The 57,671-nt window shown below is 56.6% G+C and carries 46 protein-coding genes and 1 pseudogene (1 of these 47 running past the window's edge); 31 read left to right on the top strand and 16 right to left on the bottom strand.

Going from position 1 to position 57,671, the window contains the following annotated elements:
* The 24 genes from wbpA to QSV36_RS21560 form a co-directional block, all read left to right on the top strand.
* Positions 1–911: the 3' portion of a UDP-N-acetyl-D-glucosamine 6-dehydrogenase gene (wbpA, locus tag QSV36_RS21675; RefSeq protein WP_289134334.1), read on the top strand. The gene continues 403 nt to the left of window position 1, outside the view; the window shows 911 of its 1,314 coding nt (coding positions 404–1,314); its start codon lies off the left edge, out of view; the stop codon is at positions 909–911.
* Positions 912–981: 70 nt separating this feature from the next.
* Positions 982–1,932, top strand: a complete 951-nt coding sequence (gene wbpB / locus QSV36_RS21670) for a UDP-N-acetyl-2-amino-2-deoxy-D-glucuronate oxidase (protein WP_289134332.1) — start codon at positions 982–984, stop codon at positions 1,930–1,932.
* 135 nt (positions 1,933–2,067) lie between these two features.
* Positions 2,068–3,900, top strand: a complete 1,833-nt coding sequence (locus tag QSV36_RS21665) for an acyltransferase family protein (protein ID WP_502945745.1) — start codon at positions 2,068–2,070, stop codon at positions 3,898–3,900.
* Positions 3,897–4,484, top strand: coding sequence for a UDP-2-acetamido-3-amino-2,3-dideoxy-D-glucuronate N-acetyltransferase (gene wbpD, locus QSV36_RS21660; protein WP_289134328.1), 588 nt, complete (start codon positions 3,897–3,899; stop codon positions 4,482–4,484). The genes QSV36_RS21665 and wbpD overlap by 4 nt, the downstream gene beginning before the upstream one ends.
* A complete protein-coding gene (locus QSV36_RS21655; RefSeq protein ID WP_289134326.1) occupies positions 4,481–5,560 on the top strand; it encodes a DegT/DnrJ/EryC1/StrS family aminotransferase in 1,080 nt (359 codons plus the stop codon). Before wbpD ends, QSV36_RS21655 begins: the two co-directional genes overlap by 4 nt.
* Complete coding sequence (locus QSV36_RS21650; RefSeq protein WP_289134325.1) at positions 5,557–6,834, top strand: oligosaccharide flippase family protein; 1,278 nt, start codon at positions 5,557–5,559, stop codon at positions 6,832–6,834. The genes QSV36_RS21655 and QSV36_RS21650 overlap by 4 nt, the downstream gene beginning before the upstream one ends.
* Positions 6,831–7,898, top strand: coding sequence for a non-hydrolyzing UDP-N-acetylglucosamine 2-epimerase (wecB, locus tag QSV36_RS21645; protein ID WP_289134323.1), 1,068 nt, complete (start codon positions 6,831–6,833; stop codon positions 7,896–7,898). Before QSV36_RS21650 ends, wecB (QSV36_RS21645) begins: the two co-directional genes overlap by 4 nt.
* A 37-nt stretch (positions 7,899–7,935) precedes the next feature.
* Complete coding sequence (locus tag QSV36_RS21640) at positions 7,936–9,192, top strand: hypothetical protein (protein WP_289134321.1); 1,257 nt, start codon at positions 7,936–7,938, stop codon at positions 9,190–9,192.
* 13 nt (positions 9,193–9,205) lie between these two features.
* On the top strand, positions 9,206–10,495 hold the full coding sequence (locus QSV36_RS21635) for a glycosyltransferase (protein ID WP_289134319.1): 1,290 nt from the start codon (positions 9,206–9,208) through the stop codon (positions 10,493–10,495).
* Entirely contained in the window at positions 10,492–11,640 is a 1,149-nt protein-coding gene (locus tag QSV36_RS21630; RefSeq protein WP_289134318.1) for an N-acetyl sugar amidotransferase, read from the top strand. Before QSV36_RS21635 ends, QSV36_RS21630 begins: the two co-directional genes overlap by 4 nt.
* The gene (gene hisH / locus QSV36_RS21625; RefSeq protein WP_289134316.1) at positions 11,637–12,251 is read left to right on the top strand and encodes an imidazole glycerol phosphate synthase subunit HisH; all 615 of its coding nucleotides are present in this window, start codon (positions 11,637–11,639) and stop codon (positions 12,249–12,251) included. Before QSV36_RS21630 ends, hisH begins: the two co-directional genes overlap by 4 nt.
* 14 nt (positions 12,252–12,265) lie before the next feature.
* A complete protein-coding gene (locus tag QSV36_RS21620) occupies positions 12,266–13,048 on the top strand; it encodes an AglZ/HisF2 family acetamidino modification protein (protein ID WP_289134315.1) in 783 nt (260 codons plus the stop codon).
* Between the two features lie 31 nt (positions 13,049–13,079).
* Positions 13,080–14,114, top strand: coding sequence for a polysaccharide biosynthesis protein (locus QSV36_RS21615; protein ID WP_289134313.1), 1,035 nt, complete (start codon positions 13,080–13,082; stop codon positions 14,112–14,114).
* Positions 14,115–14,117: 3 nt separating this feature from the next.
* Complete coding sequence (wbjC, locus tag QSV36_RS21610; RefSeq protein ID WP_289134311.1) at positions 14,118–15,230, top strand: UDP-2-acetamido-2,6-beta-L-arabino-hexul-4-ose reductase; 1,113 nt, start codon at positions 14,118–14,120, stop codon at positions 15,228–15,230.
* Between the two features lie 27 nt (positions 15,231–15,257).
* On the top strand, positions 15,258–16,388 hold the full coding sequence (gene wecB, locus QSV36_RS21605; protein ID WP_289134310.1) for a non-hydrolyzing UDP-N-acetylglucosamine 2-epimerase: 1,131 nt from the start codon (positions 15,258–15,260) through the stop codon (positions 16,386–16,388).
* A gap of 70 nt (positions 16,389–16,458) precedes the next feature.
* Positions 16,459–17,655 (top strand): glycosyltransferase family 4 protein, encoded by a 1,197-nt coding sequence (locus QSV36_RS21600; protein WP_289134715.1) that lies wholly within the window; start codon positions 16,459–16,461, stop codon positions 17,653–17,655.
* Entirely contained in the window at positions 17,652–18,617 is a 966-nt protein-coding gene (locus tag QSV36_RS21595; RefSeq protein ID WP_289134308.1) for a UDP-glucose 4-epimerase family protein, read from the top strand. The genes QSV36_RS21600 and QSV36_RS21595 overlap by 4 nt, the downstream gene beginning before the upstream one ends.
* The gene (locus tag QSV36_RS21590; RefSeq protein WP_289134307.1) at positions 18,614–19,627 is read left to right on the top strand and encodes an MraY family glycosyltransferase; all 1,014 of its coding nucleotides are present in this window, start codon (positions 18,614–18,616) and stop codon (positions 19,625–19,627) included. The genes QSV36_RS21595 and QSV36_RS21590 overlap by 4 nt, the downstream gene beginning before the upstream one ends.
* Positions 19,628–19,686: 59 nt before the next feature.
* Positions 19,687–21,684 (top strand): polysaccharide biosynthesis protein, encoded by a 1,998-nt coding sequence (locus QSV36_RS21585; RefSeq protein ID WP_289134306.1) that lies wholly within the window; start codon positions 19,687–19,689, stop codon positions 21,682–21,684.
* Between the two features lie 99 nt (positions 21,685–21,783).
* Positions 21,784–22,326: a dTDP-4-dehydrorhamnose 3,5-epimerase gene (gene rfbC, locus QSV36_RS21580; RefSeq protein ID WP_289134304.1), complete on the top strand. Its 543-nt coding sequence runs from the start codon at positions 21,784–21,786 to the stop codon at positions 22,324–22,326.
* Positions 22,327–22,450: 124 nt separating this feature from the next.
* Positions 22,451–23,521, top strand: coding sequence for a dTDP-glucose 4,6-dehydratase (gene rfbB / locus QSV36_RS21575; RefSeq protein ID WP_289134303.1), 1,071 nt, complete (start codon positions 22,451–22,453; stop codon positions 23,519–23,521).
* On the top strand, positions 23,518–24,423 hold the full coding sequence (gene rfbD, locus QSV36_RS21570; RefSeq protein WP_289134301.1) for a dTDP-4-dehydrorhamnose reductase: 906 nt from the start codon (positions 23,518–23,520) through the stop codon (positions 24,421–24,423). Before rfbB ends, rfbD begins: the two co-directional genes overlap by 4 nt.
* The gene (rfbA, locus tag QSV36_RS21565) at positions 24,420–25,301 is read left to right on the top strand and encodes a glucose-1-phosphate thymidylyltransferase RfbA (protein ID WP_289134300.1); all 882 of its coding nucleotides are present in this window, start codon (positions 24,420–24,422) and stop codon (positions 25,299–25,301) included. Before rfbD ends, rfbA begins: the two co-directional genes overlap by 4 nt.
* Positions 25,302–25,531: 230 nt before the next feature.
* Positions 25,532–27,487, top strand: coding sequence for an acyltransferase family protein (locus QSV36_RS21560; protein WP_289134298.1), 1,956 nt, complete (start codon positions 25,532–25,534; stop codon positions 27,485–27,487).
* Positions 27,488–27,575: 88 nt separating this feature from the next.
* Here QSV36_RS21560 and QSV36_RS21555 read toward each other — a convergent pair whose 3' ends face one another.
* From QSV36_RS21555 to wecB (QSV36_RS21515), 9 genes are all read right to left on the bottom strand, one after another.
* The gene (locus tag QSV36_RS21555) at positions 27,576–28,661 is read right to left on the bottom strand and encodes a DUF6270 domain-containing protein (RefSeq protein ID WP_289134296.1); all 1,086 of its coding nucleotides are present in this window, start codon (positions 28,659–28,661) and stop codon (positions 27,576–27,578) included.
* A gap of 548 nt (positions 28,662–29,209) precedes the next feature.
* Positions 29,210–30,442 carry a glycosyltransferase family 4 protein gene (locus QSV36_RS21550; protein WP_289134294.1) on the bottom strand — a complete coding sequence of 411 codons (1,233 nt, stop codon included), beginning with the start codon at positions 30,440–30,442 and terminating at the stop codon, positions 29,210–29,212.
* Between the two features lie 2 nt (positions 30,443–30,444).
* Entirely contained in the window at positions 30,445–31,686 is a 1,242-nt protein-coding gene (locus tag QSV36_RS21545) for a glycosyltransferase family 4 protein (RefSeq protein WP_289134292.1), read from the bottom strand.
* The gene (locus QSV36_RS21540; protein WP_289134290.1) at positions 31,674–33,437 is read right to left on the bottom strand and encodes a hypothetical protein; all 1,764 of its coding nucleotides are present in this window, start codon (positions 33,435–33,437) and stop codon (positions 31,674–31,676) included. Before QSV36_RS21540 ends, QSV36_RS21545 begins: the two co-directional genes overlap by 13 nt.
* A 49-nt stretch (positions 33,438–33,486) precedes the next feature.
* The gene (locus QSV36_RS21535; RefSeq protein WP_289134288.1) at positions 33,487–33,870 is read right to left on the bottom strand and encodes a hypothetical protein; all 384 of its coding nucleotides are present in this window, start codon (positions 33,868–33,870) and stop codon (positions 33,487–33,489) included.
* A 15-nt stretch (positions 33,871–33,885) separates the two neighbouring features.
* Positions 33,886–36,096, bottom strand: a complete 2,211-nt coding sequence (locus QSV36_RS21530) for a heparinase II/III domain-containing protein (protein WP_289134287.1) — start codon at positions 36,094–36,096, stop codon at positions 33,886–33,888.
* A 156-nt stretch (positions 36,097–36,252) separates the two neighbouring features.
* Positions 36,253–42,024 carry a glycosyltransferase family protein gene (locus QSV36_RS21525; RefSeq protein ID WP_289134285.1) on the bottom strand — a complete coding sequence of 1,924 codons (5,772 nt, stop codon included), beginning with the start codon at positions 42,022–42,024 and terminating at the stop codon, positions 36,253–36,255.
* Between the two features lie 13 nt (positions 42,025–42,037).
* A complete protein-coding gene (wecC, locus tag QSV36_RS21520; RefSeq protein WP_289134283.1) occupies positions 42,038–43,300 on the bottom strand; it encodes a UDP-N-acetyl-D-mannosamine dehydrogenase in 1,263 nt (420 codons plus the stop codon).
* On the bottom strand, positions 43,297–44,439 hold the full coding sequence (gene wecB / locus QSV36_RS21515; RefSeq protein WP_289134281.1) for a non-hydrolyzing UDP-N-acetylglucosamine 2-epimerase: 1,143 nt from the start codon (positions 44,437–44,439) through the stop codon (positions 43,297–43,299). Before wecB (QSV36_RS21515) ends, wecC begins: the two co-directional genes overlap by 4 nt.
* Before the next feature lie 694 nt (positions 44,440–45,133).
* Here wecB (QSV36_RS21515) and QSV36_RS21510 point away from each other — a divergent pair.
* Positions 45,134–45,469 carry a ComEA family DNA-binding protein gene (locus tag QSV36_RS21510; protein ID WP_289134279.1) on the top strand — a complete coding sequence of 112 codons (336 nt, stop codon included), beginning with the start codon at positions 45,134–45,136 and terminating at the stop codon, positions 45,467–45,469.
* Between the two features lie 227 nt (positions 45,470–45,696).
* Here the strand turns inward: QSV36_RS21510 and QSV36_RS21505 are convergent, their stop codons facing one another.
* Positions 45,697–45,864, bottom strand: a complete 168-nt coding sequence (locus QSV36_RS21505) for a DUF2897 family protein (protein WP_010952850.1) — start codon at positions 45,862–45,864, stop codon at positions 45,697–45,699.
* A gap of 182 nt (positions 45,865–46,046) precedes the next feature.
* Between QSV36_RS21505 and pyrF the strand changes: the two genes are divergently transcribed.
* Complete coding sequence (pyrF, locus tag QSV36_RS21500) at positions 46,047–46,748, top strand: orotidine-5'-phosphate decarboxylase (protein WP_289134278.1); 702 nt, start codon at positions 46,047–46,049, stop codon at positions 46,746–46,748.
* Between the two features lie 126 nt (positions 46,749–46,874).
* Here the strand turns inward: pyrF and QSV36_RS21495 are convergent, their stop codons facing one another.
* Entirely contained in the window at positions 46,875–47,876 is a 1,002-nt protein-coding gene (locus tag QSV36_RS21495; protein WP_289134276.1) for an NADP-dependent oxidoreductase, read from the bottom strand.
* A 176-nt stretch (positions 47,877–48,052) separates the two neighbouring features.
* On the opposite strand from QSV36_RS21495, the gene QSV36_RS21490 reads away from it, so the two are divergent.
* Positions 48,053–48,814: an SDR family oxidoreductase gene (locus QSV36_RS21490; RefSeq protein WP_289134274.1), complete on the top strand. Its 762-nt coding sequence runs from the start codon at positions 48,053–48,055 to the stop codon at positions 48,812–48,814.
* Positions 48,815–48,831: 17 nt separating this feature from the next.
* Here the strand turns inward: QSV36_RS21490 and QSV36_RS21485 are convergent, their stop codons facing one another.
* Positions 48,832–49,989 (bottom strand): MFS transporter, encoded by a 1,158-nt coding sequence (locus QSV36_RS21485; RefSeq protein ID WP_289134273.1) that lies wholly within the window; start codon positions 49,987–49,989, stop codon positions 48,832–48,834.
* 164 nt (positions 49,990–50,153) lie between these two features.
* On the opposite strand from QSV36_RS21485, the gene QSV36_RS21480 reads away from it, so the two are divergent.
* From QSV36_RS21480 to QSV36_RS26160, 3 genes and pseudogenes are all read left to right on the top strand, one after another.
* Entirely contained in the window at positions 50,154–51,551 is a 1,398-nt protein-coding gene (locus QSV36_RS21480) for an aminotransferase-like domain-containing protein (RefSeq protein WP_289134271.1), read from the top strand.
* A gap of 117 nt (positions 51,552–51,668) precedes the next feature.
* A pseudogene (locus QSV36_RS26165) lies at positions 51,669–52,751 on the top strand (HAMP domain-containing protein); the annotation flags it as partial.
* Complete coding sequence (locus tag QSV36_RS26160) at positions 52,728–53,609, top strand: methyl-accepting chemotaxis protein (RefSeq protein WP_502945744.1); 882 nt, start codon at positions 52,728–52,730, stop codon at positions 53,607–53,609. The pseudogene QSV36_RS26165 and the gene QSV36_RS26160, both read left to right, overlap by 24 nt.
* Positions 53,610–53,754: 145 nt before the next feature.
* Here the strand turns inward: QSV36_RS26160 and QSV36_RS21470 are convergent, their stop codons facing one another.
* The gene (locus QSV36_RS21470) at positions 53,755–54,945 is read right to left on the bottom strand and encodes a benzoate/H(+) symporter BenE family transporter (RefSeq protein WP_289134268.1); all 1,191 of its coding nucleotides are present in this window, start codon (positions 54,943–54,945) and stop codon (positions 53,755–53,757) included.
* A 145-nt stretch (positions 54,946–55,090) separates the two neighbouring features.
* Between QSV36_RS21470 and QSV36_RS21465 the strand changes: the two genes are divergently transcribed.
* Entirely contained in the window at positions 55,091–55,693 is a 603-nt protein-coding gene (locus QSV36_RS21465) for a glutathione S-transferase family protein (RefSeq protein ID WP_289134267.1), read from the top strand.
* Positions 55,694–55,824: 131 nt separating this feature from the next.
* Here QSV36_RS21465 and QSV36_RS21460 read toward each other — a convergent pair whose 3' ends face one another.
* The 3 genes from QSV36_RS21460 to QSV36_RS21450 all read right to left on the bottom strand — a co-directional run bounded on the left by QSV36_RS21460 (position 55,825) and on the right by QSV36_RS21450 (position 57,432).
* Entirely contained in the window at positions 55,825–56,196 is a 372-nt protein-coding gene (locus QSV36_RS21460; protein ID WP_289134265.1) for a glutaredoxin family protein, read from the bottom strand.
* 59 nt (positions 56,197–56,255) lie between these two features.
* Positions 56,256–56,801: a GTP cyclohydrolase I FolE gene (gene folE, locus QSV36_RS21455; RefSeq protein WP_170028840.1), complete on the bottom strand. Its 546-nt coding sequence runs from the start codon at positions 56,799–56,801 to the stop codon at positions 56,256–56,258.
* A 70-nt stretch (positions 56,802–56,871) separates the two neighbouring features.
* A complete protein-coding gene (locus tag QSV36_RS21450; protein WP_225776814.1) occupies positions 56,872–57,432 on the bottom strand; it encodes a Smr/MutS family protein in 561 nt (186 codons plus the stop codon).
* Positions 57,433–57,671 lie beyond the last annotated feature (239 nt).

Below are 57,671 nucleotides of genomic sequence, written 5' to 3'. Positions count from 1 at the left end.
CCTACCCGGGCACTACAGAAGAGGAGCTTCTGCCTCGTGTGCAGGAAGGCGGCTTGAAAGTAGGCGAAAATATCTTCCTGGTCTATTCGCCAGAGCGTGAGGATCCGGGGAACATCAACTTTGAGACGCGTACGATCCCAAAGGTCATCGGCGGCCATACACCAGGTTGCCTGGAGGTCGGCATTGCCCTCTATGATCAAGCGATCGACCACGTCGTTCCGGTCAGTTCGACCAAGGCAGCCGAAATGACCAAGCTGCTTGAGAACATACACCGTGCGGTGAATATAGGTCTGGTCAATGAGATGAAAATCGTCGCCGATCGAATGGGGATTGACATCTTCGAAGTGGTGGATGCTGCGGCGACCAAGCCATTCGGTTTCACGGCCTATTACCCAGGGCCGGGCCTGGGCGGGCACTGCATTCCGATCGACCCGTTCTATCTGACCTGGAAGGCCCGTGAATATGGCGTGAATACCCGTTTCATCGAGCTTTCGGGGGAAGTCAACCAGGCCATGCCAGAGTATGTGCTGAGCAAACTGATGGACGGGTTGAACAATACTGGCAAGGCCTTGAAGGGCAGCCGGGTCCTTGTGCTGGGCATAGCCTACAAGAAGAACGTGGACGATATGCGCGAATCGCCTTCGGTAGAGATCATGGAGTTGATCCAGGCGAAGGGTGGTGTCGTGGCCTACAGCGACCCACATGTGCCTGTTTTCCCGCGGATGCGCGAGCACTATTTCGACCTCAGCAGTGAACCGTTGACTGCAGACAACCTTGCCAGTTTCGATGCCGTGGTGCTTGCCACGGATCACGACAGGTTCGACTACGCATTGATCGAGGCACAGGCGAAATTGATCGTCGATAGCCGTGGTAAGTACCGTACTCCGGCGGCTCATATCATCAAGGCTTGAGCCTGCGTATAGCGCTGGCGTTCGGCCCGGTCAACCGCCGGGCGGATTCATTGTTTTCGAAGGAAGCACCATGAAAAATTTCGCTCTGATCGGCGCAGCTGGTTACATCGCCCCTCGACACATGCGCGCCATCAAGGACACGGGCAACCGCCTGGTTTCCGCCTACGATATCAACGACTCGGTCGGGATCATCGACAGCATCTCGCCTGACAGCGAGTTTTTCACCGAGTTTGAGTTCTTTCTCGAGAATGCCCAAACGCTGAAGCGCGACGCGACGACCGCATTGGATTACGTTTCCATTTGCTCCCCGAACTATTTGCACTATCCGCACATCGCAACAGGCCTGCGCCTGGGTTGTGATGTCATCTGCGAGAAGCCACTGGTGCCAACCCCGGAGATGCTTGATCAGCTTTCGCTCATCGAGCAGGAAACCGGCAAGCGGCTGTACAACATCCTGCAGTTGCGTCATCACCAGGCGATCATCAACTTGAGGGACAAGGTGGCGGCCGAGAACCGTGCCCACAAATATGAGGTCGATCTTACCTATATCACTTCGCGCGGCAAGTGGTACCTGAAGAGCTGGAAAGGCGATCCTCGTAAGTCCTTTGGGGTGGCTACCAACATCGGTGTGCACTTCTACGACATGCTGCATTTCATCTTCGGAAAGCTACAGCGCAACATCGTGCACTTCTCATCGGAGCACAAGGCTGCCGGTTATCTCGAGTACGAAAAAGCGCGCGTACGTTGGTTCCTTTCTGTCGATGCTGATGATTTGCCCGAATCTGTAAAAGGTAAAAAGCCTACTTACCGGTCAATCACCGTAAATGGCGAAGAAATGGAGTTTTCCGAAGGCTTCACCGACCTGCATACCACCAGTTATGCAGAGATTCTCGCCGGACGGGGTTACGGCATCGAGGACGCACGTCACAGCGTGGAGACCGTAAACGTTATCCGCAGTGCTCCTGTGGTTCAGGCCAGGGACAACGAGGCGCATCCGTTTGTGCTCGGGCTGGCTCGCTGAAACGACATGATACGGGCGATCGGGAGGTCGCCCATTTTCTCGCAGCACAATGTTTTCAAGGTCTTGGGTAGCGTGTCCAACAACAACAACGAATCATCGCTGAAAACGTCGAGTTCGCTGGCACAACACAGGGATATCCGCCTGGATGTGCAAGGGCTGCGAGCGGTAGCGGTTCTCGCAGTGCTTGCTTACCACATGAACAGTTCCTGGCTCCAGTCAGGGTATGTGGGTGTCGATGTCTTTTTTGTCATTTCGGGATTCATCATCACGGCTTTGCTAACGGAGTCGGGGCGCCAGATTCACCTGCCGTCGTTCTATGTAAACCGCATCAAGCGAATTGTTCCGGCGTACGCCGTCATGCTGGCAACTGTCAGTGCAGCGTCGTCGATTCTATTTTTAAGTGCTGATTTCGAATTTTTCCACCAGAGCTTGAAGTCGGCTGCCCTGTTTACAAGTAACCAGTACTTTGCGGATTTCGGCAGTTACTTTGCCCCTCGCGCAGAGGAGCTGCCCTTGCTGCATACCTGGTCGCTCGCGATCGAGATGCAGTTCTATCTTTTTTTCCCCGTATTGCTGCTGTGCGTGCCACGTTCCTGGCGTCTGCCCAGCCTGGCGCTGCTCGCAACGGGGCTGTTCCTGTGGAGTGGCATCAGTGTCTCGGAGGGGGGGTACGGCCGTGCTTATTTCGCTTTGCTCGCCCGCATGCCCGAGTTTCTGCTGGGTGGTGTAGTCGCGCTTGGCCTGCGGCATCGAGAAGTACCTGTTCACCTTTCGGCGCTGCTCGGTCTGCTTGGCGCTGCCTTGCTTGCTGTCAGTTTCGTCCTGATTGACAACAAGCATTTTCCGGGCTACTGGTCGATCCTGCCCTGCGTCGGTGCGGCACTGGTGATTGCGGCCCGGCGCGGTCCGGTCACCAGGCTGTTGTCCACACCTTTGCTGGTATGGGTCGGTGGTATTTCCTATTCCTTGTACCTGTGGCACTGGCCGGTATTGGCAGTCGTTCGCTATTACGTGGGGCAATATGAATTGAGTGAGGGATGGCTGATCATTGCTTTGGTCGTCTCGTTCGTCCTGGCGTGGCTTTCCTATCGGTTTGTCGAGCAACCGGCCCGTAAACTATGGGGTGCTCGACGTTTGGCCCCCAGGTTTGCGTTTGCTGCGATCGGGCTTACTTCGATCGTTTTGCTGAGTGCTAAATTCAACCCGCAGATTGTTTCGCCAGTGCCTGTGGAGCAAGCTCGTTATGCAGCGCCCGAGCTGATCTGCCATGGGCAGCAGGTCGGGGAGTGCAAGCGCGGCCTGGCCAGCGCCGTGCCAACGATTCTCGTCATTGGTGACAGTCACGCTGCCCAGCTCAATTACTTTCTGGATCAGGCAGGTGCCGAACAGGGTGTAGCGTATCGTGTGCTCACTGCCAGCAGTTGTGTGCCGATCCCCGGTTTCGATGTCGAGCGCCTGCCTGAGTATGCCCAGCAGCCTTGCCGCTCACAAATCACTGCAGTGAAGCAATCTTTACTAACAATGGATAAGGTGATCATTGCGGGTATGTGGCAATACCAGATGTCGAGCCCTGCATTCGTCAAGGCATTGCGGGCATTCTTGAGTGATGCCGCGACGGCCCACAAGCAGGTTGTGGTTCTAGGGCAGGTGCCAATGTTCCGTTCGGATGTGCAAAGAGTTCGGCGCTTCAGAGAGCTCGGATTGCCAGCTAGCCTGTCGCTGAATGGTGAATGGAGACTGGCAAACCAGCAGGTCGCGGCGGTCACGGCGGGCGTCATAGGCGTGCATTATGTGGATTTCTCCGGTTCGAGCTTTTTCGCTGACGCACCTTACGAAAATGGTGAGCTCATCTACCAGGATAATCATCATCTCAATGAGATCGGGTCGCGTCGCTATGGGCATTTTGCCGGAAAGCAGTTACTACAGTCGTTTGACCCAACTCAATCCAGCGTGAGTCTCAAGCAATGAATCATTATCAGCATCCGAGTGCAATCGTCGACGAAGGCGCACTGATCGGCAAAGACTCTCGAATTTGGCATTTTGTCCATGTGTGCAGCGGTGCTCGGATTGGCCAGGGCGTCTCTCTGGGGCAAAACGTTTTTGTCGGCAACAAGGTCGTCATTGGCGACCTCTGCAAGATTCAGAACAACGTGTCGGTGTATGACAACGTCACGCTGGAAGAAGGGGTGTTCTGTGGGCCGAGTATGGTATTTACCAACGTCTACAATCCACGTTCGCTGATCGAACGCAAGGATCAGTACCGGAACACCTTGGTGAAAAAGGGCGCGACACTGGGAGCCAACTGCACGATTGTGTGCGGCGTCACCATTGGTGAGTACGCATTCATCGGGGCGGGTGCCGTCGTAAACCGTGACGTCCCCGATTATGCTCTCATGGTTGGAGTGCCCGCCCGTCAGATTGGATGGATGAGTGAGTTTGGCGAGCAGTTGAACTTGCCTCTGTCGGGGTATGGGATGGTAATGTGCGAACATAGCGGTGCTTGCTACACGCTAGAAGGAAGTGTCCTGCGCAAAAAGGAAGTTGGGAAATGATCGAATTCATCGATTTGAAAAAGCAGCAAGCACGAATCAAAAGCGAGCTTGATCTGGCTATCCAGCGAGTTTTGAACCACGGTCAATATATTCTTGGACCTGAGGTGGCCGAGCTTGAAGCCAAGCTAGCTTCCTTTGTCGGGGTCAAGCATTGCATCAGCTGCGCGAACGGTACAGATGCGCTGCAGATAGCTCTAATGGCATTAGGGGTTGGTGCCGGTGACGAAGTGATCACTCCCGGCTTTAGCTATATTGCCACAGCGGAAGCCGCTGCTGTGCTGGGCGCCAAAGCCGTTTATGTTGATATTGAAAAAGAAACATACAATCTCGATCCCCGCTTGCTCGAGAGCAAAATAAACAATAAGACCAAGGCTATTATCCCGGTATCATTATACGGTCAATGTGCGGATTTCGATGCAATCAACGCGATTGCAAACAAGTACGGCATAGCAGTGGTTGAAGATGCGGCGCAGAGCTTTGGTGCGACCTACAAGGATAAGCGCTCTTGTAATTTAAGCACTGTGGCCTGTACCAGCTTTTTTCCGAGTAAGCCTTTGGGTTGCTATGGTGACGGCGGCGCGATGTTCACCAATGATGATGAGCTGGCAGTCGTTATGCGACAAATTGCACGGCACGGGCAGGACCGGAGGTATCATCATATCCGAGTGGGCATGAATAGTCGTCTGGATACTCTTCAGGCTGCCATATTGTTGCAAAAGTTTAAAATTTTCGAAGATGAAGTAATGTCGCGTCAGAAAGTTGCCGCACGGTATGCTTCTCGATTGCAAGGTGTCGACCTTCTGAGTATCCCGCATGTTAGGGAATATGCGACTAGTGTGTTTGCACAGTATACGATTCGCGTCAATAATAGGGCCAGTGTTCAGCAGAAACTTCAGCGTGCCGGGATACCAAGTGTTGTTCATTATCCTATTCCGTTGAATAAACAGCCGGCTGTGGCAGATAGTGAAGTCAAGTTAATCGTGGGCGACGAGGTTGCCGAGCAGGTTCTGAGCTTGCCAATGCATCCGTACATGACGGATCATGATATTGATCTCGTAGCTGCAGCTTTAAAGTGAAGAGCATTCGGTTTGCCTCAATGCTGAACACGGGATTCGTTCGCTCCGTATTATTGGTAGCGGGAGGAGCTCTTGTTTCGCAAGGCTTGATCGTTGCTGTTACCCCGGTGCTGACTAGGCTGTTTAGCCCGGAAAGCTTCGGGGTGCTTGCTGCTTTCACGTCGGTGCTCACGATTCTCGTAGCGTTGGCTTCGCTGAAGTACGAGCTGGCCATTCCTCAGGCCAAGGCTGACAAGCATGCCTTCGAAGTGGCTGTACTTTCTTTTAGTGTGCTGGCTGCACTGGGCCTTCTTGCGACTTTTCTAATCGTTGCACTCTGGATGTTTCCGTGGGTCGAATTACCAGCCTATTGCTGGTTCATTCCACCAGGGTTGTTGTTTGCAGGTGCCTTTCAAATTGCCAGTTACGTGGCAATCCGCAACAAGGATTTTTCCGGGCTGACAGCGGCGAACATTCAACGTAGTGTCGTGCAATCCATTTTGCAGGTTTCCGCAGGGCTGGCAGCATTTGGCAGTGGAGCATTAATTCTGGGATATGTTCTCAGTCAAGGCGCAGCAGGTGCGAAAATCATCAGAAAAGCCTTCACTGGACGAAGCGTTCCAGCAAAGTTGCGGCTGTTAGCGCTGGCCAGAAAGTATAAGCGTTTTCCTGTTATGGCGGCACCGGCCGCGCTCTTGAATGCCGCAGCAATGAATGTATCACCTTTCGTTATCATTTATGCTTATGGTGTGCATGAGGCGGGTTTGTTTGCTTTGGCACAACGGGCGATGGGAGTGCCGATGGCCTTCTTGGGTACTGCGATTGCTAATGTCTATCTGTCGGAGATCCCTCGGTTGGTCGAGACCTCTCCCGATGAAGTCATAGTGTTCTACAAAAGGGCATTAAAAACCTTGGTTGTAATTGGTTTGCCAATCGTATTAGGTGCCGCACTATGCCTGTTTTATACTGTTGAGCTTTTGTTTGGCTCTGGTTGGTCAGGTGCGGCGATACTGATGCTGGTGCTTGTCCCTATGTTTTTTGGGCAGTTCGTTGTCTCGCCATTGAGTCAAACGCTTAACGTTATTGAGCGGCAAGATGTTCAATTGCAATGGGACTTTTTCCGGTTGTGCGTGCCGAATCTCGGTTTTTTGATGGTTGCTCTATCTGGCTTTAGTTTTGTTGAGGCACTTACAAGTTTTAGTGTGCTAATGTTTTTTATGTATGTGATGAATGTCGTGGTGACATTTTGGATATTAAAGCGCCGGCAGGCCGGAATCTTGAGGGTCTATAAATGAAAGTGTTCACTGTTGTAGGTGCCCGGCCACAATTTATTAAGGCTGCCGTTTTGTCCAGGGCTTTGGCAAACGCAGATTTTCCGGTGCAAGAGATACTGGTGCATACTGGTCAGCATTATGACAGCAACATGTCAGATGTATTCTTCGAGGAATTGAGTATACCGAAACCGATGTACAGCCTGGGGCTAGGTGGGGGTACGCATGGCCAGAATACCGGACGGATGATTGAGCAACTTGAAGCGTTGATGCTCAAGGAAAAGCCCGACTGGGTGCTGGTATATGGCGATACGGATAGCACGCTGGCGGGCGCGATTGCTGCGGCAAAGCTGCATATTCCAATAGCGCACGTTGAAGCTGGCCTGCGCTCTTATAATCGTGCCATGCCTGAAGAAATCAATCGTTTGCTAACTGATCATGTTTCAACCGTACTATTTGCGCCGACAGATGTGGCAAAGCGTAATCTCCTTAAAGAGGGGATTGCCGAGGATAAAATTCACATCGTAGGTGATGTGATGTGTGATGCCACCGAGTTTTATAAATCCAAAGCAGTGAAGCCAGTTTGGTTCGATGAATTGGATGTCAAGGCGGGTGAATATGTGCTGTGCACCATACACAGGGCAGAGAACACTGACTCTGAAACTCGGTTGAAGGCTATTCTCGAAGGGATCGAGGCATCCGGGGAAAAAATTGTTTTGCCATTGCACCCCCGGACCAAAAACAAAATCAAGATGCTGGGTGTTGAACTCGCCGGCAATATATTCATTGTTGAACCTGTTGGGTATCTAGAGATGAATTGGCTTGAATCCAATTGCAAGTTGATTGCGACTGATTCGGGAGGAGTGCAGAAAGAAGCGTATTTCCACAATAAACACTGCGTAACACTTAGAGATGAGACTGAGTGGGTTGAACTCGTCGAGCAGAATGTGAATACTTTGGTGGGTGCGTCACCAGACAAAATCTCGTGTGCATTGCGCTCTGATCGGGCAGTTGTATTTGCAGAAGGTCTATACGGAAATGGTGATGCTGCAGGCAATATCATCAAGACCTTAAAGGGCAGAGCTTGAGTGGTAAGCGGTTCAATCATAGGCAGGGGTGATTAAAGTGCAGAGTCTCGGCGCCAAGTTTTTCTCCCCACGATTTGGATTTTATCTTTTCGTGGCCGCTGTAGGTCTTACCTATGGCGTCGCTCCTGCTTTGCTGTATTTTTTTGCTGGCGCGACTGACTATTATCTTAAGTTGTCATTGCTGACACTGGTAGCTTTGATAGCGCTTGTGGTTGGGTACAAGCTGCCTGTTCTTGATGGGCAGTTTAGGCCTGGGGCGGTCAGAGTGATAGTATCCAGTCGATTATTCAATCTCTGTGTCTGGAGCTTTTTCTTCGTATTCGCGTTCTACACATATTACACCGCTCCTTCAATACCGTTGATAAGCGCCATTCAGGGTGCTGGGGCCGATGAGTTGAGCCAGCAGAGAGGCGACTTTTTCAAAGGGCGAACCGGCTTCGAGACTATTCTGCTGTATTTAAGTACCATTTTCACAACGGTACTTATTCCGTATAGCTTGGTGGTGATGTTTCTGAAGAAATCACCACTGCGCTACCTATTTTTGTTTGTCGCTTTTGTTTTTTGTATCAGCTTCCTACAGAAGTCTCTATTTCTGAACGTTTTCCTACCTGTCATGGTGTGTTTTGCGTTGGCTGGAAAGTTGTCCTTAAAATCGTTAGCTTTATGTCTGGCTTTGGCTATTTCGGTATTGATGGCTGCGGTTTTTCTCTCGCTGGGTGGCGGGGAGGCAGGGGAAATAAATGCTGGCGGTGCTCCGCTGGCTGAGTATTTCTCAGCTAAGTATCTTCCATCTGGAGCGAGAGACTACTTCATTTGGCGTGCTTTTGCGGTGCCTCTTTTTACCGCAACCGATACCTTGCTGGTGCAAACCGAAATTTTCAAGAATGATTTTTTGATGGGCTCAACAAGTCTGCTGATCTCTGCACTTACCGGGATGGAACGAGTTAATATCGAGCGCTACGTTTTTCAGCACCAATTCGGTAGCTGGAACGAAATTGCGAATGCGAATGCTGTTTACATAACGGATGCTTATGTCAATTTCGGATGGGTAGGTGTGATCGCGTTCAGCATGCTGGTAGGTCAGGTGTTCAGGTGGTTTCGGCTATCGTATGACATTGCGTTCAAGTCCCTTTGGCCGATATTTGCTTTCACTCTTTATTCAGCATCGCTGATCGGCATGCTCATCAGTAATGGTTTTGCTTACATATTGTTCCATGCTCTGCTCATTAGAATTAGCTTGGGGGCCGTGGCGCAGGAAAAATTTCCGCTGACTACGCTCAGTCGTGTGCATTAAGGAAGCACGTGAGATGAATATAGTTTTTATAGTGCATTACTTTCCGCCAGTTAACAGTTCTGGTGCGAAGCGGGTTGAGGCTATCTCAAAATACCTGGCAGCCGACGGTCATGACGTTACAGTGATTACTACAAGAAAAACGGCGTCAGACGGTGGATTTACTGAGGCCTATCCAGAACGGGTGCGAGTGCTTGAGCTTGATCATTTTGGACGCTTGAGGCCCTCCGAAGAGACTTCGGGTGCTTTCGAGCCCATGTACACAGGAAAACCTTCGCTCAAAAGGCGGATAAAAGACCTCGTATTAAATGTGTTGGGCCAAGTACCAGATCCGCGTTTGCCTTTTGCGTTGTCATTCCTCAGTCCTGGGATGCCCCCACAGGTAAAAGAGGTACTCGCGAGAGCTGATGTCGTTATTGGTTCTTCGCCGCCCTGGCCGCTATTGCTGGCAGCGGTTATTTGCAGAAAACGCTTCAAAGTACCTTGCATTCTGGATTACAGGGATCACTTCAGTGAATGCCACGAAATGCCGGGTGGACGCTTTGCAAAATGGTTGGAGCTTAAGATCGACCGATGGTTGGTTGCGAATGCCAGTCAGCTCGTCACTATTTCGGAGCCGATGAGCTCCTATTACCGGACGATGTCCCCGAGCGTCGTAACCATCATGAATGGTTACGATCATGAAGTGTTAGACGCTGCCAGGCTGCGTGCAAACCTGCCAAGCCCCCATAAAATTGTGCTTCGGTATATGGGTATTGTTTCGCCTGGGCGTGTTCCTCACAATATCATGAGCGCCTTGGTTCGATTGAAGAAGCATGCTCCGGAGCTTTTTGAACGTTTCCAGATTGAATATTATGGTGGTGCGGACTTGATAAGGGATGCCTTGGAAAAGCGGTATCCAGATATTAAGTCAGCTTACTCATTCCATGCTGCAGTGCCCTATCAAGATTCGCTTCGGCTGATCGTCGAGGCTGACTATCTGTTGTTCGCCGAAACATCGTCTACGCAAACGCTTAGCGCTCAGGGTATCTTGACGACGAAGCTTTTCGAATATATTGGGGCTGGGCGTCCGGTGCTAGGTGATATATCGCATGAATCACTGGCTGGCTCATTTCTTCGCCGTGCGGACGAGAAGAATGTTATTGGTGTCACTCCGGATATATTTTTCGAGGCTTTTAATGCTGCTAATTTCTACCAGCGAAAGCCTAATGTTGTTTCTGATTTCGCTCAAGGTCTGTCGCGTCGTGCTCAAGCCTATCAATATGCAGATGTCATTCGCCAAGTAGTGGCAAGAGAGCAAGAATGAATTCTAAACATGTAAGTTACAAGATCTGCACTCGATGCATCATGGATACATCGGACCCAAATATTTCGTTCGATGAAAATGGTGTCTGTGAATATTGCGCAAACTTTGACAATGCCATCAAGCCAAACTGGGATACCGGAGCGCGTGGCGAGTCGGAACTTATGGCATTGGCGGCCAAAATCAAGGCGCACGGCAAAGGCAAGGATTTTGACTGCATCATTGGTTTGAGTGGTGGCCTGGATAGCTCTTATGCTGCCTATATCGCTACAAAAGTCATGGGGCTCAGGCCGCTACTGTTCCATGTCGACGCGGGTTGGAACACCGATCAGGCCGTTGGAAACATTGAGCGGCTGGTCGACGGTCTCGGATTGGACCTCTATACCGAAGTGATCAACTGGGAAGAAATGAAGGACCTGCAGGTGGCTTTCCTGCGTGCGCAGATTTCTGATCAGGATCTGCCGCAGGATGCCGCCTTTTTCTCGGGGCTCTATAAATTTGCACGGAAGCACAAAATCAAATATGTGTTGACGGGCGGTAACTATTCGACCGAATGCTGCCGTGAACCTGAAGAGTGGGGCGGTTATCCAGGTATCGACAAAACGCTTTTCAACGATATCCATGGTCAGTTCGGCAAGCGTGCGCTGAAGACCTTCCCGCTGGTGGATATTCTAACCTACAAGATTTACTACCAGCGTATTCTCGGTATGCAGATTGTAAAACCTCTCAACCTTGTGCCCTACATAAAGGCCGATGCAGAGGATACGCTCGAGCGCCTGTTCGGTTGGAAACGGTTTAAACACAAGCACCATGAGTCGCGCTTCACGCGCTTTTACGAAGACTACTGGATGCCACGTAAATTTGGCTACGAGAAACGGCGCGCGCATTTTTCCAGCCTCATCATGACCGGCCAATTAACGCGCGAGGCCGCGCTGGAGCGCATCGCCAAGCCCGAGATGGACGAAAACTTCCTCAAGTCCGAGTTCGAATACGTTGCCCACAAGCTGGACTTGACTGTCCCTGAGCTTCAGGGCATTTTCGAAGGCCAGAACAAGACCTTCCACGACTACAAAAACAAGCGTTTCCTGATCGGCATAGGGGCGCGCGTCCTCAGTGCAATCGGATTGGAAAGAAGGCTGTTCAGATGATCACCATCATTGATTATGGTCTGGGCAACATCCAGGCTTTTGTAAACGTCTATCGGCGTTTGCACATCCCGGTGGCGGTTGCACAAACCGCTGCACAGCTGGATGGTGCGAGCAAGCTGATCCTACCCGGCGTTGGAGCCTTCGATCACGCAGTCGAACGGCTTGATGCATCGGGCATGCGTGCGACATTGGAAGAGCTGGTGCAAGGGCACAAGATGCCGGTGCTGGGTATCTGCGTAGGGATGCAGATTCTTGCCAATAGCAGCGAGGAAGGCCGCCTGGCAGGCCTGGGCTGGGTGCCAGGGCGGGTACGCTCGTTCAAGTCAGTGCCCAACCTCAAGGACCTGCCTTTGCCTCATATGGGCTGGAACGATGTGGCTTCACTTGACGACAACCCGCTGTTCAAGGGTTTGGAAGACGAAGCCCGGTTCTATTTCCTGCACTCGTTCTTCTTTGACTGCGAGCAAGATGGGCACCGAGCAGCGATGTCAACGTATGGTCTGGAGTTCAGCTGTGCCGTTCAGGCAGGAAATGTCTATGGCGTGCAGTTCCATCCCGAAAAAAGCCATCACTTTGGCGTCGGCCTGTTGAAAAACTTCGCAGAACTGTGAGCGGGAACTGACAAATGCTAAGACCACGGATCATTCCATGCCTTCTCATCCAAGATGGAGGGCTGGTGAAGACGGTCAAGTTCAAGGATCCGAAATACGTCGGAGATCCCATCAATGCGGTGAAGATCTTCAACGAAAAGGAAGCCGATGAACTGATCGTGATTGATATCGACGCCACTGCTCATGGCGCCGAGCCGAACTATGCCCAGATCGCCAAGCTGGCAGCGGAATGCCGCATGCCGTTGTGCTACGGCGGGGGTATCCGCACTGCCGAACAAGCCAAGAAGATTATCCAGCTCGGGGTCGAGAAGGTGGCCATCAGTTCCGCCGCGCTCGAAAACCCACGGCTGGTAACCCAGATTGCCGAGGAAATCGGCAGTCAGAGCGTGGTGGTCGTGCTGGACCACAAATCGCGTTTGTTGAGCAAGCATCAGGAAGTATGGACGCATAACGGCACGCGCAATACCAAACGCAGTGTTGTGGAGGTGGCACAGGAGCTGGAACAGCTTGGTGCGGGTGAGATCGTGCTCAATTCGATCGAAAACGACGGCAAGATGAAGGGCTATGACCTGGAATTGGCCGGCAAGCTACGCGCCGCGGTAAAGATTCCGATCACCATCCTGGGCGGTGGTGGATCTCTGGAAGACATGGCCAGTGTGGTCGAGGCATGTGGCGTCGTTGGTGTGGCGGCGGGTAGCTTCTTCGTCTTCAAGGGTACCTATCGAGCTGTGCTGATCAGCTACCCCAGTGCCCAGCAGAAAGAAGAGATCATTTATTCCGTTCTACGAGCCCGCTAACCTCCAGCGCGCGTCGCAAGGGTCAGATCATATGTTCAAAGGCAAGAAGCTCCTCATCACTGGCGGTACCGGGTCTTTTGGTAACGCTGTGCTCAAACGCTTTCTCGACAGCGATATTGCCGAAGTGCGCATTTTCAGTCGCGATGAGAAGAAGCAGGACGATATGCGCAAGCGCTACGACAGCGCCAAACTGAAGTTCTACATCGGTGATGTTCGTGATTACCAAAGCGTGTTGAACGCCACGCGAGGGGTGGACTATATCTTCCACGCGGCCGCTCTGAAGCAGGTACCATCCTGCGAGTTTCACCCGATGGAGGCGGTAAAAACCAATGTCATCGGTACCGAGAACGTGCTTGAGGCGGCGATCCAGAACCAGGTGCAACGTGTGGTCTGCCTCAGTACCGACAAAGCGGTATACCCGATCAACGCCATGGGTATTTCCAAAGCCATGATGGAGAAGGTCATGGTGGCGAAGTCGCGTAATCTCGACCAGACCAACACGGTCATTTGCGGCACGCGCTATGGCAACGTCATGGCATCGCGGGGTTCGGTGATTCCGCTGTTTATCGAACAGATTCGTGCGGGAAAGCCATTGTCGATCACTGACCCGAACATGACCCGCTTCATGATGACCCTGGCAGACGCAGTGGACCTGGTGTTGTATGCCTTCGAGCATGGCAACAACGGGGATCTGTTTGTGCAGAAGGCCCCCGCTGCCACGGTCGCAACCCTGGCCAGCGCTTTGACTTCGCTGCTTGGCAAGCCTGAGCACCCCGTGCAGGTAATTGGCACTCGTCACGGCGAGAAACTCTACGAGGCTTTGCTCAGCCGTGAGGAAATGGCCTGTGCCGATGATATGGGCGATTACTTCCGGGTGCCGCCTGATTTACGCGACCTGAACTACAGCAAGTACGTCGAGCAAGGTGAAGAAAAGATCTCCCGGACTGAGGATTACAACTCGCATAACACCGAGCGCCTGGACGTGACAGGCATGCAGGCGCTGTTGCTGAAACTGGAATTCATCCAGGCCATCCAGCGTGGCGAACATGCTACCCCGGAGGAGTGAGTGATGAAGGTTCTGGTTACCGGTGGCAACGGCTTCATCGCGCGCAATCTCCTGGTTCACCTCCAAGAGCGAGAGGACATCGAGGTGAGCCTTTTTGTTCGTGGCGATGACCTGAGTGCCCTGAGCCTGAAAGTGAATGAGGCGGATTGCATTTTCCATCTGGCGGGCGTGAATCGCCCACAGGATCCTGCCGAATTTGGCAGTGGTAACAGCGAACTTACCCAGCAGCTGTGCAATGCGATCAAGGCCTCCGGACGCAGGATACCGGTGTTGTATTCGTCCTCCACCCAGGCCGAGCGCGATAATCCGTACGGGCTCAGCAAGATTGCGGCTGAGCGGGCGTTGATGAAGCTGCATCAGGAAAATGCGACCCCGGTGTACATCTTCCGTCTGCCCAACGTGTTTGGAAAATGGGCGCGGCCTAATTACAACTCGGCTGTGGCTACCTTCTGCAATAACATTGCGCACGACCTGCCGATCCAGATTCATGACGAATCTGCAGCATTGGACCTGGTTTATGTTGACGATGTGGTCAGCAGGTTCATCGCCATCATGGATGGAGAGACGCCAGGCTGCGGGCTGGTTGCAGTTGACCCGGTCTACAGTACCACCGTGGGCGAACTGGCCAGGCAGATACGCCGCTTCCGCGACAGCCGCGACACGCTGGTTACCGAAAACGTTGGTGTCGGCCTTGTCAGGGCGCTGTATTCGACGTACCTGAGCTATCTGCCGCCCACTGCATTCACCTATGAAGTGCCCAAGTACGGCGACCCGCGCGGCGTCTTCGTAGAAATGCTGAAAACCCCCGAGGCTGGGCAGTTTTCCTACTTCACGGCGCACCCGGGCATCACGCGTGGCGGTCACTATCACCACTCGAAAACTGAGAAATTCCTGGTTATCAAAGGCAAGGCCAGCTTCCGCTTCCGTCAGGTGGTGACAGGCGAGTTCTATGAACTGCAGACCAGCGGCGAGTTGCCAACGATTGTCGAGACGGTGCCAGGCTGGACCCATGACATCACCAACATTGGTGATGATGAAATGATCGTAATGCTCTGGGCCAATGAAATCTTCAATCGTGAACACCCGGACACTTATACGCTTCCGGTCTGCCCCTGACATGGCTGGCCCAGGAATGAGGTTTGTATGAAAAAGCTCAAGATCGTCACCGTTGTTGGAACACGTCCAGAAATCATTCGCTTGTCCAGAGTTCTGAGTGCACTCGACGAGCACTGCGAGCATGTCTTGGTGCACACCGGACAGAATTACGACTATGAGCTGAATGAGATCTTCTTTCAGGACCTGGGCATTCGCAAACCGGACCACTTCCTGAATGCCGCTGGCGCTTCCGGTGCAGAAACTATCGGTAACGTTATCATTGCAGTGGATCGCGTACTGGCTGAAGTAGAACCTGAAGCGCTGCTGGTGTTGGGCGACACCAACAGCTGCATGGCAGTGATCTCTGCCAAGCGCCGCAAGATTCCAACCTTCCACATGGAAGCAGGTAATCGCTGTTTCGACATGCGCGTGCCCGAAGAAATCAACCGTCGTATCGTAGATCATACTGCCGATATCAATCTGACCTATAGCACCATTGCCCGCGATTACCTGTTGCGCGAAGGTTTGCCGGCTGATCGAGTGATCAAGACCGGTAGCCCGATGTTCGAAGTGCTAAACCATTACCGTGACGGCATCGACGCATCAGATGTGTTAGATCGGCTTGGGCTGGTAGCGGGCAGGTTCTTCGTGGTCAGCGCGCATCGTGAGGAGAACATCGACTCAGACAAGAACTTCCTCAAGCTGGTCGATACGCTGAACACCGTTGCCGAACAATTCGACATGCCTGTCATCGTGTCTACTCACCCCCGCACCCAGAAGCGCGTTGATGCAATGGGGGTTACCTTCCACGCAAATGTTCGCTTGCTCAAGCCCTTGGGTTTCAAGGACTACAACAAGCTGCAGCTGACCTCCAGGGCCGTGCTGTCCGACAGCGGTACCATCAACGAAGAGGCATCAATTCTCAACTTCCCGGCTTTGAATATCCGCGAAGCGCATGAGCGCCCCGAGGGGATGGAGGAAGCCGCGGCAATGATGGTAGGACTGGATAAAGAACGTGTGCTGCAGGGGCTGGGTATTCTCGAAAGCCAACTGCGCGGCGAGCAGCGTAGCCTGCGGCTGGTAGCTGACTACAGCATGCCCAACGTTTCTGACAAGGTGGTGCGCATCGTTCATAGCTACACCGACTATGTAAACCGCACGGTCTGGAAACGGTACTGAATCTGTGGAAGAACAATACGGCAAGAAGCTGAGGGTTTTGGTGGTCAGCCAATATTTCTGGCCGGAGAACATGCGGATCAACGACATGGTCCGTGACTTCACGGGAAAGGGCCACGAAGTCACGGTGTTGACGGCTTGGCCAAACTATCCCGAAGGCAAGGTTTTCCAGCCCTACAAAGAGAACCCCGAACAGTTCGGCAATTACGAAGGGGCTGAAATTGTGAGGGTGCCTCTGGTCCCCCGCGGCAAGCGTAGTATCCAGCTAGTCGCCAATTACCTTTCCTTCGTGTTGTCGGCTTCTGTGATGGGGCCGCTGAAGCTCAGGGGCAGGGAGTTTGACGCAATATTCGTTTATGCAGTTTCGCCGATTCTGGCTGCGATTCCTGCTGTGGTGCTTCGCCGCCTGAAGCGTGCACCACTGTTCATCTGGGTGCTCGACTTGTGGCCGGAAACGCTGCGGGCAGTCAATGTCATCCACAGCCCCAAGTTGTTGGGGCTGGTAGGCTTGGCGGTGTCCTGGATATACAACCGTACCGATTACTTGCTGCTGCAATCTCACGGTTTCTTCGAAAACGTGCGCCGTTACTGCACCAAACCCATCGAAGCCGATCGGCTGGTGTATTTCCCAAGCTGGGCCGAGGATGACTTCCTGGTTACCACAAAGGGGCCCTCCACGCTGGTCGAGGCCAATAGCGAGACCTTCACCGTGGTGTTCGCCGGTAACCTAGGGGAAGCACAGGATTTTCCGGCAATCCTCGATGCTGCGCAGGCGTTGCGCGGAAAGGTTGCGGTGCGCTGGGTAATTGTAGGCGATGGCCGCATGAGCGGCTGGCTGGAAGAGCAGGTACGCAGTCGGTCGCTGGACAATGTGTTGTTGCTGGGTCGCCATCCGTTGGACGAAATGCCGCCGCTGTTTGCGCAGGCGGACGCCTTGCTGGTATCACTGCGGACCAATGACGTCTTCGAGAAGACCATCCCTGGCAAGGTTCAGGCATACCTGGCATCCGGTCGCCCGATACTCGGTATGATCAACGGAGAAGCTGCACGCGTGATCCAGGCGTCTGGAGCAGGGTTTGCCTGCGAGTCAGGCAATGGCGAGCATTTGGCTGGCATCACCCTGCAGATGGCTCAGTTGCCTGCTGTACAACGGCAACAAATGGGCGAAGCCGGGCGGCGCTATTACGAACGAGAGTTTGCCCGGCCCGCATTGTTGACCCGCTTGGAACGCCTATTTAGCAACGCCACAATGAGAAGGTCAGGACGATGAGTCACAAGGTTTTTCTTACCGGAGCCAGCGGCTTCGTAGGAAGTGCGATTCTGCGCAGGCTCGTGGCTGACGGAACCCCCGTGGTTGCTGCTGTCAGACAGGGGAGCGTGGCACCCTCAGCATTGGTAAGATGCGTACAGTTCCGGTCGTTCGAGGAAAATAACGATTGGGATGGAGCCCTGGCTGGGTGTGATGTCGTTGTTCATAGCGCGGCGCGTGTTCACGTGATGAATGACACGGAAAGCGATCCGTTGGCCGCGTTCCGACGGGTCAACGTAGAAGGGACATTGACGCTCGCGCGCCAGGCGGTTGCAGCCGGGGTCAAACGGTTTGTATTCATTAGTTCGATCAAGGTGAACGGTGAAGGTACCCAGCCTGGCCGGCCTTTTTCCGCCAGTGATACCCCGCAGCCGCAAGATCCTTATGGCGTTTCAAAGCTGGAGGCGGAGCGCGCATTGCTGGCGTTGGCGCATGAATCCGGACTTGAAGTGGTCATCGTCCGCCCCGTGCTGGTATATGGGCCAGGTGTAAAGGCCAATTTCCTCAACATGATGCGCTGGCTGGACCGTGGCATACCACTGCCGTTCGGGGCCATACACAACCGACGAAGCCTGGTAGCCCTGGATAACCTGGTTGACCTGATTGTCACATGCATTGGTCATGAAGCGGCAGCCAATCAGGTATTTCTGGTCAGTGATGCAGAAGATCTGTCCACCAGTGAGCTTCTAATACGAATGGGCCAAGCGCTGGGCAGGCCTGCTCGGCTATTACCGGTCCCGGCAGGTTTCCTCAGCGCTGCTGCCAAAGCGCTAGGCAAAGAAGGGTTGGCTCAACGCCTGTGCGGATCGTTACAAGTAAATATCGAGAAAACGCGGGATTTGCTCGGCTGGTACCCTCCAGTAACGGTGGATACTGCGCTTGAAGCAGCCGCTAAGCACTATCAGGAATACGATAAGAAATGATGCTTTTGTGGTTTCTCCCGGCCATTTTGGTTCTGTCACTCGTGATGACAGCGGGCTTGCGCCGCTATGCGCTGGCACGCAGTGTGCTGGATGTGCCCAACGCACGTAGCTCGCATACGGTTCCTACGCCAAGGGGCGGCGGAGTGGCAATTGTCCTGACGTTCCTGCTAGCGATGGTTGGCCTCATGCTGGCAGGTGCCGAGCAGATCAATACGTTGCTGGCATTGGGAGGGGCGGGAGCGTTGATTGCGATCATCGGGTTCATGGATGACCATGGGCATATCGCCGCTCGCTGGCGACTCCTCGGACACTTCGTCGCGGCAGCCTGGGTGCTTGGCTGGCTGGGCGGGTTGCCGTCACTGGTAATGCTCGGCTGGACCTTGGACCTGGGCTGGCTGGGCGGGCTTCTGGCTGCTTTTTACCTGGTGTGGTTGCTCAATCTGTATAACTTCATGGATGGCATTGACGGCATTGCCAGCGTCGAAGCCATTACTGCGTGCCTTGGCGCGGCGTGGCTTTACTGGCTCACAGGCCTAGGCGATAACGCAGTGCTGCCGTTGCTGTTGGCGGCGGCGGTTGCAGGTTTTCTTTACTGGAATTTTCCCCCTGCGAAGATTTTCATGGGCGATGCGGGTAGCGGGTTTATCGGCATTGTGTTGGGCGGGCTTTCGTTGCAGGCAGCATGGCTGTCGCCATCCATGTTCTGGTGCTGGCTGATTTTGCTGGGCGTCTTCATTGTTGATGCGACCTATACCCTTGGCAGGCGCCTGCTGCGCGGTGACAAGGTTTATGAGGCGCACCGCAGCCATGCTTATCAATTCGCCTCCCGCGCTTATGGCAAGCACCTTCCGGTTACCATCGCGGTTGCAGCGCTCAATGTCTGCTGGCTGCTGCCAGTCGCCTACTGCGTTGCCCGGCTCGGCCTGGATGGCGCTTGGGGCGTAGTGTTGGCCTATGTACCTTTGATAGTGCTGGCGATAAGGTTTCGTGCGGGTGACCTGGAAAATTGACACGAGAGTGACGGGACAACGGATTGTCGGTTGAAATATGGAAAGCATTTAGAGGGTTTATGGGAAACGTGCGTACAAAACTGCTCGCTCTGCCTCGTCGGCACAAGCGCCTGTTGCAGGTGATGACCGATATCGTGCTGATATGGGTCGCATTGTGGTTGGCGTTCGTGGTGCGTCTTGGTATCGAAGAGCTGGCTAACCCGATTCTCGATCATTCGTGGTTGTTCCTGTGCGCCCCGGTTGTGTCCATCCCACTGTTCATCCGCTTCGGCCTTTACCGTGCAGTGATGCGCTACTTCGGTAATGACGCGCTCATCGCTATCATCAAGGCCGTGACGCTTTCTGCGCTCATCCTCGGTTTCATCATTTATTGGGCGGGCAACCATCAGAACATCGTGCCGCGCTCGATCACCTTCAACTACTGGTGGTTGAGCCTGATCATGGTAGGCGGTTTGCGCTTGGCAATGCGTCAGTACTTCCTCGGCGACTGGTTTGCTGCTGCGGTGCAGCACGTGCCCTTTGCCCAAAGGAATGACGGCCTACCCAAGGTTGCTGTCTATGGCGCTGGCGCGGCCGGTAACCAGCTTGTCGCGGCCTTGCGTATGGATAAGGTGATGCGTCCGGTCGCCTTCATCGATGACGACCCCGGCATTACTGACCGGGTTATTGCTGGCTTGCAGGTTTATCGTCCTGACCAGTTGCAACAGATGATCGATGTAACAGGGGCTGAGCAAATTTTGTTGGCATTGCCCTCCGAAACCCGTACTCGTCGTCGCGAAATTCTCAACTTCCTCGAACGTTACCCCCTGCATGTGCGCAGTATGCCCAGCTTTATCGACTTGGCCAGTGGCAAGGTAAAAGTCGATGACATTCAGGAAGTAGACATTGCCGATTTGCTCGGGCGTGACCCCGTACCGGCCCAAAGCGACTTGCTTGAGCGCTGCATTGCAGAGCAGACAGTACTGGTTACCGGTGCCGGCGGTTCTATCGGCTCTGAGTTGTGTCGTCAGATCCTGGGCCAAGGGCCGAGGAGATTGCTGCTGTTGGATCACAGCGAATTCAACCTTTACAGCATACTTTCCGAACTGGAGCAGCGTGTAGCACGAGAGTCGCTGTCGGTTTGCCTGCTGCCGATGCTGGGGTCGGTCCGCAATCAGGCGCAGATGCTCGACATCATGAAAACCTGGCGGGTCGACACCGTCTACCATGCCGCCGCCTACAAGCACGTGCCGATGGTGGAGCACAACATCGCCGAAGGGCTGATGAACAACGTCATCGGCACCTTGCACACCGCTCAGGCCGCGCTGCAGGCAGGCGTTGCCAACTTCGTGCTGATTTCAACTGACAAGGCCGTACGCCCCACCAATGTGATGGGCAGCACCAAACGCCTGGCGGAAATGACCCTGCAAGCCCTGAGCCGCGAAGTGGCGCCAGTACTGTTCGACGACAGCGGCAACGTCTCGCAGGTGAACAAGACTCGCTTCACCATGGTCCGCTTCGGCAATGTACTCGGCTCGTCGGGTTCGGTGATTCCGCTGTTCCATAAACAGATCAAGGCCGGCGGCCCGCTCACCGTCACTCACCCAAAGATCACCCGTTACTTCATGACCATTCCCGAGGCAGCCCAGTTGGTAATCCAGGCGGGTTCCATGGGCAAGGGGGGTGATGTGTTCGTGCTCGACATGGGCGAACCAGTGAAAATCGTGGAGCTGGCCGAGAAGATGATTCACCTGTCCGGTTTCAGCGTGCGTTCCGAGCGTAACCCGATGGGCGATATCGCCATCGAATTCACCGGGTTGCGGCCAGGCGAGAAGCTTTATGAAGAACTGCTGATTGGCGATAACGTGATTGCCACCCGCCACCCGATGATCATGAGCGCCAACGAAGACTTCCTGCCCTGGGACACACTCAAGGACACGCTGCGCCAATTGCTGGCGGCAGTGGAAGCAGACGATTTCGTGCGGGTACGCCAGTTGCTGCGTGAAACCGTCAGCGGCTATGCACCGGAAGGCGAGATTGTTGACTGGATTTACCAGCAACGACGTCTCGAGCCCTGACCCGCCGAAGTGCAGCGCCGAAGGGTCACCAGTTGTCCCCGGCGTTGCGCGGCGCCTTCGGGGGGCAGCCGGCATGTAACCAATTTTCAAGGCAGTTAAATGAAAGCAACCCCCCTCGCAATACCCGAAGTCCTGCTACTTGAGCCAAACGTCTTCACCGATGACCGCGGATTCTTCTTCGAGAGCTTCAACCACACAGTCTTCGAGCGCCTGGTACAGCGTCCCGTCAACTTCGTCCAGGATAACCACTCCAGCTCGCGCCGGCATGTACTGCGCGGCTTGCATTACCAGGTGCATCAACCACAGGGCAAACTGGTAAGAGTAGTCGCCGGTGATGTGTTCGATGTCGCGGTAGACTTGCGCCGTTCTTCGCCTACGTTCGGCCACTGGGTCGGGGCCCGTCTTTCAGCGCACAACAAGCAGCAGATGTGGATTCCGGAAGGTTTCGCCCACGGTTTTGTCGTGTTGTCCGATCATGCGGAATTCCTGTACAAGACCACAGATTACTACGCCCCCCAGTTCGAGCGTTGCCTGGCTTGGAATGACCCCACCGTTGGTATTCAGTGGCCTGTCGAGCGGCCATTGCTGTCAGGCAAGGATCAGGTTGGCACAGCGCTGCGGGATCTGGATTGCTTCGATTGAGCAAACAGTCTATGCAGGGGTAGGGAAGTAGCACGACGATATCATCTTCCTGCTCGGCTGCAGCGCCGAGCGGCTAGAATCCAGAAGATGCAACAGCAGACCATGACAGCGGAAGCAGACGAACATGACCATTCTGGTAACCGGCGGCGCAGGCTTTATCGGCGCGAACTTCGTGCTGGACTGGCTGGCCGACAATGATGAGGCTGTGGTCAACCTCGACAAACTTACCTACGCAGGCAACCTGCAGACCCTTGCGAGCCTGCAAGGCGACCAGCGGCATATCTTCGTACACGGTGACATCGGCGACTCCACGCTGGTAGCCCGCCTGCTGCAGGAGCACCAGCCGCGGGCCATCGTCAACTTTGCTGCCGAGTCGCACGTCGACCGCTCGATCCACGGCCCCGAAGACTTCATCGAAACCAACATCGTCGGCACCTTCCGCCTTTTGGAGGCTGTACGCGCCTACTGGGGTGGCCTGGATGAGCAGGCGCGCCAGGCTTTCCGCTTCCTGCATGTGTCCACCGACGAAGTGTACGGATCGCTGGCCGCTGGCGAACCGGCCTTCACCGAGACCCACCAGTACCAGCCCAACAGCCCGTACTCGGCCAGCAAGGCCGCCAGCGACCACCTGGTGCGCTCGTACCACCATACCTACGGCCTGCCGGTGCTGACCACCAACTGCTCGAACAACTACGGCCCGTACCACTTCCCGGAAAAGCTCATCCCGCTGATGATCGTCAACGCCCTGGCTGGCAAACCGCTGCCGGTGTACGGTGACGGCCAGCAAATTCGCGACTGGCTGTACGTCAAGGACCACTGCAGTGCCATCCGCCGCGTACTGGAAGCCGGTAAAACCGGCGAGGTGTACAACGTGGGCGGCTGGAACGAAAAGCCCAACCTGGAGATCGTCAACCGCGTGTGCGCCCTGCTGGACGAACTGCGCCCCCGCGCCGACGGCAAGCCCTACGCTGAACAGATCACCTACGTGGCCGACCGTCCCGGGCACGACCGCCGCTACGCCATCGATGCCCGCAAGCTCGAGCGTGAACTGGGCTGGAAACCTGCCGAAACCTTCGAAAGCGGCATCCGCAAGACCGTGGCCTGGTACCTCGACAACCAGGAGTGGGTGCAGAACGTACAGTCCGGCAGTTACCGAGACTGGGTCGAGAAGAACTACGCAGGGCGCTCGGCATGAAGATCCTGCTACTGGGCAAGGACGGCCAGGTCGGCTGGGAGCTGCAACGCAGCCTGGCCCCGCTGGGCCAGTTGCTGGCGCTGAATTCACGCAGCCAGTCGCACTGCGGCGACCTGGCCAACCTGGCGGGCCTGGCCGAAACTGTACGCGCCTACGCGCCTGATGTAATCGTCAACGCTGCCGCCTATACCGCTGTGGACAAGGCGGAAAGCGAGCGCGAGCAGGCCTTCAGGGTGAACGCCGAGGCCGTAGGTGTGCTGGCGCGTGCCGCTGCCGACGTCGGCGCGTTGCTTGTGCACTATTCCACCGATTATGTGTTTCCGGGGCATGGTACCCGGCCGTGGCGTGAAGAGGACGCGGTCGGCCCGCTGAATGCCTACGGTGAAAGCAAGCTGGCCGGCGAACAGGCCATTCAGGCCGTCGGCTGCCGCCACCTGATCTTCCGCACTTGCTGGGTGTATGCCGCGCGCGGCAACAACTTCGCCAAGACCATGCTGCGCCTGGCTGCGGAGCGCGACAGCCTGGGCGTGATCGACGACCAGCACGGCGCCCCGACCGGTGCCGAGCTGATCGCCGACATCACCGCCCACGCCATCACTGCCACCCGGGCCAACCCGGCCCTGGCCGGCCTTTACCACTTGGCGGCCGGCGGCGAAACCACCTGGTGTGGCTATGCCCGCTACGTACTGGAACATGCGGCTGCGCAGGGTGTGCCCCTGAGAGCCCATGCAGAACAGGTCAACCCATTGACCACTGCTGCTTATCCGACCCCGGCCAAGCGGCCGGCCAATTCGCGTCTGGACACCCGTAAATTGCAGGAAGCGTTTGCCCTGGCCTTGCCGGACTGGCGCCTGGGAGTGGCTCGCATGCTCACGGAAATATACGAGAAAGGAATACTATGAAGCGTAAAGGCATAATTTTGGCGGGTGGGTCAGGTACCCGTTTGCATCCGGCTACGCTGGCAATTTCCAAGCAGCTGCTGCCGGTGTACGACAAACCGATGATTTACTATCCGCTGACCACGCTGATGCTGGCGGGTATCCACGACATTCTGATCATCTCCACCCCGCAGGATACCCCGCGCTTCGAGCAATTGCTGGGCGATGGCCACTGCTGGGGGATCAATATCACCTATGCTGTACAACCGTCTCCCGATGGCCTGGCCCAGGCTTTTTTAATTGGCGAGCACTTCATTGGCAGCGCACCCACCGCGCTGGTGCTAGGGGACAATATCTATTACGGCCACGACTTCCAGCAGTTGCTGTGCAGTGCCATGGGCCGGCAGGGCAGTGCAAGTGTCTTTGCCTACCACGTACAAGATCCCGAACGTTACGGTGTGGTCGAGTTTGACACGCAGGGCAAGGCCATCAGCCTGGAAGAAAAGCCGACCAAACCCAAGTCCAACTATGCCGTCACCGGTTTGTACTTTTACGATAACGATGTGATCGAGATCGCCAAGGGAATCCGGCCGTCCGCGCGGGGCGAGCTGGAGATTACCGACGTGAACCGCGCCTATCTGGAGCAGAACCGGTTGTCGGTGGAGATCATGGGGCGCGGGTATGCCTGGCTGGATACCGGGACGCATGATTCGTTATTGGAGGCCAGCGGGTACATCGCTACCATCGAGCGGCGGCAGGGGTTGAAGGTGGCTTGTCCGGAAGAGGTGGCGTACAGGCAGGGGTGGATTGGGGCGGAGCAGTTGCTGAAGCTGGCTGAGCCCTTGGCCAAGAATGGGTATGGGCAGTATTTGAAGAGGTTGGTGCAGGACCGAGTCTATTGAAGGGTGTTTGAACCGCTGCAGGGCGGTCGTCTGCAAGGCGGTAAATGACCGCCTATCCCCCCGCTGCTGAGCCCGCTAGCATGCCTGATTCGCCCATCCCCCCGACCACCAACCCGTGACCAGCCACCATTTGTGAGAACAGAGCTGCTCTTCAAGAAAAGCGGTAGTAAGCGCTGCCAAAACTGTATTATGCGTGGTTCATCGTAAGACCTATGAAAGGGAATTCCCAGATGCAAGTCGCAAAAATGTCTTACCGTCCAGATATAGACGGGTTAAGGGCGCTGGCGGTATTGGCGGTTGTGCTTTTTCACTTTAACAAGCAGTGGTTGCCAGGCGGTTTTGTCGGTGTAGATATATTTTTTGTAATATCAGGGTATTTGATTACAGGTGTTATTCTGAAAGAAGTTTGCAGAGGGCAGTTTTCCTTTGTGAATTTCTATCTGAGGCGGATGAGAAGAATTCTTCCTGCTGCGTTTTTTCTTATTTTTATGACTGCATTGTTCGGCTTGGTCTTTATGGTGCCGATGGATGCCAATGATTTGGCTTCATCGGCAATCGCGTCAATTTTTTCGGTTGCAAATATATATTTCTGGAAGTACCTGGATATCAGCTATTTCGCGGCGTCTTCAGACATGGTGCCGCTCCTGCACATGTGGTCACTGGGGGTCGAAGAGCAATTTTATCTGGTTTGGCCTGCTTTGCTTGTAATGCTGTATAAGCTAGCGGGGCGGAAGGGGCTAGTATTAACTGCTCTGCTGCTAGCCTCAATGTCGGTTCTGTATGGTGAAAGCAAACTGATTTCCGATCCAAAGTTTGCTTATTATATGCTTCCTTCGCGTGCGGGCGAGTTGCTGATAGGTGCGCTCGCTTTTTTCGCTGGCGAGGCCTGGAAAGACCACGTCAATAAAAACATTGCCCAGTTTTTGGCTGTCGCTGGCATGTTTTCAGTTTGCTTGTCGATGGTTGTCGTAACGGAGGCAGGCGGTTTTCCTGGAGTTATCTCGCTGCTGCCGGTAATAGGCGTCGCATGTGTAATTTTTGCCGGGGCGGTGGGTAACAACATAGTCAATGCGTTATTGTCTGCGCGTCCCCTTGTGTTTATTGGGCTGGTATCATTTTCATTGTATTTGTGGCATTGGCCAATTTTGGCATTTTATCGTTATGCCTATGGTCAGCCGGCAGGTGCTGGCTATTTGATCTGTGTCGTGCTGCTGGTGGCAATGACGTTGATCTCCTATTATCTGGTTGAAGTGCCATTCCGACGCCCTGCACAAAGGCGCATGAATTTGAAAGGCTTTGCGGTAGCGCTGGTTGCTGGGCTGACCGTTTCGGTTAGTTATTACGCTATCGGGACCAAAGGCCTTGTAAAAGAGCTTTCGCCAGAGGGGTATCATGCCAAGGTGTCTGAGCACTTCAATCAGACCAAAGCGGCCTACCGCTATGTGTACAATTGTCAAACCTCTCGCTACGATGCCGGTTTGATTGATCAAGAGCGATGCATAATTGGCCCTGGCGGTAAAAAGCCAAGCGTGCTGATTTTTGGTGATTCGAACTCGGCTCATTACGTTGGCTACTGGAAAGTCATTGCAGAGGACCGTGGTATCGCCATGCGCAATATTGCCCACGATTCTTGTGTACCCTTTGCAGGTGGCACCAGTCGTCCTTATGTAAAGGTGGCTAGCCGGGATTCGTGTCAGAAGTTCAATACGCAAGTCAGAAAGCATTTTGACGACTACGATACCATCATCGTGAGTGCGGATTGGCAAGGGTACATGTACAGAACAAAGAACTATGTGGAAGACATAGATAGTTTGATCAGGGAACTATCAGCTACCGGGAAGAATATTATCATTGGGCTGAAGGTGCCGATCTTCAAATCCTATGATAGGTCGTGTGACCTCAAAGCTATCAAGATTCCAGGGGTCGAATGCCTGGCACGCGGTCAGTACGCCGATACGGGTGAAACCGAGATAAATAACCAGATTATCGAAATTGCCAAAAATTACGGCAACGTGAAGACGTTTACACTGCGAGACTATATATGTAAGGGCGGTACGTGTTCGGTTTATTTGCGGGGAAAACCAATCTACTTTGACCTTGGCCACTTGAGCATGGCAGGCTCAGAGCAGATTGGGCGAATTTCCATTGCCGAGAAAAACGTGCCTGGATTGCTTTCTCAAAAATAAAAACAAAAAAAGGCGGCTTGCCAGCCGCCTTTTTTGTCTTGGAGGAGTCAGCGCTTAAAGTTTAGCAAACGCCTCGTGTCGCCATGGGTCATTGAAAGTCGGTGATCTGTTCCACATTGCATTTTGCAGATATTTGATCTTCGGCGGCATCTTTGTAGAAAGCCATGATCTCCAGTGTGTCGTATGTCTCTGGAATCCGGAAACGAGCGTCCGGTGAGGCGTCGTACCAGCGTACATCACGACGCGCACCGTCAATGACAAAATAGAAAGCAAAATTCCCGTTTTCCTGGAGCTTTCCATCAATGACTAACGAGCAATGTGCAAAGACTTCTTCGTCGGCTTTGAATGCGGCTACGGTCAGCTTTGCACCGCTGGAAATCAGCGGCGGAAATGGCCGGGGAACGAAAGGGGAATCTGTAACAGCCTCGTGCAGATGCGCAAATTTGTTCCTGATTTGGCTGAGCGCTTCTACGTAGTAGCCTTCACAGTAATGGAAAGGCGAAACGCCCCACTTGTGTTGTTCATCAGCAGTCAAAAGTGAAGGCGGAAAGCTGATAAATTGGTGCTCGGCCAATTCATGCGCCAATGCATCATACATCCAATTCAGTTCGGCATTGGCTTTTTCAACGAGCGCAGGGGCTACCGGAAAGTGGGTCTCGCTTTCCTTTTCAAACTTTGATGACCAGAAAACTTTGTTGACGACGACGCAATCAAGCTTGTTCCGATCTTTTAAAAAGGTAAATAATTTCTGCATTCCTTGAAGCCAGAGTTTACGGCGCTCCGGTGAACCGTGAGGAATTATGCTGTAACCCTTTATGGAGGGGTCTTCCAAGAGGCCGCTCTCGGTGAGTTCATTCGAAAGCGTTATTAACTGGCCTGAGGGTAAGGCAATTAGATCAAATCGTTCATCGATAAGATCAATTAAAATGATGTCCGAGTCGTGGAATTGGTTGGCCTCGGAAAACATCGCTTTGGAAAAGTCGTAGGCGACCATGCGGCGCCGAAAGGCGGATGGAATACGTTGTAATGCGTCTTCGTTGGCATAAGCCTCGCTGCAAAGCGAAGCCATGGAAGATCTGGCGTAGTATTCCAGGAGATTGAAGTCACTGTTTTCTTCGAGGTTGAAAATGTCCCGGGAAACGCAGCTGCCGTAAATAATTAAATTCTTAGTCACTGTCTTGTTTTAGCCTTCTGGAGTGATGCAGCTTGGGGATGCATCAAACGACGCTACTACGAAGCCGATAAGGCCGTGAGGCGTAACCGAACGGGCAATCTTGGCGCAGGGTTGGCGCGTTTCGATACCCATTGGGCTGATAGTAGTGGCGGTCATATGGGATCCAATTTTCACCCTTTGGAAGCTGGTAAAGCATTATCCCGAGCAGGATCAGGGAATGCAACGACCATGCGGCGCCTGCGAGGCACCCAAAATCCAGGGTACGTCACAATAATCAAATTGGGTTCGTCCGGGCCGTCAGGCCGGTCTAGCGAATGCTCGATCGCATGACGCTCACACAGGTGTCAGGCTGAGACCCATGAGAGAGCCTAGAGTTCAATCCAGTCCAGGCTGAGGGCGCGGGTGCAGGCGTTTACGCCGGGGCTTTCACAGTGCTGCAGCAGTGAAGGCAGGGAGGGGGTAAGCTGCAGAGCACAAATAGTGATTTCAGGACATAACGTCGATAGCGAAGCAGCACAAACCAGTCGTATGCACGAATAACTGATTCGCTACAGTTCGCTTTTAGTCACTTGGCAGGTTGGTCGAGCTGAGTATTTGGACGATAGTTGCAGTATGTCCTTGGCCATCTCCTTTTTGATATTGTGGCGGGAGAATTGCTCGACAAACTCAGATCGGGAAATTTGCTGCATTTCCAAACGCTGGAAAGCTTCAACGGCACCCTCAATATCGCACGGCCCAAAGATTGCGGCGTTTTTAATTCGCTTTTGTGCAAATCGAGCCGCGTAACCGGAAAGGCCACCCCAGATCGGTTTGTGGGTGGCGGCGTATTCAAATAGCTTCGAGGGGAGAACGCGGCGAAAAGCTTTCAGGTTATTCAAGTGCAAAAAAAGGACGTCTGCCTCATGATAAACACGAAGCAGTTCATCTCGCTTCATCGGTGGCGAAATGGATACATTATCAACCTGGGCCTGCTTCAAGGCATTTTTCAGCTGTTCCAATGTACTGCCGTCCCCAATCAGATGAAAGTCCACTTGGTCGGCAAGTCTTTTTGCAAGCTCGGGAAGTATCTGGTGAAGCCCTTGACCGGTCCCGATATTGCCAGCATACACGACTTTAATTCGACGAGGTGGCGTCTTGAGCTCCGCTGCCTGCAAAACCGATAGCTGGTTGATGAATAAATCATCGACGCCGTTAGTGTAAAGCGTAAACTCTCGCCCCGGATAGCGGGTGTTGAAATAGGGCAAAAAACCGGGTGAAATCAAGTTGACCCGAGTTGCACTATTGATCGTCCAGCGTTCAAGGGGTGAAAAAATTGAGGCTGCGAAACGGCCCCAGCGGGAAGGGAGGAAATCGCGCAGCGTATCCACGAAGATGTCGCGAATATCCAAGTATAGCGCGCACGCATTTCGCCGGGCGATAAGGGCGCCAAGAGATGCGGTCATTAAACGCGACGATGTGGCGAACACCAGGTCGTAGTGTTCATTTTGCGTAATCTTCAACGCGCGCATCGCAAAACTGACGAAGGCTTTGGCCTGGTCCTTTATCCCGCTTCGATGTGCTGGGATATCAATCCGTCTTATAGTCAGCAGCGGTGAACGTTCAAGGCTCACTGCATTGGCTACAAAAGAATGGTATCGGTTAGGACGTGTCGTGATCACGTCGATGTCCACCTGCTCGCCCAATTCAGCCCGTAGGGCGCTGACCAGCGCTTCTGCACGAAATGAGCCGGCCGAAAGATCTGGCGGATAGTAGAAGCTCAGCAGAAGAATCTTCGTGGTCATCATCAGGCCTGCTTTTCAGGTGTAGCTACAGGGAGTATTTGCTGGTAGAGATTTACCAGGCGAGCCTCCTGCTCTTCCCAATTCAAGGTATTTGCGGTGAGTTGCGCGTTGTCGGCAAGTCGTTTGCGCAGGTCAGGGTCGCTGACCAGCTGGTTTAGCGCCTGCGCCAGCGCAGCATGATTGTTTGCGGGCACGAGGATGCCTACGTTATTGGTGCGCACGATGCGGCGTATTTCAGGGAAGTCAGTCGCTACAACAGGCAAGCCAGCGATCAGGTATTCGAACAGCTTGTTGGAATCCGTCGTGTAGTGATTTAGGCAGGTGTTTTCGATTGGCTGTACGCCAATATCGGCGGAGGCGGTATATTCTGGAAGTTCTGACAAGGCGACTGTCGGAATGAAATGCACCCGTTCCTGCAGGCCGAGTTCCTCGCAGCGCTGGGTCAGGCTTTCAGTCAGCCTGCCGCCGCCGATTAGCACAAAGTAGGCATTCGGCACCGCTGTTGCAGTTTCGATGAGCTTTTCAAGCCCCCGGCCTTGTTGCAGACCACCTTGATAAATAATGATTGGCCATGGTGCTTTCAGTCCCAACTCGTTTCTGATGCGGTTGGATCCGTGGCAATGAGTCAGTCTGGGACGGTTCTGTAAGACCGTAGGTCGCGCTACGCCATAGGCCCGGGCGAAATACTTCGCCCGAGCGTCCGTGGTAGTAATGCTTCCATCTACTTTCGGCATCAGCTTCTTTTCGACGAAGCCCACCACGCGACGAAAGCTCTGGTAGCCTTCACGGCTGGTACTGATTTCATGGGCGTCATAAATCAGACGCGCCCGGCTTAAACGCGCTGCTAACCAGGCAGTTGGAAGCGTGTTCACATCGTGAGCGTGCACCAGATGAGGGCGATACCGGACCATATGCCAAAGCAGGGCGGCGTGCGTCCAGGTTCGGGCGACAAGTCGGAGTATTTGATGTTTGAGCGACAGTTTTCCTACCGGGCTCTGGATCTTGCTTGCTTGAGCAGGCTGCTGGGATACACGTTTGCCCTTACGCCAGCGCCATAACGGGCTACGCGCAACGCGAAAGACACTGATGCCCTCTTTTAGTCGTTCTTGTTGACGAGTGACACCCGGCGTGTGCAAAGCAAAGACACTAATCTCATAGCCAGCGTGCTGAAGGGTTTGGGCTTCTTTCAGCACACGAGCATCATTAAGAAACTCATTCCAGACGATCATGGCTATACGTTGCATGCGGCCCCCTCTGGCACGGCTTGGTTGAGTGCACTAACCAAATGTGAAATTTGCGGAAGTAGTTCCGCCGCCGATAAGTAATTTTGCTTCACCAGCCATTGATCGAGCTGGAAGCACAATGCCGAAAGGTGCAAATGCTGTCCTGTAACGTCCTGCATGTCTGCACGTTGCTCCTTCAGATCAAGCAGCAGTTCTGGTAGCAACGGTTCCAGCTTACTGGACACCTGCAAGCTGGCGCCGACGGGTTCAAGGCTCCAATTGCCCCAATAGCTGGCAGTCAGGACGCCGGTATCGGAAATGAATATCTGGTCCTTGCCTACCTGGGCGTTGCAGACATGGAGCGGAAGTGTGCGAAGCAGAAAGCGTATGCTTTCTACGTGTCGCATGAATACCTCGAATGCAGCTTGGTGCTTACTGATGTCGAGTGCCTCACCGAGATTGGCGAGGGCCGCATCGTTCAGGCGATCCCATAGCAGGGGCCTGGAACGGGTATATTTTTGTACCAGTGCTGCAGAAGGTGTACTTCTCATGAGCAGCTTGGTCAGTTCCAGATGGTGTATGCCGAATTCCACCGCAGGAATTTTATTGAGGTGCTCTGGTCGGAAGACATGGCAATGGAAGCCATCAAGTACAGTGGCATGAATGAAAGGAACATTGGGCAGGTTCCGGACATTGGGCTCGGAAAGTAAAGTGGCTTCGTTGATGGCCAAAGTACTTCGATTGGTGTTGAATATCTTGATCAGGTGTGTGTCCGAATTTCCAAGACGGCACGTCGAGGTGACCTCGATGGCAAAAATGTCATGCACGCCGCTTTGGTGCCAATTCACGTGATGTTCAATATATGATTTTTGTGTGGCTTGCTCGAGCAGAGCAGGTACCCACTCGTCAATCTGATTTCGGGTAAAAATGTTCCAGAACTTTGTAGCTTTGGATTTGGATTCGGTGGTCAGTTTATGACCATTGAAAAACAAGGCTGAGATCTGCAGTCTCTGCTCTTTAAGCAACATCACGTCCTGGATGAGCAACGTGGCACGCTGCATGATCTGACGGGTTAGCAGTACGCCGATGATGGCTGGAAGCAGACTGGGAGGCGTATCGGAAAGCAGGTCATAAGCGAGATACGAAAATGCGGCCAGGAAACCAAAGGATCCCATGGAGTTGATCAGTTCGTGGGTGCCTTCAGTTAGCGGTGCTGGATGGCCCTTTTTCAGTGCAGTCATCGCTTTGGCGGCAACGCCCATGCATAGCCAGAACGCGATAACGGCAACAGTAAGTTCCAGATAGATAAACCCAAGCGCAGCGATGGTCAGCGCGAGAAAGACGACCGCGGCCAAGCTACGTGTCAGACGAAGATATGCCTTGCGTGCGACATCGTCCTGACCATCGAATACAATGAGTTTGCTGCTGTTGCTGACAAGCTTTTCGCTACCAAGAGTTGTTAGTTTTTTGGTGATCGATTCGGATGCAAGGTAGAGCAGATAGAAAACAATGGCGGCAACGCAGAGGACGATGAATAAATCTTTTTGTTCAAATTCCTTGAGGTAATCAGGGAAGTACGAAGGAATGGAGGGCGAGCCAATAAGAATAATAGCTTTCAATGGCAGGTAGGAAGCCGCCAATAAGCTGATCTGCGCAGCTAAAGTGCAGGTAATGATCGTTAAGGTCAGCCCCGGAATGTTGCGAGTTATTTTGGAAGCAACGGAATAGATCCAGCGGCCTGAATCGAGGGGTGCGCTTTTTGCTTCGCTCATTTATAACTGGCCTTGTTTCATATGCATCTGAACATACCGGGGCATTACGTTAGTTTACGGCCCAGGAAATTACCGCCTGGGTGGATGCTTGGTTCGGGTTGGACTGCTTGAAATTGGCAACAATCATGGCAGCGTTGGGCTTTCTGAAGTAAGCCTGAATGCTTGAGTCATCTTGTGTTTTAATGGTTGCCTTGTAACCGCTCTTTTCCAATGCCTGGTTGAAGTCCTGGTACACGGTCTTCAGGTCCGCAGTGGTTTCGAAGTAATGGAACTGGCGATCTTTTTCATCCTTGGTTGCCATGTAGCTTTTCGTGCTTTTGACATTGCTCAAGGAGATTTTGTTGCCTTCCTTGAGGTTGATGTCAGCCGTGTCAGGTGCATTGCAAGCGGTCAGGAAAAGAGCCAAAATCGAGTACAGAGCGATCTTCTTCATGTTTATTCCGAAGCTTTAGTTTTGGAGAGCTGTAATGGTGAATTGCGCTTTGATAGCGTTCTTCATTTCAAATGCAACCATCGATGTATCAATTTGTTGCATGAAACCAACGCCGCTTATGCCTTTCACGAGTTGGTCGTCATTCCAGCCTGTGACAATCGTGCAGGGGCAGTTCGAAGCGATGGTAATTCGGTAGCTTGAAGCCGGATGACGAATCTCCACGCCGTCCTGGGTCTTTGTCACCTGCGTGCCATCACCACAGTGGAACAGGCTGAACATGGGCTTGTTCTGAACCGCTGAATGGATCTCGTCGCTGATATCGAGCTGCAAGCGGTCCAGATGACCTGTGATACTACGTTTGACCACGGTATCGGCAAATGCGTCATGCGAGCCATGCAAGGCAAAGCCGCTGCCAATGACTTCTCCCGTGAGTTGAGCGTGCCCAGGTTCAATGCTATAGGGCACATCGCCGATAACCGGGTTGTTATGCGAATAGGGACCCCTCAGGAAACTCTGAACTGGCTTGAGATATTCGTGTGAGTAGAAGCTTGGGTCGATGAGCCACTCGATACCATCCATGAACAATGTGAAAGACAGATTGTCCTGGTGCTTGTGCGTTTTACACAGCGAGGTCGCAAACAGGGTCAGCATGTAAGCGGTCTGTGCGTGGTTGCCCTTGATAATCGCATATCCTGCAGTTGGCAGGATCGTTGCGGAGGGTGTTGGGTAATTGCTGCTGTTTCGCACCGTATCCAAATCCGGATTGGCCCGGCGGAACGTGTCGCCCTGTGCCGGGGAGCGATTGTCCGGATAGCGCAAGAAGTCAGAGAACTTGAGTAGCTCTTCAGCGACCGTTGGAATGGTCGTGGTATGGGAGCTCTGCTGCGCCAGTTCGCCAGCGAAGGCGATCAACCGTTGCACGCCCTGGTGGTAACCGATGGAGTTTTCTACAAACACCGCGTAACCGTTATCGCGAACGATCAAGGTGTCCAGCTGGTCGGTCAGGCGTGACAAGGCTAGCGACTGCCAGCGTTCGGAGCATGGGAAGTCGGGCATGGCCAGGCTGGTCGCCAGCAGCGCCATGTCCTGGAACCAGGCGTGATTGTGGTATCGCGAAGCCTGGTGAGAGGCGTAGAACATCTCCGAAGCCAGCAACTGGGCATGCTTGAAGATGGCTGCGCGCAGGCGCATCATGAAGCGGTTGTCGAACTGGTGCAGGGCACCAACATCCCAGATCATCAAGAATGCCAGCAGTCGCTCGGCGGTGCCGTGGTCATACCAGGCAAACTTCCGGTCCTCGTCGGCATTGAAATAGCTCCGTTCCAGCCAGTTGCTGACGAACTCACGCGCCGGGAACAGAGGCGCGATGCTGCCTTCCTGCCGCGCATGCAGCATCAGGATGATTGCCGGATGCAGCGAATGCCACGAAAAACGATAGGTGCCAACCGAATCAAGGTCATCCGGCAGAGTCAGCTGCCAGTTCCAGTCCAGACCAATGTTTCCATAGAGTGGGCAAACGCCTTTTTGCAGGTAATCGTTGGCCTGGGTCGGTACATCCTTGAAGCATTTCTCCATGTAGGCGTACAGGGAATCGCGAAGTGCTTCGGGCAGTGGCGCTTTGGCGAAGCCTTCGGTCAGCCAGGCCGGGGGCTTGTCGTTTTCGTACCAGCAGGTGAGGCGCTCGATTTCCACGGTCGAGCCTTCATGTTGCGGCTGACCCTTGAAATAGAGCTTTATTTCTTCGAAATCGCAGGCGGATGGCACATCCCAGTCATTTTGGATGCCGAATGCCAAGTCGTTGTGCCCGATCGTGAAATCGATCCACTCGCGTCGAGCGGCATTCACGATCTTCACATGGCGATAGCTGCCTTTGAACGTGTAGCCCACGCCGATGTAGTTCAGCTTTTCCCAATCGGATATGCGGAACCTCAGGTGTAGACCATTTCCGTGGAAGCTCCGTGGCAGCTTGAAACGAAGCTGGTAAACGTTCGCGTTGCCACTGAAAGTAAACACCGGATTGCCATCCAGCATGGCGGCGCGCGCATTGCCACTGAAGCCCTGAAGGTTAAAAGGCTCGTCGATTGCGCTGCCGTGATTGCAGTACGATCTGTAGTCGAGAATGTCCCGGTCGGAAAGGAAGTCCAACGCCGGCTTGTCCAGCGCGGGTTCGGCTGTAGCCTCGATTTCATCTTCCTTCAAGAAGTGATCGCGGATTATCTTAAGCATGTCTTTGAAGTGTTTTCTGAAAGTAAAAAAAGGGCACTGGCCTCAGTGGCGCTACAAGGCGCTCAGCCAATCGCGACAGCTGCTCGAAAGGCATGTGTGGCAGTGTTGCTGCCGCGCGGCCGAGGGGGCCTGCAATTGGCTCGGCACCAGGATCACTTATCGAATCAGCTCAAGTTCACGGGCGATGATTGAATGCTTGGCAGTCTGTTTTTCAACACGTACACGAGCCGCAACGGACAGCCTGCGGAACAGTTCCGGTGATTCGATCACCCGGGCGATACCGTCGGCCATCGCCTGGGCATCTTCACCGGGTGCAAGAATTCCACATTCGTCATCGACGAATTCAGGGATAGCCGTAACAGCGTTGGTCACGGCGACCAGACCGGAAGCCATCGCTTCATCGCGGGAGACCCCTTGTGCATCCATACGGGTCGGGCAGAGGAACAGGCCATACTGTTTGTGCAGTGCTGCAATTTCCTGATGCTTGAGGAAGCCGCGCTCAATGGTCACGTTGCTGAATTTGCGCAGTGGGGCGAGGGTTTCCTCGAACAAGGTGCCATCACCGATCATGCGGAATTCAAGGTCCTCGAAGTATGGTTTTCCTGCCAGCAACTCGATCGCTTTGACGCTCAAGTCGTTTGCATACTTGGCCGACGCATAAGGGCGGATTGACAGCAGTTTCATACGCTGCGCATCCGGCTTTGCCTGGTACGAGAAGAGTTCCGTATCAATCGGGTTATGAATGATCTCGTAGCGATCCTCGGGAATGCGGAAGCCCACATCCTCCATGACCTCTTCAGCAAAGTAGCGAGACACGAAGACGAGCTTCAGGTTGGCTGGCATATTGGTCAGCGTCTCGCGCCAGAACGCCATACGTTTTTCGCTCTCGACTTTCGCCAGGGCCAACTGAAGTTCGTCCGAGTAGTTGTACTCACGACGCCACCAAGGCTGAATCTCTGCGCCATGCACCCACACCACTATCTTGACCATATGAGTGAAGCGCTTGAGCACTGCCCACATATCGGGATCCAGGAAGTGCACCAGCACGCTCTTGTATTGGCCACTTTCCAGCATCTTGATGAGTGTGGTCTGGCATCCGGTTACCACGTCCACGTTCTGGAACTCGTGATAGCTGACCGCTTCATTCTTGCGCAGACGGAAAATGTCGACGTTCAGGTTCTGTTCCTGATAGGCCATTACCCGGCTGTGCACAAAGCCATTGCGATACAGGTCTTCATAGGCCGGGTAATGATTGGTGACCACCAGGTGTTGCGAACGGCCAAGCATCTCTGAAGGTTGCAAGTTGCGGTGGCCAAGCACCAGGGCCTTGATTTCGGTATTGCCAGAGGCATAGGCGCGCAGGCCGAAACGCACGAAGGCGGCCTCCGGCGGCACTTCGGAAGTCTGGTTACGGTTGGCGTGCTGCATCACGTGGCTGATTCGCTGCTTTTCGGCATCGAGGAACAGCACCACCAATTGCAGGTTCAGGCCAGGCGTGCAGTCGAGGTAAAGCTTGAGCTTTCGGTCCTGGATATTCAGCTCGTCCAGGCTGACTTCGTTCAGTGCATACACATATTCATGTTTGCCATCTGCCAACTTGGAATTTACGCGCCAGCTGTCCACATCGACGCTCAGGTCGAGGAATTTGTTGTGCTTGGCGCCGAAGATGTCGGCCAAGGCCCGACCACTGATTTCCGGCGAGTCATGGTTGACTTTCAACGGCGCAATGGCCTGGGCGCGAGCTTGCAGTTGATCGATGGTGATGCCGAGGTCCAGTTGCAGGTCATCGACCTTGGCGCTGATCCTTTCGTGCTTCGCCGCACCATTCTCGCAATAGTTGAATGGGTCGATAGCCAAGCCTTGCTCATGCGTATACGTCAGTGACGGCAGGCTCTTCAGCCAGTTGAGCAATGGCTGACCGGCAACGATTTCGGTCGCCACCAGCGAGCGTCGTGCGCTCAGAGACGGAAGCGGATGGTATGCCAATTCAGACGACAGCAGCTCTGCATTCTGCCCCTTGCAGGTGAAATGAGCGGCTTTACCGATCACCTGTGCATTGCTGTAGCGCGTTGCCAGCGCCAGGTCCAACAAATAGTTGGGGCCGTAATAATCGCCCGGTACAAACGCAGCAACCCACGGGGTACTGCCGACCAGCTCGGCAAGGCTGGATTTTTTCAGTTGGGCCGGTTTGAGCACAAGAATGCGAGGGTCATCACTTACAATGCTGCTCTGATAGACATCGGTGATGATGACCATGCGGACCTGGCTGTAGCTCTGGCGGTCAAGGTGGGCGCGCAGCATGTCGAACTGCTGACGGTCTTGCGCTTCGCCGATGACGACGATTTCCGGCAGGCGCTGGGCCTTGGCGGTACCTGTCACCTTGCTGAGCACGTAATCCAGGCGCTGAGTGTAGGTATGCTCTTGCATCACTTTGCGCAGGGCGGCGAGCTTGAGCTTGTCACTGTTGAGCGGGTCTTCTGCCAGCAACTGCAGGCGGCGCAGCATCTCTTCGCCATTGTCAGTAGTGACAACAAGGTCGCCGAACAGCAGGCGTACACCGCGCGAGAAGTTGCTGACAGTAATGGTGTTGCAGCCCAGCAGTTCGAACACTCGACGCGCGAACATCGACTGCGACTGCTTGATCGAGTTCAGGTTGATTGCGTAGCGGTAGCCTTTGTAGGCGGTGTCGATTCTTTCGAAGGGCAGGGTGCCGATGATATACGGCTGGTATTCCTCAGGGAACTGATAGTTCAGGTCGTTCTTACCGAAGTTTCGGTCGAAAATTTCCAGTGGGCGGAACTTCGGCAGCTCGCAAACGAAATTGCCCAGGTCACGGGTGCGCTCCGGGTAACGAGCATAGTAGGCGCCAGCGAAACAGAAGGCATCTTTGCGCTTGTACAGTTCGATCGGGTTGTGCAGCGCTGGCTGGCAGGCAAACGGCAGCAGGTAGACACGGTCGTGACCGAGCGCACCTTTATAGCGATGAATGCAGTCGATATCGGTGGTGAACACATGGTCGAACTGCTTGGCGGTGGTCAGGAAGGTCTCGAAATGAACGGGGTCTTCCTTGTTCCAGAACACGGTGGGTACCTTGTTCTGACGGCACCAGGTCAGAATGTCCTGCAGCTCCTGGCTGTTATGGCCTACCTTGCTGCCCCACAGCTCGTCCTTGCCGCGCCAGGCCGATTCGATGAACAGCAGTTCCGGGCGGAAACCTTCAAGCTCTGCTTTCCAGTTGTTCGGGGTGAGCTGCATCAGGTCGCATTCATAGCGATAGGAGCCGAAGGTGAATTCGTCCATTACGCAGGCTACTTTCAAGCGGCTTACCGGCTGATCGGCCTGGCGTAACAGCGCAGAGCGGCTTTGTGCGCTGGTGGCCAGGGCTTCTGGCAGTTTCAGGTAGTTCTCATCCTGGACGACTGGCGCTGGAGGCAGCAGGGCCTTCAGCGGTTCGCTGGCAATACGTTTCTGTTCACTCTGCTGGCGTTGCTGGTTGGCTTTGCGGTAGAGACGCAACAAGCGCACCGGCAATTTTACGAGACCGCCCAACGAGGTGGCGCTGTTCTTGATCTGGTAACCGAGCTGGTAAGTCATGCTGGCGCGCGTCTTGACCAGCCGCTGTTCAGCCAGATGACGTTGCGTGTTGGCACGCTCCAGATTTGCGTTGAGCTCGTCGATCTTGCGCTGTTGTGCCGCGCTGCGCTCCAGCAACTGATTGAGGTTGGCCTTCAGTTGCGGAATCTGTTCACTGCTGAGGGCACGGTACTTCATATTCGCGGCGCCCAGGCCTGCTTTCGACGAGTTCAGCTCGTTTTCCAGCTGCATCCGCAGCACCTGCCATTGTTCATTGGTAGCCGCCAGGCTCGCTTCCGCGGCTTGGCGACTGGCAATTTCGAGTGCCAGCTGTTCGCCCAACTCGTCCTTTGCCTGACTCAACGAGGCAATGGTCTCTGCCTGTTCTGCCTGGGCTTCCTGTGCTTGGGTGCTTGCCTGCATCAGTACATGCAGCTGCTCCTCCAGGCCATTGCGCACCTCCACCAGGGTATTGATGGTGTTGGCTTGGGCTGCGTGCTCTCGCTCGCTGCGTGCCTGTATTTCGCTCATAGCCTGCAACTGGCCCTCCAGTTCGGCCTGACGTGCTTTCAACAGGGCAATGGTTTCGGCCTGCGCAGCGTCGGCCCGTTGGGTTTGGGCCTGCAATTCATTCATATACTCCAACTCGCTTTCAAGTTCGGCTTCCAATTCCGCTTGGCGCATGCGCAGCGTAGTGATGCACTCATCTTTCACGGCAATCTCCTGATTGCTCGCGTTTTGCAGCTGGCTCATTGCCTGCTGCTGTTCCTCCATCGCGGACTGCATGGCTGTCAGGCGTTCTTGCAAAGAGGCAATGGTGCCTTCAAGGGCGGCACTTGCCTGCTCTGCCTGGGCCTGAGTTGCGGCTGACATCTGTCGCTGGCTTTCCAGGGCAGCTTTCAGAGCTGCCTGCTGAGCACGAAGGGCGGTGATGGTCTCTACGTGGCCAGCATTGGTTTGCTCGGCCTGAGTCCGCAGCTCAGTGGTCGCTTGCAACTGGTTTTCCAGCCTGGCTTGCAAGGCGGCTTGCTGCGCACGAAGTTTGGTGATGGTTTCCACGTGTCCATCGTTGATCTGGCGAGCCTGGACCAGTTGCTCGGAGGATGCCGCCTCACGCTCAGACATCTGCTCAAGCTGGCTTTCCAGCTGATCGTTTTGAGTCTGCAGCGCGGCGACTCTTGCCGTCTCGTTGGCTGCCAGGCCCTCAGCCGCCACACGCTGCTGGTTTGTGGAAGACAGTTGTTCCTCAAGGGTGCGGAGGGACTGCTGCAGCGTCTCCAGCTCCTGAGTCCGTTGCCCCAACAGGTCGCTGGCTACGGTCAGCTCGCTGCACTTCTGCAGCTGAGCTTCTTCAAGCACCGCGTTTTGCTGTTCCAGTTCAGCACACCGCTTGGCAGTAGCGAGAGCCTTTTCATTCGCCTCGCTCAACTCGGCCCTGAGCGAATTGAGTGCTTCATTGAGCTCTTGGCTATTGCGCGCACTGGCCTGTTGCAGTGCCGCAAGGTCGGCATCGCGGTTTTGTAGTTGTCTGGAAAGCGCTTCAGCTTTCTGAGCTTCGGTCTTGAGTTGGGCAATCTGCTCGTTGGCGGTACGATACTTTCTGTTGGTATCTTCCAGCTGCTTGGCGATCGCACCAAGATTTCCACGCAAAGCGCGCTCGATGGATTCGAAGGCTTTTTCGAGCTCACGCACGCGTTCGATAGTCAGCGAGTCGATAACGCCGGGTTTGTGCGTTTCGCTCTTCACCGCAACGATACCCAACCATTTGCCAAGCATCTTCACTTCGATGATTTGCAGATGCTCGGCCAGTAGCCGGAACGGTTCCATCAGGTAGAACGTGTGTTTGTGGTCAATGAAGTCATTGACCCCGAACGGCACGGTGACCACCAATCGACCACCCTGCTTGAGCAGGTCGTAGGCTTTTTCGACGAACAGCTCCGGGCGTACCAGGTGTTCGAGCACTTCACTGATGACAACGGTGTCCGGTTCAACCTCGAGCGTGTCCAGCGCGAGGAAGTCTGAATTGATGTACGTGACGTTCTGCTGGATGTGGGCCGGTTCGGAGGACAAGTAGCCCTTGGCTTCTTCAATAGCCTGAGGGCTGGTGTCGACACCGATGACCTGACAGCCTTCCCGTGCCAGCAGCAGGGGCACGATGCCCTGCGAGCAACCGACATCCAGGATCCGGCGCCCTTTGACCTGGGCGCAGATCCAGTGGATGCGGGACTGCGTTTCGCGCATGAACTGATCCCCCAGCTTGCCGTAGTAGGCTTCCATCACGCGGTCATGAATGTCGGCCAAAGGTGAAGGCAGCTCAGTGTTCACGGTAGGGGTCTCAAGCGTGGGGTTGTTCATGCGGTCTGATCCATCAAGCCTGGGTAACGCCTGCGGCGTCGATCACGAATGCTGCGTCACGCACATTGAAGGTGCCGCGGAATTCGCGGTGTTTCACCAGCAGTACGTGAATGTCTGCGCTGTCCTGCGCATAGTCGAATTCCACATGCTCGTGGTGCGCCAGACGCTGCGGCAGGGCTTCGATGTTCGGCTCGACCAGTTGCAGGGTGGCTTCCAGCTCATTGCCCAGGCGCTCGGCGATGCTCAGCGCCGGGCTTTCGCGCAGGTCGTCGATGTCGGCCTTGAAGGCCAGGCCGTAACAGGCGATTTTCACTTGCTGGGCCGACTTGCCCGGGTGCTTGATCAGGAAGTTGGCCAGGGCCATCTTGACCTTGTCTATCACCCACTCAGGCTTGCTGTCGTTGACCACGCGGGCGGTGCGGATCAGGCGTGCCTGCTCCGGGGTCTGGCTGACGATGAACCACGGGTCGACGGCGATGCAGTGGCCGCCCACGCCCGGGCCAGGCTGCAGGATGTTGACGCGAGGATGGTGGTTGGCCAGGCGAATCAGCTCCCACACGTCGATGTCCAGCTTGTCGCAGATGATCGACAGTTCGTTGGCGAAGGCGATGTTCACATCACGGAAGCTGTTTTCGGTCAGCTTGCACATTTCCGCAGTGCGCGCGTTGGTGACGATGCACTCACCTTCAACGAAGGTGCGGTACAGGCGCACGGCCGCTTCCGAGCACTTCGCGGTCATGCCACCGATGATCCGGTCGTTTTCTACCAGTTCGCGCAGCACATGGCCTGGCAATACGCGCTCGGGGCAGTGGGCCACGCGGATGTCGGAATCTTCACCGTGGGTTTGCGGGAAGCTCAGGTCCGGGCGCGCCTGGGCCAGCCAGAAGGCCATCTGCTCGGTGGCGCCGACCGGCGAAGTAGATTCGAGAATGACCAGGTCACCCTTCTTCAGCACTGGCGCAATGGCCTTGCTGGCGGACTCGATGTAGCTCAGGTCCGGCTGGTGGTCATTGATGAACGGGGTTGGCACGGCGATCAGGAAGGCATCGGCTGCTTCCGGAACGGTAGAGGCGCGCAGGTAGCCTTCGGTGACGGCAGCATGCACCACCATGTCCAGCTCAGGCTCGACGATATGGATTTCGCCGCGGTTGATGGTGTCGACCGCATGCTGGTTCACATCGATACCGATCACCTGCTTCTTGCGAGCGGCGAAAACGGCAGCGGTTGGCAGGCCGATATAGCCCAGGCCTACGACAGAAATCTTGTTAAAGCTCATGCTGCGTCCTTGGGGTTAGAGAAGGCGGAGAGTGCGTCGAGGATTCGCGCGCACGCTTTTCCATCGCCGTAGGGGTTATGGGCAAAGCTCATCTCGCGATAGGTCGCATCGTCGTTGAGCAGTTTCGCCAGGTGCTCGGTGATCGACTCGACGTCGGTGCCGACCAGCTTGACGGTGCCGGCGGCGACGGCTTCAGGGCGCTCGGTGGTGTCGCGCATGACCAGCACCGGCTTGCCCAGGGCAGGGGCTTCTTCCTGGATGCCACCGGAGTCGGTCAGGATCAGGTACGAGCGGGTCATCAGGTAGACGAACGGCAGGTAATCCAGTGGCTCGATCAGGTGGATGTTGCTGACATCAGCCAACAGCCGGTTGACCGGCTCGCGTACGTTGGGGTTGAGGTGTACCGGGTACACGATGTCTACGTCAGGGAATTGACGCGCGGTGTGTACCAAGGCCTGGCAGATGCGTTCGAAGCCGCCCCCGAAGTTTTCGCGGCGGTGGCCGGTGACCAGCACCATGCGGCGCTGCGGGTCCAGGAAGCTGAACTGGGTTTCGAACTGGCTTTTCAGCTGGGGGCTTTCCAGTTTGCGCACCACTTCCAGCAACGCGTCGATCACGGTATTGCCGGTGGTATGGATGGTCGCAGCGTCGATGCCTTCCTTCAGCAGGTTGTCCTGCGAAGTGGAAGTCGGCGCGAAATGCAGGGCGGCCAGGGCGCCAGTCAGGCGGCGGTTGCCTTCTTCCGGCCACGGCGAATACAGGTTGCCGGTACGCAGGCCTGCTTCAACATGAGCAATAGGGATCTGCTGATAGTAGGCGGCCAGGCTGGTGGCCAAGGTTGTAGCGGTGTCGCCGTGGACCAGCACCACGTCGGGCTTGAATTCGGCCAGAACAGGCTTGAGACCCTGCAGGATGGCAGTGGTCACATCGGTCAGATCCTGGCCTGGCTTCATGATGTTCAGATCATAGTCGGGCGAGATCTCGAACAGCTCCAAGACCTGGTCGAGCATCTGGCGGTGCTGGCCAGTGACGCAGACGCGCGACTCGAAACGGGCATCTTGGGCAAGGTTGAGGGCCAGCGGAGCCATCTTGATGGCTTCTGGGCGGGTGCCGAATACAGTGAGGGTCTTGAGGGGCACGGCGACGGTCTTCTGTGTATGGAGGGTGAAGGCGGTTGTATCGGGTGCTACGGGTGCAGCTCGGAGGGTGTTACACAAAACGGCCGAGGGGGGTGGCCTGGGCTACTCCACGCACGCCGAAGCGAGCTGAATGCCTGGGGAAACATGAAGAAAAATTCATCTGGGCTCGGATCCTTCAAGCGTGGCGGTTGTCCAATGAACGCAAATTTATCATTTCGTCATCTCTCTGACACCCTCTATGGCACGTTTTTTTCCCTTTCATGTAGGAAATTGGCCATATTTATCGGATAATTGGATCCGATTTTGCTAAGTTGGATCTGGAAAAACGATTGTTTGATGTTATTCAGGCATCATGCCAATCGGATCAATTCGACGAAGGCATACGACGAATGGATGGAAGCCTTGGCCGATAAGGGTTGTGGGAAAAGCAACGGCTTTTGGTCTGAATGAAACCGAGGTTAAACGGGAATTTAACAGCAGGCGATTTGCTACCGCCGGTTTTTCATGAAGTTACCCGGAAATATGGCTTAATGCCATTATTTTTGCAGTGGCCCAACTTGCTTTCTTTATTGTCGGATTCAGTAACGAATAACCGAAGCGCGAAGCTGTTTGCATTATCGGAGAACCGCTAGGGTTGATTACGCAGCCGAAGGAAAGCGGCTGCAGGAAAAGACCAACCCAAGGAGTGTTCACCATGCGTAACAACGTACTGTCGTACCTTTTGCTGCCCCTGTTCGCCAGCCTGTCCTTTTCCGTCAGCGCGGCTCCCACCAGCACAACGGCAACGTCCGAACCGGTGCCTATGGTCAGTGAGCAACAGGCCCAGCAGCCGCAGCGGCTGGACTTGAACACGGCTGACGCGGCGATCTTGCAGAAGGAACTGAATGGCATTGGGAAGGCCAAGGCCGAGGCCATCGTGGCCTATCGGGAGGCCAATGGGCCCTTCGCTTCGGTGGATGAGCTGCTTGAAATCAAAGGCATTGGCAACGCATTGCTGGAGCGGAATCGGGACAAGCTGATGGTGAAGTAAGCGGGAGGGGAGGCGGCTGTTGCGTTGAGGTTGCCTTGAAACCTCAGGCCGCGTTACAAGCCAATCCGGCGCAAGGCCGCTCTCGCGATGGATCGTTATTCTTTTGCAGGAGCGGCCTTTTATAGCGGGAGGAGCGCAAAGCCCCGCAATAAATACCAAGTAAAACAAGAAGTTATTTTTATCTGCGCGTCGCGTCAAAATGCTGTCTAAAACGTCGGCTTTGGCCTTCAGCGATCTTGCGCATCCTTGGCATCCGCTTCGGCGTTGCGCTCATGCACCTTGCGCAGCTGCTCCTCGGTCAGCGGCAGCTTCTTTGCCGTGTCGCGCAGCAGCATCAGCCCGCCAACGATCGAGCCGAGGGCTATGATGAGTATCAGCCAGGCATACCAGGGCATGTGTCGTTCTCCTTTACCGATGAGGCGCAGTGCTTGTACGAATTTTGAGCAATTACCCGTTCCGTTGGTTCAATTATAGGAGCCAGGCCGTGCCGGGCCAATTCCGTGATCCGCGGTCCCCAAAGCCTGCGCCACTTCGTTTACAATGCGCGCCGTTTTCGACTTGCCAAGAGACCCTGCCCATGTCCGCCTGCCAGACGCCCCTGATCGTCGCCCTGGATTTCCCTACCCGCGAGGCCGCCCTGAAGCTGGCTGACCAGCTTGACCCTGCGCTGTGCCGGGTGAAGGTTGGCAAGGAGCTGTTCACCAGCAGCGCTTCGGGCATTGTCGAAACCCTGTGCGACAAGGGTTTCGAAGTGTTCCTGGACCTCAAGTTCCATGACATCCCCAATACCACCGCCATGGCGGTGAAGGCAGCGGCCGAGATGGGTGTGTGGATGGTCAACGTGCATTGCTCCGGTGGCCTGCGCATGATGGCGGCCTGCCGTGAAGAGCTGGCCAAGCGCAGCGGCCCGCAGCCGTTGCTGATTGGCGTGACCGTGCTGACCAGCATGGAGCGTGAAGACCTGGCCGGTATCGGCCTGGATATCGACCCGCAGGAGCAGGTGCTGCGCCTGGCGGCGCTGGCTGAGAAGGCTGGCATGGACGGCTTGGTATGCTCGGCGCTGGAGGCCCCGGCGCTGAAGACGGCGCACCCGTCGCTGCAACTGGTGACGCCGGGTATTCGCCCTGCAGGCAGCGCGCAGGATGACCAGCGGCGGATTCTTACCCCGCGCCAGGCGCTGGATGCCGGTTCGGATTACCTGGTGATCGGCCGCCCAATCAGCCAGGCCGCCGACCCGGCGCAGGCGCTGGCAGCAGTGGTGGCGGAGATTCGTGGGTAAGTTGCCTGCCTGAGGTGCTCGCCTTGAGCACCATGGTGGCGGCTAGATCGAGCGCCGTCCACGCGGCGCTCGATCTACCAGGTGCTTAGCCTGCCATGGCTTGCACCTACAGGCCCGGTCCCGCAATCAAACCTTCAACACCAACTTGCCAAAGTTCTCCCCACTGAACAGCTTCAGCAATGTCTCGGGGAAGGTCTCCAACCCGTCCACCACATCCTCCTTGCTCTTCACCTGCCCACTGGCCAGCCACCCGGCAATCTCCTGCGCGGCCTTGCCATAGTCCTTGGCATGGTCCATTACCACAAAGCCTTCCATACGTGCGCGATTGACCAGCAGTGACAGATAGTTGGCCGGGCCTTTCACCGCCTCCTTGTTGTTGTACTGGCTGATTGCGCCGCAAATCACGATGCGTGCCTTGAAGTTGATGCGGGTCAGCACGGCGTCGAGGATGTCGCCACCCACGTTGTCGAAGTACACGTCCACGCCTTTGGGACATTCGCGCTTGAGGCCGGCCAGCACTTCTTCGGCCTTGTAGTCGATCACCCCGTCAAAGCCCAGTTCGTCTTTCAGGTACTGGCATTTCTCGGCCCCGCCGGCAATGCCGACCACACGGCAGCCTTTGATCCTGGCGATCTGCCCGACAATGCTGCCCACCGCGCCAGCCGCACCAGAAATCACCACTGTGTCGCCGGCCTTGGGCTGGCCGACTTCCAGCAGGGCGAAGTAGGCGGTCATGCCGGTCATGCCCAGTGCCGACAGGTAGCGGGGCAGCGGGGCCAGGCTGGGGTCGATCTTGTGCAGGCCCTGGGCATCGCCAGTGAAGTAGTCCTGCACGCCAAGAGCGCCGCTTACATGGTCGCCCGGCTTGAAAGCGGGGTGGTTGGAGGCGACCACCTCGCCAACACCCAGCGCTCGCATCACCTGGCCCAGCGCCACGGGGGGGATGTACGACTTGCCTTCGTTCATCCAGCCGCGCATGGCCGGGTCCAGCGACAAATACAGGTTGCGCACCAATACCTGGCCTTCGCCGGGTTGTTCGACGGGAACGGTCTCGAAGCTGAAGTCATCACGGCGCACGGCGCCGACCGGGCGTTTGGCGAGCAGGAAGCGGCGGTTGGTCTGGGTCATGGCAGGTCCTTGTGGGCAGTGGAGAGGTTAGGCATCCAAATCTACCCTGTTGATGGAGGCAGGTCCGTAACATCACTGACAAGCATGGTAGCTCAACCGGAGGGGTGATGATGCTGCCCGGCCGGTTACTGGCTGACTATGCTCCGGACCTCACCCAGCACTCTCAGGAGCACGCGATGAGCATGACCTTTTCCGGCCAGGTCGCCCTGGTCACCGGCGGTGCCGCCGGCATCGGCCGGGCAACCGCCCTGGCATTCGCCCAGGCGGGCCTGAAGGTGGTGGTGGCCGATCTCGACCCGGCCAGTGGCGAGGCCGCTGTGGCGTTGATCCGTGCGGCGGGTGGCGAGGCGCTGTTCATTGCCTGTGATGTCACCCGCGACGCCGAGGTGCGCCAGTTGCACGAACGCCTGATTGCCGCCTACGGCCGGCTCGACTATGCCTTCAACAATGCCGGTATCGAGATCGAGCAGGGCCGCCTGGCCGAGGGTAGCGAGGCGGAGTTCGATGCCATCATGGGCGTCAATGTCAAAGGCGTGTGGCTGTGCATGAGGTACCAGCTGCCGCTGCTGCTGGCCCAGGGCGGTGGTGCGATCGTCAATACCGCTTCGGTCGCGGGGCTTGGCGCGGCGCCGAAAATGAGCATCTACAGCGCCTCCAAGCACGCGGTGATCGGCCTGACCAAGTCGGCTGCCATTGAATATGCCAAGAAGGGTATCCGTGTGAATGCGGTGTGCCCGGCGGTCATCGACACCGACATGTTCCGCCGTGCCTACCAGGCCGACCCGCGCAAGGCCGAGTTCGCCGCTGCCATGCACCCGGTGGGGCGGATTGGCAAGGTCGAGGAGATTGCCAGCGCCGTGCTGTACCTGTGCAGTGACGGCGCAGCGTTTACCACCGGGCACTGCCTGACGGTGGATGGCGGGGCTACGGCGATCTGAGGCAACTGTCACTGCTCCTACACCGAGCGTGCCGCCTGGGCGGTTTTCAGCGAGCCGGACAGCAAGGCCAGCCCAAGCGCCACGCACCCCAGCGTCAGCACCCCACCGAACACCAGCAAGGCCAACCGCGACCCGAGCCGGTCACTCAGCAGCCCGGTGAAGATCACCGGCAAGCTGAACCCAAGGTACGCCAGCAGGAAGAACCCGGCACTGGCCCGGGTCTTCTCGCTGCCAGCCAGCTGGTTCACCGCCGCCAGCCCGCCCAGGTAGATAAACCCGTAACACGCACTGCTGGCCGCTACTGCACCCAGCAGCACGGCCCCCAGTTGTCCGCGGGCCGCGCCCCAGGCCAGCACGGCATAGCTGCACGGCAATATCAGAAGCCCCAGCAAGGTTGCCGTACGGCTGCTCAGGCGCCGCGCCATCGGCTGGAACAACAGCCCGCAGCTGATGACACAAAAGGTCGAGAATCCCGACCAGACGCTTAGCCCATGCTGGCGCAGGATGCCTGGCAGCAAGGCGATGACCAGCCCCGAGCAGGCCCACGCCAGCAGGATGGCCAGGCCATAGCCCACGCTGCCGCGTGGGTAGCAGGGTAGGCGCAGCATAGGAGTGGGCTGTGCCGGCCGAGGGTCGGGCAGGCGCCACGCCAGCGCCATGGCCAACGCAGCCAGCAGCAACTGCAGATAGAAGCTGCCCGGGGCCAGGCTGGGGCCGCGCAGCAGGAACAGGCTGGTCAGCGCTGCGCCCAGGCCAAAGCCCAGCGAGGTGCTGGCAGTCACCCAGGTGGCGGCGCGTGGGTCATGCTCGCGACCCATCAGCTCGCCCATGTAGGCGGTTGCCGTAGCAGTGGCCAGTGCCGTGCCCAGGCCCAGGCACATGCGCGCCAAGCCCAGAGTCTGCAGGCTGGGGGCCAGCAGCATGAGCCCAGTGGCGACCATCGACAGGGCCAGGGCGGTCAGGATCAACGGCCGGCGTCCGACCCGGTCTGCCAGGCCACCCAGGGCCAGCAGCACCGGCAGTACCCCGAGTACATAGCCGGCGAATGCCACTGCCGTGGCGCCAGCGCCCTGGCCGGAAAGGTCGGCGTAGGTGATATACAGCGGGGCCGGCAAGTTGACGGCCATGGTGATCAGGCAGAGGGCGAAGGCCAGTCGGGCCGGAGCGAAGGGCATGGTCAGGGTCCTGGTTTGGTCGTGTTTGCGCCAGCCGCTTGGCAGGTTTACCCGCGAAAGGGCCAGCCCTGCCTACTCTGGTGCCTGCCCATTCCACTCACCAGATACACCCTCAACGCATTTATGCTTAACTGTTCGCTCGAAACCAGCAAACAGTAACCCTGATGCGCCTGACCCTCGACCGTACCAGTCCTACGCCCTTGGTGCAGCAGCTCACCGACCAGTTGCAAACCTGGATCGACCAGCAGCGCCTGCGCCCCGGGGCACGCCTGCCGTCAATTCGCGCCCTGGCCCGCAGCCAGGCGGTCAGCGCGTCGTGTGTGATCGAAGCCTATGACCGCCTGGTTGCCAGTGGCTGGCTGGAAGCGCGTCATGGCACCGGTTTTTTCGTCGCCGAGCGCAAACCAGGCCTGGCAGCAGACGACACCCAACCCTGGGGCGAAGCCGCAGACGGCAGTTGGCGGCAATTCCGCGAAGGCCATGACGAACTGCTCAAGCTGGGCTGCGGCTGGCTGCCGAGCAACTGGCGCGCCGCCACCGAGCTGGCCCAGGTGGTGCGCCAGGTCAGCCGCGGCAACCCCCAGGACCTGTTCGACTACTGCCCACCCCTGGGCCTTGCCAGCCTGCGCCAGCAGTTGCACAAGCGCCTGGCGCAACAGGGCGTCGCCGCCGGTCCCGAACGTATCCTCACCACCCATGGCGCGAGCCATGGCCTCGACCTGCTGGTGCGCACCTTGCTGCGTCGGGGCGACACGGTGCTGGTGGAAAACCCCGGTTATTACAACCTCTACAACCTGCTGCGCCAGCACCAGGTGCAGATGCTGCCGGTACCGCGTGGTGCCGAGGGGCCCGACCTGGCAACCCTTGAAGCGCTGCTGGGCACACACAAGCCACGCTGCCTGTTCATCAACAGCCTGTACCACAACCCCACTGGCACCAGCCTGACGCCCAAGGTGGCGTACCGCCTGCTGGAGCTGGCCCGCGAGCATGACCTGCGCATCATCGAGGACGATATCTACGCCGATTTCCAGGAGGGGCCGGCTACTCGCCTGGCCACCCTCGACAGCGAGCAGCGGGTCATCTACATGGCCAGCTTCTCGAAAACCCTCAGCAGCTCGCTGCGGGTCGGCTATCTGGTCGCCGACCCGGTATTGGTGGCGCGCCTGGCCGAGTTGAAAATGGTCAGTGGTATCGGCACCTCGCGTTTTGCCGAGCAGGTAGTGGGGCAGATGCTGGCCAATGGCAGCTACCGCAAAAGCATGCAGCGGCTGCGTGTACGCCTGGGGCAGCACATGGCGAAGTTGCTTGGCCAGCTGGAGCTGGCGGGCTGGCAAGTATTTTGCGAACCCTATGGCGGCATGTTCGTCTGGGCGCGTGTGCCAGGGCGTGATTTCGCCAGCCTGGAGCGCCTGGCGCTGCAGCATGCGGTGCTGCTGACCCCGGGGAGCGCCTTCGATTACCAGGGTGCTGCCAGCGCCTGGTTGCGTATCAATGTCGCCTATGGGCAGGACGCCCGTGCGCAAGCCTTCTTTCAGCACGCAGGGCGACCTCCGCGAAGCTGATAGCGACATGCTCATAGCTATTTGACACTATTCTGGCGTCAGGCCCTTGTTCATCGGCTGGCAACGTTGCCACCCTTGGCCTTCAAGATAACCTCGCCAGCAGAAGGGGAATCGGCAATGGGCGCGAGCAAGCACGGTGTGCTGGCCAACCTGGGCATGGCCCGCAAACTCAGCCTGGGTTTTGCCCTGGTGCTGGTGCTGACCCTGGCGGTAGCCGCCATCGGCATCGCTGCGCTGCATAGCGTTGGCCAGCGCTTCGACAGCTTGCGCCAGCTGGGCCAGTTCAATACCGACCTGCTGCGCCTGCGCCAGCATGAGCAAGCGTTTGCCTTGCGCTCTGACATAAAACAGGCCGAGGCTTTGCGCAGCGGCCTGCAGAGCCTGGCCGAACGTGCGCGTGGCCTGCCGGCACTGGCCGCGGCGGAGGCCGACCTGACGGCTTATGGGCAGGCGTTCGAGGCCTTTGTCGAGGCGGTCCAGGCCAAGGAGCTGGCGCTGGACATGGCCAGCTGGTCGGTGTCCAGCGTGGCCAACAACCTCGATGTGCTGCAGTCCGGCCTGGCCGACGATGGCGTCTATACCCTCAAGCAGTCCCAAGGTCAGGAAGGTGGTACCTTCCTGGAACAGGCTGCGCAGGTGGCGCAGGTGTCGCGGCTGATGCTGCAGGCCATGGACGAAGCGCGTGTACGCCTGGAAAAAAGCCGTAAAGGGGAAGAGGGCGTCAGCCAGGAGCGCATCGCCCAGACCGTAGAGGCCGCCAGCCTGGTCGGCCAGTTGCAGGGCGCGGTCAGCGATGCCGGCTACCAGAGCGTGCTGGGCGAAGTGGCGGGGCACATCGGCAGCTTTTCGGAGAAACTCAACGAATACACTGACCAGCTGGCCCGCGAACAGGGCCTGAAGGCGCAGTTGCAGGCCAGTGCCGAGCAGGTCACCGGGCGCGTCGACCAGGCCTACCTGGGGCAGGAGCAGGCGCTGCAGGGTGAACTGCAGCGCAACGCCGTGGCCATTGGCGTGGCGACCGCGCTGGCGCTGCTGGTCGGTGTGCTGGCCGCCTGGTTGATCACCCGTGCCGTGGTCGGACCGCTCAGGCATGTGATTGCCCGCGCCCAGCGCATTGCCGCCGGTGAGCTGGGCTTCGACGCCCAGGCGCCACGCCGTGATGAAGTAGGGCAGTTGATGCAGGCCATGCAGCAGATGGCCGAGGGCCTGTCGGGCATCGTCAGCGGTTTGCAGCAGGGCATCGAGCAACTGGCCGGTAATGCCCAGGCGCTGTCGGCGGTAACCGAGCAGACCAACCGTGAAGTGGGTAGCCAGAAGGACGAAACCGAACAGGTGGCGACGGCCATGCAACAGATGACCGCCACCGTCCACGATGTCGCGCGCAATGCCGAAGAGGCGGCCCAGGCGGCCCAGGCGGCGGATGAAAAGGTCGATTCCGGGCAGCAGGTGGTGCGCCAGAGCATGCAGCGCATCGAGCAGCTGGCGGCAGCGGCGGAAACCGCCAGTGCCGGTATCGACAGCCTCAGTGCCGAGATTCACACCATTGGCGACGTGCTGGAAGTGATCAAGAGCGTCGCCGAGCAGACCAACCTGCTGGCGCTCAATGCGGCTATCGAAGCGGCCCGTGCAGGTGAGCAAGGGCGTGGTTTTGCCGTGGTGGCTGATGAAGTGCGCGCCCTGGCGCGGCGTACCCGGCAATCGACCGAACAGATCGAGACCCTGGTCGCCAGCCTGCGCGGCAATGCCCAGCAGTCGGTGGCGCAGATCCGGGGTAGTACCGAGCTGGTGCGTCTGGCAGTTGCCGATGCATTGCAGACTGAAAGCGCGCTGGGCAGCATTGCTGCGGCAGTGTCATTGATTCAGCAGATGAACCAGCAGATTGCGGCAGCGGCCGAGCAGCAGAGCTCGGTGGCGGAAGAGATCAGCCGCAGCGTGACGCAGATCCGCGGCAGTGCCGATCAGGCGGCGTTGGCGATGCAGGACAATGCCAGGTCGAGTATCGAGCTGGCGCAGTTGGGCACCGACCTGAAGGGGATGGTGGGGCATTTCAGATTATGACTTGTGCCTGAGCTGTGTGTTGCCTGCACCGGCCTCTTCGCGGGGTAAACCCGCTCCTACAGGAATACCACAATGCTGAATATTGTGTGATCCCTGTAGGAGCGGGTTTACCCCGCGAAGAGGCCGGTACAGGCAACAAACACCTTCAGGCCCTGCGCGGGTTGAGAATCATCAAGGCCAGTACCCCCGCCACAATCCCCCAGAACGCCGAACCGATCGAGAACAAGGTCAGCCCCGAAGCGGTAACCATGAAGGTAATCACCGCCGCCTCCCGTTCACGCGCCTCGCTCATGGCCACGGTCAGCCCGTTCATGATCGAGCCGAACAACGCCAGCGCTGCAATCGACAGCACCAGCTCTTTCGGCAACGCCGCAAACAGTGCCGCCAAGGTCGCGCCAAACACCCCGGCAATGCCATAGAAAATCCCGCACCACACCGCCGCGGTATAGCGTTTGCTCGGGTCCTCATGGGCATGTGGCCCGGTGCAGATCGCCGCGCTGATTGCCGCCAGGTTGACCCCGTGCGAACCAAATGGCGCCAACAGCAGCGAGGCAAAGCCGGTGGCCGAGATCAGCGGCGAGGCCGGCACCTGGTAGCCATCTGCGCGCAGCACGGCCACCCCGGGCATGTTCTGCGAAGTCATGGCCACCACGAACAACGGGATGCCGATGCTGATGGTCGCCGCCAGCGAGAAGCTCGGCGTGGTCCACACCGGCGTGGCGGCCTCCAGGCGGAAGCCGCTGAAGTCCAGTAGGCCCAGGGCGCCAGACAATGCCGTGCCCACCAGCAGCGCGGCCAGCACGCAGTAGCGCGGCGACAGGCGCTTGACCAGCAGGTAGCTGAAGAACATGCCCAGCACCAGCAAGGTGCGGTGCTGGGCGGCCACGAAGATTTCGCTGCCGATCTTGAACAGGATGCCGGCCAGCAGCGCCGAGGCCAGTGAGGCGGGGATGCGTTTGACCAGGCGTTCGAAGCTGCCGGTCAGGCCGCAGACCAGCACCAGCACGGCGCAGGTGATGTAGGCGCCGATCGCTTCGCCGTAGCTGACCCCACCCAGGCTGGTGATCAACAGGGCGGCACCCGGGGTGGACCAGGCCACGGTGATTGGCGTGCGGTAGCGCAGCGACAGGCCGATGCTGCACACCGCCATGCCGATCGACAACGCCCAGATCCACGAAGAAATCTGCGCGCTGGTCAGCCCGGCCGCCTGGCCGGCCTGGAACATCAGCACCAGCGAACTGGTATAGCCGGTGAGCATGGCGATGAAGCCGGCGACAATCGCCGACGGGGAGCTGTCCGCCAGTGGCCGCAGGCGAGCGGAAGTGGCATCGGTCATGAACAAAATCCTTGTAAAGGTGTAAGCAGTTTTTTCAGACTACAGCGCGCAAGAATGATCCTTGCCATACAGCGGCCATTGCTTTTAGCCGTACAGTCGCCAACTATTGGGCGCAAATGCAGAACTGCTTGGGAGTGAAGGGGCGATGTACAAGGTCTATGGCGACTACCAGTCGGGCAATTGCTACAAGATCAAGCTGATGTTGAGCCTGCTGGGCCGGCCGTATGAGTGGCACACGGTGGACATTCTCAAGGGCGAGACGGAAACGCCCGAATTTCTGGCGATGAACCCCAACGGCAAGGTGCCGGTACTGCAGCTGGAAGACGGCAGCTACCTGTGGGAGTCCAATGCCATCCTCAACTTCCTGGCCGACGGCAGCGAGTTCCTGCCTGCCGAGCCACGCCTGCGTACGCAGGTGCTGCAGTGGCAGTTCTTCGAACAGTACAGCCATGAGCCGTACATTGCCGTGGCGCGTTTCATCCAGTTCTACCTGGGCTTGCCGGATGATCGCGTGGAGGAGTATCGCAAGCTGCACAAGGGCGGCTACAAGGCACTGAGGGTGATGGAGCGGCAGTTGCAGATGACGCCGTACCTGGTCGGTGACCAGTACTCGATTGCCGATGTGGCGTTGTATGCCTATACCCACGTGGCGCATCAAGGCGGCTTCGACCTGGCCGATTACCCGGCAGTGAGGGCCTGGCTGGAGCGGGTCAGCAGCCACCCGCGGCATGTGTTGATGGTGGGCTGATCTTTAACCTGTGCCGGCCTCTTCGCGGGTGAACCCGCTCGCACAGGTATCCCGCTGACCTCAGGTTCAGTGATATCCCTGTGGGAGCGGGTTTACCCGCGAAAGGGCCGGTACAGGCTGCCTACAAACCGTCAGGCCGACGCGAACCGCTCATCCAGGTAGGCAATGATGGCCTTGGACTCATACATCCAGGTCACCTTGCCGGCTTCTTCGATGCGCAGGCACGGCACTTTCACCCGGCCGCCGCCTTCTGCCAGGGCCTGGCGGTGTACCGGGTCGTTCTTCGCATCACGCAGCGTCACTGGCACGTTCAGGCGGTGCAGGGTGCGCCGGGTCTTGACGCAGAACGGGCAGGCATGGAACTGGTACAGCGCCAGGCCCTTGGCCGCTTGTTCGACGCGGGCCTGGGCGGCGGCGTCGCGCTTGCGCTTGGCCGGGCGGCTGATCCAGTCGACGAACACGATGAGCTGGCCGAGGCCAACCCGCAGGGCTTTGACGATCATGGGCAACTCCTGAACATGAAAAAGCCGACCCGCAGGGTCGGCTTGGGGGCGACAGCCAATCACTTGATCAGGCTGAGGAACTCGCTGCGGGTGGCGGCGTTTTCGCGGAATTCACCCAGCATCACCGAGGTGATCATGGTCGAGTTCTGTTTCTCGACACCGCGCATCATCATGCACATGTGCTTGGCTTCGATGACCACGGCGACACCTGCTGCGCCGGTGACCTGCTGCACGGCCTCGGCGATCTGGCGGCTGAGGTTTTCCTGGATCTGCAAGCGGCGGGCGTACATGTCGACGATGCGCGCTACCTTCGACAGGCCCAGGACCTTGCCCTTGGGCAGGTATGCAACGTGGGCCTTGCCGATGAACGGCAGCATATGGTGTTCGCACATCGAATACAGCTCGATGTCCCGGACCAGCACCATTTCGCTGTTATCAGAGCTGAACAGCGCATTGTTGGTGACTTCTTCCAGTGTTTGCTCATAACCGCGGCAAAGGTACTTCATCGCCTTTGCAGCCCGCTTGGGCGTGTCGAGCAGGCCCTCACGGGAGACGTCCTCGCCCAGCTGGCTGAGGATCTCGGTGTAGTTCTGTTCCAGGGACATGGATCTACCTGTGGGAAAAAATCGCAAAGACGAAGGGTACGGCGGCGAGGGCGGCGCTGCAAGCGCGGCGTTACTCGTCGCGGCCTTCGAGCATGGTTCGCTTGAGCATCACGTACACGGCGCCGGTGCCGCCATGGCGGGCGTTGCACGAGGCAAACCCCAGTACCTGCGGGTGCTGGCGCAGCCAGGTGTTGACGTGGCTCTTGATCATCGGGCGCTTGCCGTCCAGGCGCGCGGCCTTGCCGTGGGTAACCCGCACGCAGCGCACTTCCAGCCGGGTGGCTTCGGCGATGAAGTCCCACAGGGTTTCGCGGGCCTTTTCCACGGTCATGCCGTGCAGGTCGAGGCTGCCCTCGAACGGAATCTGCCCCAGCTTCAGCTTGCGCAACTGGCCTTCCTGCACACCGTCGCGACGCCACAGCAGTTCGTCTTCGGCGCCGACGTCGATGACGAACTGGTCGGACATGCCGTCGATCACCAGCGCCTTGTCACTGCGCACGGTCGCCGCCTGACGCAGGCCGGCCAGCTGCTGGCGATCGGCCTTGGGCTTGCCGACGTCGGCGCGGTCGTGCCGGATCGGCTTCACGCCGCGCACCTCGGCCTTGAACAGGGAAAAATCGTCGTCTTGCATGATGCCTCCACATGGGCGGCGTAGTTTACCCGAGAGGCGGTGAGTGCGCAGCCTTGTGTCGCCTGTGCGGGCCTCTTCGCGGGACAAGCCCGCTCCCACAGGTTACAGCGCTATCTCCGGGCGGTGCACTTGACCTGTGGGAGCGTCGTCAGTGCGGGCCTCTTCGCGGGACAAGCCCGCTCCCACAGGTTACAGCGCTATCTCCGGGCGGTGCACTTGACCTGTGGGAGCGTCGTCAG

Origin of the sequence: Pseudomonas sp. BCRC 81390 (assembly GCF_030341915.1) — a bacterium.
Taxonomy (GTDB): domain Bacteria; phylum Pseudomonadota; class Gammaproteobacteria; order Pseudomonadales; family Pseudomonadaceae; genus Aquipseudomonas.
This window is presented reverse-complemented; position numbering and strand designations above follow the sequence as displayed.

Excerpts from the sequence above, each read along its gene's own strand:
- wbpB (WP_289134332.1), top strand. The coding sequence starts at position 982 with ATGAAAAATTTCGCTCTGATCGGCGCAGCTGGTTACATCGCCCCTCGA.
- wbpD (WP_289134328.1), top strand. The coding sequence starts at position 3,897 with ATGAATCATTATCAGCATCCGAGTGCAATCGTCGACGAAGGCGCACTG.
- QSV36_RS21655 (WP_289134326.1), top strand. The coding sequence starts at position 4,481 with ATGATCGAATTCATCGATTTGAAAAAGCAGCAAGCACGAATCAAAAGC.
- wecB (WP_289134323.1), top strand. The coding sequence starts at position 6,831 with ATGAAAGTGTTCACTGTTGTAGGTGCCCGGCCACAATTTATTAAGGCT.
- QSV36_RS21635 (WP_289134319.1), top strand. The coding sequence starts at position 9,206 with ATGAATATAGTTTTTATAGTGCATTACTTTCCGCCAGTTAACAGTTCT.
- QSV36_RS21630 (WP_289134318.1), top strand. The coding sequence starts at position 10,492 with ATGAATTCTAAACATGTAAGTTACAAGATCTGCACTCGATGCATCATG.
- hisH (WP_289134316.1), top strand. The coding sequence starts at position 11,637 with ATGATCACCATCATTGATTATGGTCTGGGCAACATCCAGGCTTTTGTA.
- QSV36_RS21620 (WP_289134315.1), top strand. The coding sequence starts at position 12,266 with ATGCTAAGACCACGGATCATTCCATGCCTTCTCATCCAAGATGGAGGG.
- QSV36_RS21615 (WP_289134313.1), top strand. The coding sequence starts at position 13,080 with ATGTTCAAAGGCAAGAAGCTCCTCATCACTGGCGGTACCGGGTCTTTT.
- wbjC (WP_289134311.1), top strand. The coding sequence starts at position 14,118 with ATGAAGGTTCTGGTTACCGGTGGCAACGGCTTCATCGCGCGCAATCTC.
- wecB (WP_289134310.1), top strand. The coding sequence starts at position 15,258 with ATGAAAAAGCTCAAGATCGTCACCGTTGTTGGAACACGTCCAGAAATC.
- QSV36_RS21600 (WP_289134715.1), top strand. The coding sequence starts at position 16,459 with ATGCGGATCAACGACATGGTCCGTGACTTCACGGGAAAGGGCCACGAA.
- QSV36_RS21595 (WP_289134308.1), top strand. The coding sequence starts at position 17,652 with ATGAGTCACAAGGTTTTTCTTACCGGAGCCAGCGGCTTCGTAGGAAGT.
- QSV36_RS21590 (WP_289134307.1), top strand. The coding sequence starts at position 18,614 with ATGATGCTTTTGTGGTTTCTCCCGGCCATTTTGGTTCTGTCACTCGTG.
- QSV36_RS21585 (WP_289134306.1), top strand. The coding sequence starts at position 19,687 with ATGGGAAACGTGCGTACAAAACTGCTCGCTCTGCCTCGTCGGCACAAG.
- rfbC (WP_289134304.1), top strand. The coding sequence starts at position 21,784 with ATGAAAGCAACCCCCCTCGCAATACCCGAAGTCCTGCTACTTGAGCCA.
- rfbB (WP_289134303.1), top strand. The coding sequence starts at position 22,451 with ATGACCATTCTGGTAACCGGCGGCGCAGGCTTTATCGGCGCGAACTTC.
- rfbD (WP_289134301.1), top strand. The coding sequence starts at position 23,518 with ATGAAGATCCTGCTACTGGGCAAGGACGGCCAGGTCGGCTGGGAGCTG.
- rfbA (WP_289134300.1), top strand. The coding sequence starts at position 24,420 with ATGAAGCGTAAAGGCATAATTTTGGCGGGTGGGTCAGGTACCCGTTTG.
- QSV36_RS21560 (WP_289134298.1), top strand. The coding sequence starts at position 25,532 with ATGCAAGTCGCAAAAATGTCTTACCGTCCAGATATAGACGGGTTAAGG.
- QSV36_RS21550 (WP_289134294.1), bottom strand. The coding sequence starts at position 30,442 with ATGACCACGAAGATTCTTCTGCTGAGCTTCTACTATCCGCCAGATCTT.
- QSV36_RS21545 (WP_289134292.1), bottom strand. The coding sequence starts at position 31,686 with ATGCAACGTATAGCCATGATCGTCTGGAATGAGTTTCTTAATGATGCT.
- QSV36_RS21540 (WP_289134290.1), bottom strand. The coding sequence starts at position 33,437 with ATGAGCGAAGCAAAAAGCGCACCCCTCGATTCAGGCCGCTGGATCTAT.
- QSV36_RS21535 (WP_289134288.1), bottom strand. The coding sequence starts at position 33,870 with ATGAAGAAGATCGCTCTGTACTCGATTTTGGCTCTTTTCCTGACCGCT.
- QSV36_RS21530 (WP_289134287.1), bottom strand. The coding sequence starts at position 36,096 with ATGCTTAAGATAATCCGCGATCACTTCTTGAAGGAAGATGAAATCGAG.
- QSV36_RS21525 (WP_289134285.1), bottom strand. The coding sequence starts at position 42,024 with ATGAACAACCCCACGCTTGAGACCCCTACCGTGAACACTGAGCTGCCT.
- wecC (WP_289134283.1), bottom strand. The coding sequence starts at position 43,300 with ATGAGCTTTAACAAGATTTCTGTCGTAGGCCTGGGCTATATCGGCCTG.
- QSV36_RS21510 (WP_289134279.1), top strand. The coding sequence starts at position 45,134 with ATGCGTAACAACGTACTGTCGTACCTTTTGCTGCCCCTGTTCGCCAGC.
- QSV36_RS21505 (WP_010952850.1), bottom strand. The coding sequence starts at position 45,864 with ATGCCCTGGTATGCCTGGCTGATACTCATCATAGCCCTCGGCTCGATC.
- pyrF (WP_289134278.1), top strand. The coding sequence starts at position 46,047 with ATGTCCGCCTGCCAGACGCCCCTGATCGTCGCCCTGGATTTCCCTACC.
- QSV36_RS21495 (WP_289134276.1), bottom strand. The coding sequence starts at position 47,876 with ATGACCCAGACCAACCGCCGCTTCCTGCTCGCCAAACGCCCGGTCGGC.
- QSV36_RS21490 (WP_289134274.1), top strand. The coding sequence starts at position 48,053 with ATGAGCATGACCTTTTCCGGCCAGGTCGCCCTGGTCACCGGCGGTGCC.
- QSV36_RS21485 (WP_289134273.1), bottom strand. The coding sequence starts at position 49,989 with ATGCCCTTCGCTCCGGCCCGACTGGCCTTCGCCCTCTGCCTGATCACC.
- QSV36_RS21480 (WP_289134271.1), top strand. The coding sequence starts at position 50,154 with ATGCGCCTGACCCTCGACCGTACCAGTCCTACGCCCTTGGTGCAGCAG.
- QSV36_RS26160 (WP_502945744.1), top strand. The coding sequence starts at position 52,728 with ATGCAGGCCATGCAGCAGATGGCCGAGGGCCTGTCGGGCATCGTCAGC.
- QSV36_RS21470 (WP_289134268.1), bottom strand. The coding sequence starts at position 54,945 with ATGACCGATGCCACTTCCGCTCGCCTGCGGCCACTGGCGGACAGCTCC.
- QSV36_RS21465 (WP_289134267.1), top strand. The coding sequence starts at position 55,091 with ATGTACAAGGTCTATGGCGACTACCAGTCGGGCAATTGCTACAAGATC.
- QSV36_RS21460 (WP_289134265.1), bottom strand. The coding sequence starts at position 56,196 with ATGATCGTCAAAGCCCTGCGGGTTGGCCTCGGCCAGCTCATCGTGTTC.
- folE (WP_170028840.1), bottom strand. The coding sequence starts at position 56,801 with ATGTCCCTGGAACAGAACTACACCGAGATCCTCAGCCAGCTGGGCGAG.
- QSV36_RS21450 (WP_225776814.1), bottom strand. The coding sequence starts at position 57,432 with ATGCAAGACGACGATTTTTCCCTGTTCAAGGCCGAGGTGCGCGGCGTG.